At 73.3% G+C, this 56,409-nt stretch carries 49 protein-coding genes and 1 pseudogene (1 of these 50 only partly in view); 28 read left to right on the top strand and 22 right to left on the bottom strand.

Annotated features, from left to right (window positions below; translation table 11 throughout):
- A protein-coding gene (locus ACFYUS_RS05560; protein WP_388846212.1) for a phage holin family protein crosses the window boundary here: on the bottom strand, positions 1-197 show its beginning. 1,954 nt of this gene lie to the left of the window's left edge; 197 of the gene's 2,151 nt are visible here — the first part of the coding sequence; it begins with the start codon at positions 195-197; the stop codon falls past the left edge of the window.
- Positions 198-298: 101 nt separating this feature from the next.
- Positions 299-703: a hypothetical protein gene (locus ACFYUS_RS05555; protein WP_388846210.1), complete on the bottom strand. Its 405-nt coding sequence runs from the start codon at positions 701-703 to the stop codon at positions 299-301.
- 108 nt (positions 704-811) lie between these two features.
- On the opposite strand from ACFYUS_RS05555, the gene ACFYUS_RS05550 reads away from it, so the two are divergent.
- On the top strand, positions 812-1,591 hold the full coding sequence (locus tag ACFYUS_RS05550; RefSeq protein WP_388846208.1) for an MBL fold metallo-hydrolase: 780 nt from the start codon (positions 812-814) through the stop codon (positions 1,589-1,591).
- Positions 1,592-1,608: 17 nt separating this feature from the next.
- Positions 1,609-2,244, top strand: a complete 636-nt coding sequence (locus ACFYUS_RS05545) for a DedA family protein (protein WP_388847713.1) — start codon at positions 1,609-1,611, stop codon at positions 2,242-2,244.
- Here ACFYUS_RS05545 and ACFYUS_RS05540 read toward each other — a convergent pair.
- The 3 genes from ACFYUS_RS05540 to ACFYUS_RS05530 form a co-directional block, all read right to left on the bottom strand.
- A complete protein-coding gene (locus ACFYUS_RS05540) occupies positions 2,224-3,354 on the bottom strand; it encodes an MBL fold metallo-hydrolase (protein ID WP_388846206.1) in 1,131 nt (376 codons plus the stop codon). The two genes, ACFYUS_RS05545 and ACFYUS_RS05540, sit on opposite strands and share 21 nt — an antisense overlap.
- An 82-nt stretch (positions 3,355-3,436) precedes the next feature.
- Positions 3,437-4,669, bottom strand: coding sequence for an aminotransferase class I/II-fold pyridoxal phosphate-dependent enzyme (locus ACFYUS_RS05535; protein WP_388846204.1), 1,233 nt, complete (start codon positions 4,667-4,669; stop codon positions 3,437-3,439).
- Between the two features lie 82 nt (positions 4,670-4,751).
- Positions 4,752-5,969 carry a sulfite oxidase gene (locus tag ACFYUS_RS05530; RefSeq protein ID WP_388846202.1) on the bottom strand — a complete coding sequence of 406 codons (1,218 nt, stop codon included), beginning with the start codon at positions 5,967-5,969 and terminating at the stop codon, positions 4,752-4,754.
- Between the two features lie 169 nt (positions 5,970-6,138).
- Here ACFYUS_RS05530 and ACFYUS_RS05525 point away from each other — a divergent pair, with 169 nt between their 5' ends.
- Both ACFYUS_RS05525 and ACFYUS_RS05520 read left to right on the top strand, forming a co-directional pair.
- Positions 6,139-6,657: a GNAT family N-acetyltransferase gene (locus tag ACFYUS_RS05525; RefSeq protein ID WP_388846200.1), complete on the top strand. Its 519-nt coding sequence runs from the start codon at positions 6,139-6,141 to the stop codon at positions 6,655-6,657.
- 90 nt (positions 6,658-6,747) lie between these two features.
- A complete protein-coding gene (locus ACFYUS_RS05520) occupies positions 6,748-7,584 on the top strand; it encodes a class I SAM-dependent methyltransferase (protein ID WP_388846198.1) in 837 nt (278 codons plus the stop codon).
- Positions 7,585-7,665: 81 nt separating this feature from the next.
- Here the strand turns inward: ACFYUS_RS05520 and ACFYUS_RS05515 are convergent, their stop codons facing one another.
- From ACFYUS_RS05515 to ACFYUS_RS05505, 3 genes are all read right to left on the bottom strand, one after another.
- Positions 7,666-9,624: a DUF5107 domain-containing protein gene (locus tag ACFYUS_RS05515; protein WP_388846196.1), complete on the bottom strand. Its 1,959-nt coding sequence runs from the start codon at positions 9,622-9,624 to the stop codon at positions 7,666-7,668.
- 151 nt (positions 9,625-9,775) lie between these two features.
- Complete coding sequence (locus ACFYUS_RS05510) at positions 9,776-10,141, bottom strand: recombinase family protein (RefSeq protein WP_388846194.1); 366 nt, start codon at positions 10,139-10,141, stop codon at positions 9,776-9,778.
- A 208-nt stretch (positions 10,142-10,349) separates the two neighbouring features.
- A complete protein-coding gene (locus tag ACFYUS_RS05505; RefSeq protein ID WP_388846192.1) occupies positions 10,350-11,450 on the bottom strand; it encodes a DUF5937 family protein in 1,101 nt (366 codons plus the stop codon).
- 128 nt (positions 11,451-11,578) lie between these two features.
- Between ACFYUS_RS05505 and ACFYUS_RS05500 the strand changes: the two genes are divergently transcribed.
- Together ACFYUS_RS05500 and ACFYUS_RS05495 are read left to right on the top strand one after the other, a co-directional pair.
- Positions 11,579-12,049 (top strand): aminoacyl-tRNA deacylase, encoded by a 471-nt coding sequence (locus tag ACFYUS_RS05500; protein WP_388846190.1) that lies wholly within the window; start codon positions 11,579-11,581, stop codon positions 12,047-12,049.
- Between the two features lie 97 nt (positions 12,050-12,146).
- Positions 12,147-12,782: a LysE family translocator gene (locus ACFYUS_RS05495; protein ID WP_388846188.1), complete on the top strand. Its 636-nt coding sequence runs from the start codon at positions 12,147-12,149 to the stop codon at positions 12,780-12,782.
- Positions 12,783-12,975: 193 nt separating this feature from the next.
- On the opposite strand, the pseudogene ACFYUS_RS05490 reads toward ACFYUS_RS05495, so the two are convergent.
- Positions 12,976-15,260 (bottom strand): annotated as a pseudogene (locus ACFYUS_RS05490) (Tn3 family transposase); the annotation flags it as partial.
- Between the two features lie 225 nt (positions 15,261-15,485).
- On the opposite strand from ACFYUS_RS05490, the gene ACFYUS_RS05485 reads away from it, so the two are divergent.
- Positions 15,486-15,818, top strand: a complete 333-nt coding sequence (locus ACFYUS_RS05485) for a DUF6204 family protein (RefSeq protein WP_388846186.1) — start codon at positions 15,486-15,488, stop codon at positions 15,816-15,818.
- On the opposite strand, the gene ACFYUS_RS05480 is transcribed toward ACFYUS_RS05485, so the two are convergent.
- The 3 genes from ACFYUS_RS05480 to ACFYUS_RS05470 form a co-directional block, all read right to left on the bottom strand.
- Positions 15,815-16,375, bottom strand: a complete 561-nt coding sequence (locus tag ACFYUS_RS05480) for a GNAT family N-acetyltransferase (RefSeq protein WP_388846184.1) — start codon at positions 16,373-16,375, stop codon at positions 15,815-15,817. The two genes, ACFYUS_RS05485 and ACFYUS_RS05480, sit on opposite strands and share 4 nt — an antisense overlap.
- Positions 16,376-16,625: 250 nt before the next feature.
- Positions 16,626-16,979 carry a hypothetical protein gene (locus ACFYUS_RS05475; RefSeq protein ID WP_388846182.1) on the bottom strand — a complete coding sequence of 118 codons (354 nt, stop codon included), beginning with the start codon at positions 16,977-16,979 and terminating at the stop codon, positions 16,626-16,628.
- Positions 16,976-17,227 (bottom strand): DUF1049 domain-containing protein, encoded by a 252-nt coding sequence (locus ACFYUS_RS05470; protein WP_388846180.1) that lies wholly within the window; start codon positions 17,225-17,227, stop codon positions 16,976-16,978. The genes ACFYUS_RS05475 and ACFYUS_RS05470 overlap by 4 nt, the downstream gene beginning before the upstream one ends.
- Before the next feature lie 188 nt (positions 17,228-17,415).
- On the opposite strand from ACFYUS_RS05470, the gene ACFYUS_RS05465 reads away from it, so the two are divergent.
- The 3 genes from ACFYUS_RS05465 (at position 17,416) to ACFYUS_RS05455 (ending at position 20,171) form a co-directional block, all read left to right on the top strand.
- Complete coding sequence (locus tag ACFYUS_RS05465) at positions 17,416-18,177, top strand: GntR family transcriptional regulator (protein ID WP_388846178.1); 762 nt, start codon at positions 17,416-17,418, stop codon at positions 18,175-18,177.
- Between the two features lie 101 nt (positions 18,178-18,278).
- On the top strand, positions 18,279-19,367 hold the full coding sequence (locus ACFYUS_RS05460; protein WP_388846176.1) for an adenosine deaminase: 1,089 nt from the start codon (positions 18,279-18,281) through the stop codon (positions 19,365-19,367).
- 150 nt (positions 19,368-19,517) lie between these two features.
- Positions 19,518-20,171, top strand: a complete 654-nt coding sequence (locus tag ACFYUS_RS05455; protein ID WP_388846174.1) for a GntR family transcriptional regulator — start codon at positions 19,518-19,520, stop codon at positions 20,169-20,171.
- 328 nt (positions 20,172-20,499) lie between these two features.
- On the opposite strand, the gene ACFYUS_RS05450 is transcribed toward ACFYUS_RS05455, so the two are convergent.
- Positions 20,500-21,435: a carbamate kinase gene (locus tag ACFYUS_RS05450; RefSeq protein ID WP_388846172.1), complete on the bottom strand. Its 936-nt coding sequence runs from the start codon at positions 21,433-21,435 to the stop codon at positions 20,500-20,502.
- Between the two features lie 61 nt (positions 21,436-21,496).
- Here ACFYUS_RS05450 and ACFYUS_RS05445 point away from each other — a divergent pair, with 61 nt between their 5' ends.
- The 4 genes from ACFYUS_RS05445 to ACFYUS_RS05430 are packed head-to-tail and all read left to right on the top strand — an operon-like array spanning position 21,497 to position 26,878.
- Positions 21,497-22,477: a DUF2877 domain-containing protein gene (locus tag ACFYUS_RS05445; protein ID WP_388846170.1), complete on the top strand. Its 981-nt coding sequence runs from the start codon at positions 21,497-21,499 to the stop codon at positions 22,475-22,477.
- Complete coding sequence (fdrA, locus tag ACFYUS_RS05440) at positions 22,474-24,021, top strand: acyl-CoA synthetase FdrA (protein ID WP_388846168.1); 1,548 nt, start codon at positions 22,474-22,476, stop codon at positions 24,019-24,021. Before ACFYUS_RS05445 ends, fdrA begins: the two co-directional genes overlap by 4 nt.
- Positions 24,018-25,496 (top strand): DUF1116 domain-containing protein, encoded by a 1,479-nt coding sequence (locus ACFYUS_RS05435; RefSeq protein ID WP_388846166.1) that lies wholly within the window; start codon positions 24,018-24,020, stop codon positions 25,494-25,496. The genes fdrA and ACFYUS_RS05435 overlap by 4 nt, the downstream gene beginning before the upstream one ends.
- A complete protein-coding gene (locus ACFYUS_RS05430; RefSeq protein ID WP_388846164.1) occupies positions 25,493-26,878 on the top strand; it encodes a cytosine permease in 1,386 nt (461 codons plus the stop codon). The genes ACFYUS_RS05435 and ACFYUS_RS05430 overlap by 4 nt, the downstream gene beginning before the upstream one ends.
- 180 nt (positions 26,879-27,058) lie before the next feature.
- Here ACFYUS_RS05430 and ACFYUS_RS05425 read toward each other — a convergent pair whose 3' ends face one another.
- The 5 genes from ACFYUS_RS05425 to ACFYUS_RS05405 form a co-directional block, all read right to left on the bottom strand.
- Positions 27,059-27,994, bottom strand: coding sequence for an LD-carboxypeptidase (locus ACFYUS_RS05425; protein WP_388846162.1), 936 nt, complete (start codon positions 27,992-27,994; stop codon positions 27,059-27,061).
- Complete coding sequence (locus ACFYUS_RS05420; protein ID WP_388846160.1) at positions 27,991-30,015, bottom strand: prolyl oligopeptidase family serine peptidase; 2,025 nt, start codon at positions 30,013-30,015, stop codon at positions 27,991-27,993. The genes ACFYUS_RS05425 and ACFYUS_RS05420 overlap by 4 nt, the downstream gene beginning before the upstream one ends.
- A 24-nt stretch (positions 30,016-30,039) precedes the next feature.
- Positions 30,040-31,374: a M20/M25/M40 family metallo-hydrolase gene (locus ACFYUS_RS05415; RefSeq protein WP_388846158.1), complete on the bottom strand. Its 1,335-nt coding sequence runs from the start codon at positions 31,372-31,374 to the stop codon at positions 30,040-30,042.
- Positions 31,367-32,200: a M55 family metallopeptidase gene (locus tag ACFYUS_RS05410; protein ID WP_388846156.1), complete on the bottom strand. Its 834-nt coding sequence runs from the start codon at positions 32,198-32,200 to the stop codon at positions 31,367-31,369. The genes ACFYUS_RS05415 and ACFYUS_RS05410 overlap by 8 nt, the downstream gene beginning before the upstream one ends.
- 95 nt (positions 32,201-32,295) lie before the next feature.
- Positions 32,296-34,071 carry a hypothetical protein gene (locus ACFYUS_RS05405; RefSeq protein WP_388846154.1) on the bottom strand — a complete coding sequence of 592 codons (1,776 nt, stop codon included), beginning with the start codon at positions 34,069-34,071 and terminating at the stop codon, positions 32,296-32,298.
- 166 nt (positions 34,072-34,237) lie between these two features.
- Between ACFYUS_RS05405 and ACFYUS_RS05400 the strand changes: the two genes are divergently transcribed.
- Positions 34,238-35,398 (top strand): hypothetical protein, encoded by a 1,161-nt coding sequence (locus tag ACFYUS_RS05400; protein ID WP_388846152.1) that lies wholly within the window; start codon positions 34,238-34,240, stop codon positions 35,396-35,398.
- Between the two features lie 11 nt (positions 35,399-35,409).
- Here the strand turns inward: ACFYUS_RS05400 and ACFYUS_RS05395 are convergent, their stop codons facing one another.
- Both ACFYUS_RS05395 and ACFYUS_RS05390 read right to left on the bottom strand, forming a co-directional pair.
- Positions 35,410-37,881 (bottom strand): MFS transporter, encoded by a 2,472-nt coding sequence (locus tag ACFYUS_RS05395; protein WP_388846150.1) that lies wholly within the window; start codon positions 37,879-37,881, stop codon positions 35,410-35,412.
- A 238-nt stretch (positions 37,882-38,119) separates the two neighbouring features.
- The gene (locus ACFYUS_RS05390) at positions 38,120-38,563 is read right to left on the bottom strand and encodes an SRPBCC family protein (protein WP_041132028.1); all 444 of its coding nucleotides are present in this window, start codon (positions 38,561-38,563) and stop codon (positions 38,120-38,122) included.
- A gap of 147 nt (positions 38,564-38,710) precedes the next feature.
- On the opposite strand from ACFYUS_RS05390, the gene ACFYUS_RS05385 reads away from it, so the two are divergent.
- From ACFYUS_RS05385 to ACFYUS_RS05370, 4 genes are all read left to right on the top strand, one after another.
- Positions 38,711-39,751 (top strand): Rv2578c family radical SAM protein, encoded by a 1,041-nt coding sequence (locus ACFYUS_RS05385; RefSeq protein ID WP_388846147.1) that lies wholly within the window; start codon positions 38,711-38,713, stop codon positions 39,749-39,751.
- A 116-nt stretch (positions 39,752-39,867) separates the two neighbouring features.
- Entirely contained in the window at positions 39,868-41,496 is a 1,629-nt protein-coding gene (locus ACFYUS_RS05380) for an alpha/beta hydrolase (protein WP_388846145.1), read from the top strand.
- Positions 41,497-41,574: 78 nt separating this feature from the next.
- Positions 41,575-41,997 carry a RidA family protein gene (locus ACFYUS_RS05375; protein WP_388846143.1) on the top strand — a complete coding sequence of 141 codons (423 nt, stop codon included), beginning with the start codon at positions 41,575-41,577 and terminating at the stop codon, positions 41,995-41,997.
- Between the two features lie 141 nt (positions 41,998-42,138).
- Entirely contained in the window at positions 42,139-43,377 is a 1,239-nt protein-coding gene (locus ACFYUS_RS05370; RefSeq protein ID WP_388846141.1) for an MFS transporter, read from the top strand.
- Here the strand turns inward: ACFYUS_RS05370 and ACFYUS_RS05365 are convergent.
- Positions 43,348-43,950 (bottom strand): HEAT repeat domain-containing protein, encoded by a 603-nt coding sequence (locus ACFYUS_RS05365; protein ID WP_388846139.1) that lies wholly within the window; start codon positions 43,948-43,950, stop codon positions 43,348-43,350. The two genes, ACFYUS_RS05370 and ACFYUS_RS05365, sit on opposite strands and share 30 nt — an antisense overlap.
- Before the next feature lie 301 nt (positions 43,951-44,251).
- Here ACFYUS_RS05365 and ACFYUS_RS05360 point away from each other — a divergent pair, with 301 nt between their 5' ends.
- The 9 genes from ACFYUS_RS05360 to pssA all read left to right on the top strand — a co-directional run bounded on the left by ACFYUS_RS05360 (position 44,252) and on the right by pssA (position 55,169).
- The gene (locus ACFYUS_RS05360) at positions 44,252-46,033 is read left to right on the top strand and encodes a 3-hydroxyacyl-CoA dehydrogenase family protein (RefSeq protein ID WP_388846137.1); all 1,782 of its coding nucleotides are present in this window, start codon (positions 44,252-44,254) and stop codon (positions 46,031-46,033) included.
- A 97-nt stretch (positions 46,034-46,130) separates the two neighbouring features.
- Positions 46,131-46,988, top strand: a complete 858-nt coding sequence (locus ACFYUS_RS05355; RefSeq protein ID WP_388846135.1) for a TetR family transcriptional regulator — start codon at positions 46,131-46,133, stop codon at positions 46,986-46,988.
- 398 nt (positions 46,989-47,386) lie between these two features.
- The gene (gene ccrA / locus ACFYUS_RS05350; RefSeq protein WP_388846133.1) at positions 47,387-48,724 is read left to right on the top strand and encodes a crotonyl-CoA carboxylase/reductase; all 1,338 of its coding nucleotides are present in this window, start codon (positions 47,387-47,389) and stop codon (positions 48,722-48,724) included.
- Positions 48,725-48,734: 10 nt separating this feature from the next.
- Positions 48,735-50,795, top strand: coding sequence for a protein meaA (locus tag ACFYUS_RS05345; protein ID WP_388846131.1), 2,061 nt, complete (start codon positions 48,735-48,737; stop codon positions 50,793-50,795).
- A complete protein-coding gene (locus tag ACFYUS_RS05340; RefSeq protein ID WP_351845217.1) occupies positions 50,792-51,757 on the top strand; it encodes a CoA ester lyase in 966 nt (321 codons plus the stop codon). Before ACFYUS_RS05345 ends, ACFYUS_RS05340 begins: the two co-directional genes overlap by 4 nt.
- 5 nt (positions 51,758-51,762) lie before the next feature.
- Complete coding sequence (locus ACFYUS_RS05335; RefSeq protein WP_015656728.1) at positions 51,763-52,275, top strand: MaoC family dehydratase; 513 nt, start codon at positions 51,763-51,765, stop codon at positions 52,273-52,275.
- Between the two features lie 3 nt (positions 52,276-52,278).
- Positions 52,279-53,484, top strand: a complete 1,206-nt coding sequence (locus ACFYUS_RS05330; protein ID WP_388846128.1) for an acyl-CoA dehydrogenase family protein — start codon at positions 52,279-52,281, stop codon at positions 53,482-53,484.
- Positions 53,485-53,653: 169 nt separating this feature from the next.
- Complete coding sequence (locus ACFYUS_RS05325) at positions 53,654-54,310, top strand: phosphatidylserine decarboxylase (RefSeq protein WP_388846126.1); 657 nt, start codon at positions 53,654-53,656, stop codon at positions 54,308-54,310.
- Positions 54,303-55,169: a CDP-diacylglycerol--serine O-phosphatidyltransferase gene (pssA, locus tag ACFYUS_RS05320; protein WP_388847711.1), complete on the top strand. Its 867-nt coding sequence runs from the start codon at positions 54,303-54,305 to the stop codon at positions 55,167-55,169. The genes ACFYUS_RS05325 and pssA overlap by 8 nt, the downstream gene beginning before the upstream one ends.
- 57 nt (positions 55,170-55,226) lie before the next feature.
- Here the strand turns inward: pssA and ACFYUS_RS05315 are convergent, their stop codons facing one another.
- On the bottom strand, positions 55,227-56,231 hold the full coding sequence (locus ACFYUS_RS05315; RefSeq protein ID WP_388846124.1) for a GNAT family N-acetyltransferase: 1,005 nt from the start codon (positions 56,229-56,231) through the stop codon (positions 55,227-55,229).
- Positions 56,232-56,409 lie beyond the last annotated feature (178 nt).

The raw sequence follows: 56,409 nt of genomic DNA, 5'->3' as shown, positions 1-56,409 counted from the left end.
ACGCCGGCCGCCGCGGCGGCGGTGAGGGCGATCCTGGTGAAGCTGTCGCCGTCGTCGGACTGGAGCTGGAAGTCGGGCAGCAGCCCGGCGAGGACGAGCATCGTGAGCGTGGACACCGCCCAGACCACGAGCACCCGCACCACTGTCCTGCCCGCGGACCGCCAGCGGTCGGCGCCACCCCATCGCCCGTCACCCACGCCCGCTTCACCTTTCGCCCGTTTCCTGCTCCAAGCGTGGCACAACGGCCCCGGTCGGGCGGGATGGACGTGCTGCGGGGGTCAGCGGCGCAGAAAGGGGTTCAGGTGCCGTCGTATCCGGCGGTCGGCATCGAGAGCCGCCGGTGCACGCCCCCCTTGGCCGCCGTGTCGTACGGGGGTTCGTCAGGTCCGACCGTCTCCACCCGCACACCGCGCCGCTCGCACTCGGCGCGGAAGCCCGGCACGGAGGTCAGCGCGCGGGCGAGGACCCGCTCGCTGGGGGCCACGAAGAGGTCCACCGTCCCGGCCTCCACGTCGGCCCAGAGTTCCGCGTGGTCCGGGCGGATCCCGTAGCAGAACAGCTGACGGGCCAGCACGTACCCCTTGTCGTCGGCCCAGCGGGCGCACACCGCGTGCTGGCCGCGCGTGTCGACAAGGAAGGGGTCGCTGTCCAGCTCTTCGAGCGGGGTGAGGCTGGCGATCGCCGCCACCCGAACGTCGTCCATGGGCCGACCCTACTGGGGATCGCGACGGCCGAACATCCTCCGGAGCGCGCTCCGGACATTTACCCTCGTTACGGAACGGGCACGGACGACGGACGGCGGAAGGACGGCATGCCGGTGGAGGTCACCTGGTGGGGCCACGCGACCTGCACGGTCGAGGATTCCGGGGTCCGCTTCCTCACCGATCCGCTGTTCGCCCGGCGGCTCGCCCATCTGCGCCGCCGGCGCGGCGCCCTGCCGCCGCCGGAGGCCGCCCGCGCCGAGGCCGTCCTCGTCTCGCACCTGCACGCCGACCACCTCCACCTGCCCTCGCTCGCCCTGCTCCCGCCGGGGACGCGGATCCTCGTGCCGCGCGGCGCGCCCGCCGCCGTACCGGGACTGCGCAGGCTCGACCGGAGCGGGCTGCGGCTGACCGAGGTGGAGCCGGGCGACGCGGTGACGGTGGAGGGCGTGACCGTACGGGCCGTCCCGGCGCTCCACGACGGGCGGCGGCTGCCGATCGGGCCGCACCGCTCCCCCGCGCTCGGATACGTCGTCGAGGGCGAGGCGCGCACGTACTTCGCCGGGGACACCGGCCTGTTCGACGGCATGGCGGACGCGGTGGGCCCGGTGGACGTGGCCCTGCTGCCGGTCGGCGGCTGGGGGCCCTACCTCGGCCACGGCCACCTCGACGCGGGACGCGCGGCCCGGGCGCTCGCCGCGCTCTCGCCGGCGGCGGCGGTGCCGGTGCACTTCGGCACGTACTGGCCGATCGGGCTCGACGGGGTCCGTCCGCACGAGTTCCACGCGCCGGGCGACGAGTTCGTCCGTCACGCGGCCCGGCTCGCGCCGAAGGTGGCGGTCCACCTCCTCGGCCACGGCGAACGGGTGCGGCCGGAGGTCGCGCGGTGATCGGTGGTCTCACCGGCATGGTCGGTGCGGTGCGCGAGCTGCCGCCGGAGTCGACGCAGCAGGCGGTCGGCTATCCCTCGCTGTTCCTGCTCGTGGCGTTCGGCGCGCTGGTGCCGATCGTGCCGACGGGCGCGATCGTCAGTTCGGCGGCGGTGGTCGCCTTCCACCAGTCCTCGCCGTTCTCGCTGCTCTTCGTCTTCCTGGTGTCGGCGTTCGCCGCCTGGCTCGGGGACACGGCGCTGTACTGGCTCGGGCAGCGCGGGGTCCGCTCCCGCAACGGCTCGCGGTGGCTCGCCGCGCTGCGGTCCCGGGTGACGCCGGACCGGCTCGCGCACGCGCAGGAGCGGCTCGACACGCACCAGGTGTCGGTGCTCGTGCTGTCCCGGCTCGTGCCGGGGGGCCGGATCCCCGTGATGCTGGCGTGCCTGCTCGCCCAGATGCCGCTGCGCCGCTTCGTCCGGGCGGACGCGGCGGCGTGCCTGGCGTGGGCGGCGACGTACCAGCTGATCGGGATCCTGGGCGGCTCGCTCTTCCCGGAGCCCTGGCAGGGAGTCGTCGCGGCGGTCGGTCTGACGGTGCTGATCAGCGCGGTCCCGGCGCTGTGGCGGCGGGTGCGGGGCACGGGGGCCCCGTCAGGGCACGAGCACCCGTGAGCCGCCGACCGGCAGGTCCCACAGGTCCTCGCGGGGCAGACCGGCCTTCTCCCAGGCGGCCCTGACCCGGGTGAGGGGTTCGAGGACCGGCTCGGAGGAGAGCACGAAGGTGGCCCAGTGCATGGGCGCCATCCGCCGGGCGCCGAGGTCCTGGTGGGCGCGGACCGCCTCCTCCGGGTCGGTGTGGACGTCGCCGAGCCACCAGCGCGGGTCGTACGCGCCGATCGGGAGCAGCGCCAGGTCGATGCCGGGGTAGCGGCGGCCGATCTCGGCGAACCAGTGGCCGTATCCGGTGTCCCCGGCGAAGTGGATCCGGCGCCCGGTCCGGTCGGTGAGCACCCAGCCGCCCCACAGGGAGCGGCAGGTGTCCAGGAGGGTGCGCTTGGACCAGTGGTGCGCGGGGACGAAGTCGAAGCGGACGCCGTCGAGTTCGGCGGCCTCCCACCAGTCGAGCTCGGTCACGCGGCTGAACCGGCGGCGGGTGAACCAGCGGCCGAGCCCGGCGGGGACGAAGACGGGGGTGTGCCGGGGCAGCCGTTTGAGGGTGGGACCGTCGAGGTGGTCGAAGTGGTTGTGGCTGATGACGACGGCGTCGACGGGCGGCAGGTCCTCCCAGCGGACCCCGACGGGGGTGAGCCGGGCCGGGGTGCCGAAGATGCGGCGGGACCAGACGGGATCGGTCAGGACGGTGAGCCCTCCGACGCGCAGGACCCAACTGGCGTGCCCGGCCCAGGTGACGGCGAGGGTGCCGGGTCCGGCGGGCGGCAGCGAGCCGGGCTCGAAGGGCAGCAGGGGGATGTCACGGAGACCCTCGGCACGGGGGCGTACCGCTCCTTCCCGGGCGAGACGGGCCAGGGCCCGGACACCGGGGAGCGGTGCGGTGAGCCGGTCGGCGAAGGTCCGGGGCCAGTCGTGCCGCAGCCGGCCGAGGGGCTGGAGGACGGGTGCGGGTGCGGGTGGGGAAGCCGGGGGCGTGACCGGGGCGGGGGACGCGACCGGACCGGGGGCGGGGGACTCGACCGGGCCAGGGGCGGAGGCGGGGGACGTGACCGGGGCGGGGTGGGGCGGGGCCTGGGAGGCCCGGGCGGGGGGTGCCGTCCGTTCGGTCATCTGCGGGCTCCGTTCCGCTCGTGCTCGGCACTGCGTGGAGGGGTCGTGGGACGTCGGCGTACGGCGGTGGCGGCGCTCCCCGTCATCGGAGTTCCTCCAGGGCTCCCCCGAACTCCTCCAACGCGCGGGAAACGTGCGGGAGTTCGACGGGGTCCGCCGCCACGAGGGTCTCGGCGCGCTCCTCCTCGTCGGCGCCGAGGAACAGGCCGGTGCCGAACCGGACGCGCAGCGCGCCGAGTTCGTCGCCGAAGCGGTGGCCGCCGGTCGCCGGGGCGCCGAGGCGCGCGGTGAGGTGGCTCTCCAGCTCCAGGGAGTCGGTGACGCCGCGGGCCGCGAGCCCGGCGCGCAGCGGGCCGAGGTCGGCGTAGAGGTGGCGGCCGGCCTGCGGGGGCCGGGCGAGGGCTCCGGCGGCGAGGACGGCGCGGTACGCGGCCGCCGCGAGGAGCCCGTGGGCGGTGGCGGCGCGCCGGGCCCGTACGGTGACGTCCTCGGGTTCGTCGAGGGCGTGGGCCATGGCGGGGGCCACGGGCCCGGGGACGAGGGCCCCGAGGACGGTGAGCACGTCGAGGACGCGGGCCCGGCGGTCGGTCCAGCGGTCGGCGCGGGACGGGTCGGTGGGCGGGAAGCGGGCGACGGCGCAGGGCCAGGCGGCGGGGGTGAGGGCGCCGCCGAGGTCGGCGAGGACGGTGACGTCGTCGGGGCACATCTCGGCGGGGCTGAGCAGCATCGTGTCGTGCGGGTGGTGGAGGGTGTCGCGCCAGGTCTCGTCGCTGATGACGTGGAGGCCCTCGGCGACGGCGGCCTCGCAGGCCTCGCGGACGAGTTCGGGCGGGGCGACGGTGGCGGTGGGGTCGTCGGCGACGGACAGCAGCAGGACCCGGGGGTCGCCGCCCTCGGCGCGGATCCGCCGGACGGTCTCCAGGAGGGCGTACGGATCGGGGACGCCGCCCGCCTCGGCGGGCGTGGGCACGTGGTAGGCGGGGCGGCCGAGGAGCCGGGCCTGCGGGGTCCACCAGGCGGGACAGGGGCGGGGCAGCAGCAGGTCGCCGCCGTGGGCCGCGAGCAGGGCCAGGAGGAGGGCGGGGGCGCCGGGCGCGGCCACCACGTCCTCGGGGTGGGTGCGCAGACCGCGCCGCCACCAGTACCCGGCGGCGGCCTCGCGCAGGACGGGCCCGCCTCCCGGCGGCTCGGGCGCGGTCCGTCCCGCGGCGGCGGCGAGGATCCCGGCGAGTCCGGGCAGCACGGGGAGTCCGCTGTCGGGTGCGGGAGGTCCGTAGCGCACCGGCCCGCGGCCTTCCGAAGCCGTCTGCCGCATGTCCCGCACCTCCTGAGCGCACGGGGGCGCCGGGCGGGCACCCCCGTGCCCTTTATACGAAGGTTCGGCCGGTTCCGCCCGTTCAGGCGACGATGACCGGGTGCCGCACGACCGCGTCGAAGAGGTACCCCTGGGTGTTGGGGACGGCCCGCTCGGGCTGGGTGTTGCCGGCGGCGTCGGTGGTACGGGAGAGCAGCGCGGCCGGCCCGGTGGTGCGCGGGCGCCACGGCACGCTCCAGCGGACCCAGCCGTCGCGGCGCGGGGTGTCGTGGAGCCGGGCGTGGCGCCAGTGGGCGCCGCCGTCGGTGGAGACCTCCACGGTCCGCACGGGCGCGAGGGCGGACCAGGCGCGTCCGGTGAGCCGGTGGAGGTGCCCGGCCTCCAGGGTGGCGCCGAAGGGCAGTTGGTAGGCGGACTTGAGGGTCTGGCGGGTGAGCGGGGCGCTGCCGCCGGCGGGGTGGGCGTCGCCGAAGAGGCGGTACCAGGTGGTGGACCAGGGCGAGGTCAGCGGCTTGGTGGAGACCTCGATGTCGCCGAGCCACTTGGTGGAGGCGATGCCGACCCAGGAGGGCACGACGAGCCGGACGGGGTGGCCGTGGTCGTACGGGAGGGGCTCGTCGTTCATCTCGTACGCGAGGATCACGTCGTCGAGGGCCTTGGCGACCGGCAGCGGGCGGCGGACGGAGCCGTGGTCGACGCCGCCGGAGACGTACGGGTCGTCCAGGCCGCGTGGCAGGAGGTCGACGGCGTCGTGGGCGATGCCGGCGGCGCGGAGCACGTCGGAGAGGCGGACGCCGCGCCAGCGGGCGGCCCCGACGGCACCGAGGGTCCAGGGGGTGCCGGTGACCTGCTCGCCCTGCTGGGTGACGTAGAGGCTGCGGCCGTTTCCGGCGCACTCGATCAGGACCGTCCGGGTGACGGAGGGCAGGTCGCGCAGCTGCCCGTAGGTGAAGTGGACGGGGGTGCGGCCGTGCAGTCCGTCGCCCCAGAGGGTCAGCTTCCAGTCGGCGGCGTCGAGGACGGGGGTGGAGGTGTGGTTGCGGACGAAGAAGCGGTCGGCGGGCGTGAGGAGGCCGGTGTCGGCGAAGGTCTCGTAGCGGGCCTCGGCGTTGGTCCCGCGGACCGTGAAGTACTCCGGCGGGAGGTCCTTGACGATGCCGGGCGCGGAGCCCGCCACGACGTTCATGGGACCAGCGTACGCGGGCGCGGCGGTGGCGAGCCCGCCGAGGGCGGAGGCCGCCGGGCCCGCTGCGAGCAGCTTCAGGAGGGAGCGGCGGGCGGGCGCGGGCGAGTACGGCACGGGACTCCTCGGCACGGGGGGGGGGGGGGCGGGCCGCCGGGCGGCGGCGGGGCCACCCTAGGGGCGCGGGGGCGCTCGGGACGGTCCGTTCACGGTGCTGTCACACGAGGGTGCGTCAGGCAGACGGAAATCGCGGGGCGCCCCGGTGCCTCCCGGGCCAGAATGCCGCATGCCGATACGTGAAGCGCTTCCCGAGGACGCCGCCGAGCTCGCCGCCGTGCACGTGCTGTCCTGGCGGGCCGCCTACCGCGACCTGCTCCCCGCCCCGTACCTCGACGCCCTGGACGTCGGGGAGCGCGCCGCCACCTGGCGCGCCCGTCTCACGGCGCCGGACCGGCCCGCGGTGCTCGTGGCGACGGGGGACGGCGGGCGGACGGTCGGGTTCTCCTGCTTCCGGCCGTGTCCGGACGGGGAGTTCGCGCCGGGGAGCACGGCGGAGCTGGCGGCGCTGTACGCCCTGCCGGAGGTCTGGGGGACGGGCGTCGGGCGGGCCCTCATGGCGGCGTCCGTGGAGGCGCTCGTCGCGGCCGGGTTCCGGACGGCGGCGCTGTGGGTGTTCGCGGGCAACGCGCGCGGCCGGAGGTTCTACGAGGCCGCTGGCTGGCGGCCGGACGGGACGGCGGTGCGGGAGGAGACGGGCGGCCGGGTCCTGGAGGAACTCCGGTACCGGCGGGACCTGTTGGCCTGACCGCATGTCCACATCCCGAGACGCGGGTCTCATCATTCGGCGGAGGTGCGTACGGTGGGGACACGCACCCACACCGAGGGAGTCGCTTCGATGACGCACGCCTCCGCGCAGTCCGCGGCCCACGAGACCGCCGTCTACACGCACGGCCACCACGAGTCGGTCCTGCGCTCGCACAGGTGGCGGACCGCCGCCAACTCCGCCGCCTACCTGCTGCCCGAACTGCGCGCGGGCCTGGACGTCCTGGACGTGGGCTGCGGGCCCGGCACCATCACCGCCGACCTGGCCGAGCTGGTCGCCCCGGGTCGGGTGACCGCGGTCGACGCCGCCGAGGACGTACTGGACAAGGCTCGCGCGGTCGCCGTCGAACGCGGCCTGGAGAACGTCGAGTTCGCCGTCGCCGACGTCCACGCCCTGGACTTCCCCGACGACTCCTTCGACGTCGTCCACGCCCATCAGGTGCTGCAGCACGTCGGCGACCCGGTCCAGGCGCTGCGCGAGATGAAGCGCGTCTGCCGGCCCGGCGGTGTCGTCGCGGCCCGGGACAGCGACTACGGCGCCTTCGCCTGGTTCCCCGAGCGGCCCGCCCTGGACGGCTGGCTGGACCTGTACCACCGGGTCGCGCGCGTCAACGGCGGCGAACCGGACGCGGGACGGCGGCTGTTCTCCTGGGCCCGGCAGGCCGGCTTCACCGAGATCACGACGACCGCCGGCACCTGGTGCTTCGCCACCCCCGAGGAGCGGGACTGGTGGAGCGGCCTGTGGGCGGACCGTACGACCGCCTCCGGCTACGCCGATCTGGCCGTCGACGGCGGCCACGCCACCCGCGCCGAACTGACCTCGATCGCGGAGGCCTGGCGGGAGTGGGGCAAGCAGGAGGACGCCTGGTTCATGGTCCCGCACGGCGAGATCCTGTGCCGGGTGTCCTGACCCGTGCCGTCGTGGGCCCGTCCGGCGTCCTGACCCGTACCACCGTGGGCCCGTCCGGCGCTCCGGGCGGGCCCACGTCGCTCATCGACTCGGGCGCATCCTGAACTCGTAGGCGTCCGGCAGGGGTTCGTCGGTGATTTCGGCCCAGACATCGCCGAGGATCTCCGCGCCCTCCCGCAGGTCCGCGACCTCGAAGCCCGCGTCGAAGACGGCGCGGGCCTCGGCCGGGCGGCCCTCGGCGAGGAGGACGCGGATCTCCAGGAAGCGGAAGGAACCCCTGCCGCGGACCTCGTCGGGCAGCCGCGCCCACACCTCCCGGGCCTGTCCGGGGCGGCCCGTGGCGAGGAGGGCCGTGACGGCCTCGCGCCCGAGGGCGGCGGCCACGACGGCGCCCCCGTCCCGCCGCTCGTGGTCGTCGAAGGCCTCCGCGAACCGTTCGGCGGCGCGCGCCGGATGGCCGTCCTCGCGGTCGGCGACGGCCAGGCAGTACAGCAGGGGCCAGCGGACCTCGGCCCGGTGGAGCCCGCGCTCCCAGCTCCGTACCGCCTGGGCGCGGTCTCCGGCGTGCCACTGGGCGATGCCGAGGTGGTACTCGGTGGACGGATCGGCCGGGGCGGTCTCCAGCATGTCCCGCCAGGGGGCGGAGACCAGCGGGGCGCCCGGTCCCGTGCCCTTCGCCGGGGGCGGCAGGACGCCGGTGCGCAGGAGCTCCCGCCAGGGCTCCTGGTCGGGGCCGAGCGTCGACTCGGGGAAGGGCGTGCCCGGCAACGCGTATCCCCCGCGCAGGACTTCGAGGGCTCCCCAGCCGGAACCGGCCGCGAGGACGGTCTCCGGCTCGGTGTCCGCCGCGCCCTCCCGCCAGGCCGTGTACGCCGCGTCGACGGCGGCGCGGGGCAGCGCCGTCTCCAGCCGGTGCTCGACGTCCGCGCGGGCGGCGGCCCAGTCGTCGCCGAGCGCCGTGGCCGGGTCGGCGGCGAGCGGTCCGTACGCCTCCAGCCAGCTGAACTCCCCCTCGCCCGCGAGTTCCAGGTGCTCCAGCTGGGTGCGGGCGAGTCCGGCCTGCACCTCGGCGTAGCCGGGAGTGCCGGGTTCGGTCAGCCACTCCTGCCAGCGCCGGCCGCCGCGCCCGGTGCCCCACAGGAAGAGCTTGCGGCCGCGCAGCGCGTCGGTGGAGGTCTGGACGAGGCCGTGGCCGTCCGCGTCGAGGGCGGCGATCCAGCGGCGCCGCTCCTCGGGCAGGTCGTAGAAGAAGTCGGCGGCGTGGGCGCCGTTCAGCGGGTACGAGCGGTCGGTGCCGTCCTCGGTGACGGGCACCGGGAGGCGGTCCAGGCCGCGTTCGTAGCCGTGGTGCCAGGCCGCGTCGGCGGGCGCGAGGATCCTGCGCTCCTCCGGGACGGCGGTGTTGGACCACCAGTAGGCGGGGGCGGTCCGCTCGTGGGGGTTGCGGACGCGGACGCCGACGTACAGGAAGTCGGAGCCCTCCGGGAGCCACAGGTCGACCTGGAAGGGCAGGTCGCGCAGCCGCTCCCACTCCCACAGGCGGAGCATCGGGCCGCCGTCGGGGGCGCGGACGGTCGCCGCGTGCAGGGGCGAGCAGGAGAGGGTGGTGTGGCCGGTGGCCCCGATGTTCCATTCGATGCCGCCGGAGAACCAGGCTCCGTTGAGGGCGAAGGCGGCGGGCTGGAGGACGGGGTTGCGGTAGAGGAGTTCGCGTCCGGTGGGCTTGTGGTGGAGGGAGTGGACGCGTCCGCCGAGGCCGGGCAGCACGGTCACCCGGAGCCGGTCGTTCTCGATCACGATCGTGTCGAGGTCCGCGGGGGTCCGCTCGCGGCCGTAGCCGTCGCGCAGGGGGGTCGGGAGCAGGCTGCGCAGGGGCGCCCGGCCGATGCCCCGGGCCATGTCGCGCGGGAGCTCCGCGAGGGTCCGCGCGTCGACCGCGTGGGCCCCGGCGCCGGCGGGGGCCCGCAGTGCGGGAAGAGGGTTGTCCGGGCCCAACGGGGCCACGGGCAGCGTCAGTACGGCACGTCGTACGGTCGTCATCGATCCATGGAACACGTCGGAGCCGGTCCTGACCAGGGGCTCTCCACGGTTCTCCGCGTCAGGCTTCGGCAAAGGCGCCGGCGGCGGCACCCGCGGATACTCACGGCCTCGGGGAACATCGGTACAGCGGTATCGGTGAGCACGATCTTGGTCAGGGTGTGAGTGCGCTGACCCGGTTCTCGTACTCGCGGCGGGCCTTCCGCCGGGCCGGCACTGCGGGGAGGCCCTGGGCGCCGTCGAGCGGCTGGCAGTGGGCGAGGAGCTGGCGGTGTACGGCGGGGATGTGGCTGCCGCGCACGAGGCGGAACATCTCGGAGATGTGCACGGTGTCGCCCGGCCGCGCGTAGGTGAGCAGTTCGCGGAACTTCGGGCGCTGGAGGGGGTGGAGGCTGCTGGAGGTGCCTGGGGCCTCCTCGATGACGACGGGGGCCTCGATGCCGGCCTCGTCCAGGACGACGTTCTGGCGGGCGGTGGACTGCTGGTCGGTCGAGACCCGCTTGTCGACCAGGTTCGTCACCGAGGGCCCCTTCCGTACGAAGGGTCGGACCTTGCACGTCGTCAAAGCCTGTCAGCAATCACCATCGGATCTGATGGGATTCGGGCCGCCGCGAACCCCCGGATCTCCCGGGTTCGTCGGACGCATCGGCTGCCTGTCGTCACACGATCGTTTGCCGACACGGGTCTTGCTTCTGGCGATGCCCGCGGGGGCCTGCAACAGCGTTCGCTCAGGCCTCGGGCCTGGGGGCGAGGGTGATGAGGGCGGTGGCAATCTGGTCGAGGCGAGCGGGGGCGAGGGCGTAGAGAACGTAGTAGCCCTCGCGCTGGGTGGTGGTGAGTCCTGCCTGGGTGAGCTGATGGAGGTGGCGGGAGGTCACGGAGGGGGACAGGCCGAGGAGGGTGGCGAGTTCCTGTGTGGTGCGGCTCTGGGCGGCGAGGTGGGTGACGATCTGCAGGCGTGGGGCGGCGGCCAGGGCCCGGAGCACGGTGAGGGTGTCTTTCTGACTGGTGGGGTGGGCGGTCGAGGCGGGCGCGAGGGGCAGAGCGGGGTAGGTGATCCGCATGGGCCAGGGGGCGTCGCAGGTGACGCGGACGTGGGGCCAGACGTAGTGGCTGGCGGTGAACGTCACGGGGTGTTCATGGGTGACGGTGACGTCGTGGTCGTGCGGACGGTCGAGCCGCAGGGTCCGCCGGCCGGGGTCCACGCGGATCTGGGGAGCGAGGGTGCGGAGCATCGGGAACAGGCCCTGGTGGGCGATCCGGGTGCCTGAACGGGCGATCGACTCGTACAAGGAGGGCTCGATGCGCTCCCACTCCTGGGCGAAGCCGGCGTCCCAGTAGTCCTCGAGCACGGTGAGCGCGTCGTCGAGGACGGGTCGGGGGTCGGTGAGGATGCCCTCCAGCCGTGCCGCCCGGCCGGGGTCGCTGTCCCGGTACGCGGTGAGCACCGCGTCGCGGGCGGCGGGGTCGTCGACGAGGTCGTCTCCGGTGTGGCGGGTGGTGTCGACGAGCGTTCTGGCGAGTTCGGCGGCCAGCAGAGCGGGCGGCAGGTCCCGTACGGCCGCGAGCTGGTCCGCGAAGTCGGCGTCGTGATCACCGGTGCGGCTTTCAAAGAGGGCGGGGATGTGGTCGGCCACGACGAAGTCGTGCTCGCGCATGCGCCGGCGCAGGGCGGCGGGCAGGCGGCGGCACCGCCGGACCCAGGGGACGTGCAGGGCGTGGTGGCCGGGGTCGGTGAGGACGTGCCAGGAGTGGACGGCTTCGAGTAGGGGTGAGACGGAGAAGGCGATGTCCTCCTCGGCCGTCTCGGCGAAGCGCAGGGTGATCACGATTGCAGGATTTCACAATCAGTTGATCGGAACCCGCTGCGTCGATCAGGCTCAGGAACAGACCGCGCGCCGTCCGGCCGCAGGTCGACTCCCGTCCGTTTCGAGCCGAAGGCCGCAGGTGTCCCTCCATGAGTACGCCCGAAGCGCCCTGGCAAGCCGTGCTGGACGCGGACGGCTGCCCGTACACCGTCCACCAGCATGCCGCCGCGCACAGTGTCGCCGAGCGCCAGGCCTTGCCTTTCCCCTGGTCGCAGACGGTGAAGACGCTCGCCTTCACCACTCCGGACGTCCCGCTGCTGCTCGTGGCGCTGCGGACGGAGGACCGGGTGGACTTCGCCCGTCTGGCGGCCGTCCTGGGCACCAGCCGTTCCCGGCTGCGCACGGCGGACGCCGGCCTGCTCGCCGCGGAGGGCCTGGTGCCCGGGGGCGTGCCGCCGGTCAGCCACCGGCCCGGGGTGCCGTGCCTGATCGATGCCACGGTCGCCGCACCGGACCGGCCCGTCTACTGCGGCGCCGGATCAGCCGACCGCACCCTCCAGATCGACTCCGCCGTCCTGGCCCGCCTCCCCCGCGCCCAGGTGGCCGCCCTCTCCCGGTAGCCGTCCCGCCTGCGCGCCGGGCCCGCCTCCTCGTCACAGCTCGCACCTCGCGCAGCCCTTCACCGGCTGCGCGGCACAGATCAGGAGGTCCCGGCACATGGTGAGTACCGAAAGCCTTCTGGCGTTTGCCGCGATGTCCCTCGTTGTGATCGCGATTCCCGGCCCGAGCGTCCTGCTCATCGTCGGCCGCGCCCTCGCCCACGGCCGCGGCACCGCGCTCGCCACCGTCCTGGGCAACCTCCTGGGCTCCTACGCCCTCGTCCTCGCCGTCGCCCTCGGCGTCGGCGCCCTTGTCCAGAGCTCGACCACCGTGTTCACCGCCGTAAAGCTGGCCGGCGCCGTCTACCTCGTCTACCTCGGCGTCCAGGCGTACCGCCGGCGTGGTCGGCTGCGCGCCGACCTGACGACCGGGGAGGGCGAACGGCGCGGTGATCTGCGCACCGTCCTGGACGGCCTGCTGGTGGGCGCCACGAACCCCAAGGGCCTGGTCTTCTTCGCCGCGGTCCTGCCGCAGTTCGTGAACCACGACGCGGGGAACATCCCGCTGCAGATGATGGTCCTGGGCCTGATCCCGGCCGGGATCGGCCTGGTCTGCGACACCGTCTGGGGCCTGGGCGCCTCGGCGGCCCGAACCTGGTTCGCCGGCTCCGACCGGCGCCTGTCGATGATCGGCGGCGCGGGCGGCATCGCGCTGATCGGCCTCGGGCTCATCGTCGCCACCACCCGCCGCTGACCCCTCCCGAACCAGCGCAGCCGTGGGCCGCGCGGGGCTTGCCCGCCAGCCCGCATCAACGAGATCGCCCCCTACGGCTGCCTCGGCGGACGCCTGGGCCGACTCCCACTGCAACGCCCGTCCCGCGCGTCCGGCGGGGCGGGTGCGCTGGCACCGCCACAGCCGCCTGTCGGTCTCCGGTGCCGTCGTCTTCGTCCAGCTCAGGCGCGTCCGGGTCGCGCAGCGGGCGCAGGGCGCCGGCGGCTGGGACCCCGGCAGTGAAGCTGTATCGGCCGAGCAGGTTCAGGTTCTTGTGCTTGAGCGGGGAGAGCCGGGCGATGTCCTCGTCGCGGATCTCCTGGCCCTCGGCCTTCAGCTGGTCGACGGCGGCGTCGATGTAGCGGGCGGTCCACCGCACGATGGCGTCGAGAACCAGGCCGAGCGCGCCGAGCTGGTCCTCCATCCCGGCGCGGTACGCCTGGTGGATGGTGCCGCGCTTGCCGTGACACACGTCCCGCGCGAGCTTGTGGCGGGATTCCTGCACGGTGAGCTGCCGGTTCCTCTGCCGCCGGTAGGTGTCGTCGACCGGGTCGACCACGCGCAGCAGGTGCTCGGTCTCGGCGATCCGCCCGTACTCCGCGAACGCTGCGCCCAGCGAAGGGGGGTGGCCCTCGCGGCCGAACATGCGGAGCTGGTCGTAGGCGCGGGCCTGGTTGGTGACCAGGGAACCGGCGACCTTCAGCACGTCCGGCCACTGCGTGATCACCTTGTCCAGGTTCACGCGGTTGCGGGCCAGGTCTTCCACCGCGCCGTACGTTCCGGTCTGGACGCCGGGCATCGTGGCCCGCCAGAACCGCTGGTCGTCCAGGTCGCGGAACCGCGGGCTGAAGTTGTGGCCGAGGATCTTGAACAGGCCGAACACCATGTCGGAGCAAGAGGCGTTGTCGGTCGCCACCGTCTCCGGCTTCACGCCGCCGTCGAGGGTCAGCAGGGCGTCCAGGACGTGCAGGGAGTCGCGCGGGGTGCCGGGCACGACCATCTGCCCGATGCCCGCGCCCTGGTCGTTGACGGCGTTGAGCCAGGTGATGCCCCGCTTGAACCCGAAGTGCTTCGGCGATGGGGCGGCGTTGATGGTGCGCACCGGCACCTGGAAGCGCAGCCCGTCCACGGAGGCGAGCGGCCCGTCGTCCTGCACCTCCATGGAGGCCTTCGCCGCCGGCCCCGCTTCCTCCAGGCGTTCGGCGAGCTGCTTCCATCCGGCGTCCAGGCCCCGCACCAGCTCCGCCAGGTGCTCCTGGACGGGCATGTCCAGGCTCAGGGCCGCCAGGACGTCCTCCTCGACCGCGTCCCAGTCGGGCCCGTCCAGCAGGCGGGCCCGCGGGTTGGACCAGCGGTGCGACGGTGCGGCGAAGACGTCGCGGTTGTTCAGGGCCCGGTGCAGCTGCTCCAGCACGCACACCACGTAAGCGTCCCGGTCGACCGCGCCCTGCGGCAGGTCGGGGTCGGCGTACACCGCCTTGCGCCACACGGGCGGCACGAGCTTGTCGTCCACCTCGCGCGGCAGCAAAGGCTTGACGCCCACCTTCCGCCGGGCCAGCGCCCGAAGGCCGCGCACCCCGGCCAGGACCCGCTTCCCGGCGCTCGCCGCGTCCAGCGCCTTCGACTCGCCCAGCAACGCGAGGAACGGGCGCACCGTGGCGTACCGGTTCGCCAGCGCGGCCCACATGGCGACCTCGGCCGAGTTCTCGTCCTCGGGCACCAGCGAGACCACGGTGGCCGCCGCGGTCATCACGGCCGCGCGCGGGGCGACTTCCTCCACCGCCGCCCACAGCGCGGCCACGTCCAGGTCCGCCTCCTGCTCCTCGACCGACTCCAGCTCCTCGAACAGCACCTTCGCCGCCCGCGCGAGCACCCGTGACGCCTTCTCCAACTGCGGCAGCGTCGACAGCCGCTCCTTCTCCGTCTTGCGCTTCGCCGTGTTCAACAGGCGGGTGGCCACCAGGACCTGGAACAGGTCCAGGGCCTCGTCGGCGGCCGGCGCAGCCAGCCCACCGCGTGGTCGAACAGCGCCTTCGGACCCTCGGCATGCGTCCATGCCCGCCCGTGCAGGAACGTACGGAACCGCCGGCCCCACTCTGCGCCCTCGTAGGGGTGGTAGCCGTAGGCGTCCCGGATCTCCCACGCGTGGTCGTACGGCGTCTGGCGCCGCTCCGTGTACCGCTTCACGCACGAGGGGTCCTCGATGCCGAGCTGCACGGCCAGGTGCTCGATCACTGGCCACGGCACCGCGAGCGGGTCCTCCAGGAACAGGCCGACGGACCGAACCGTGCGCATCTGGAGCGCGCACCCGAGCCGGTGATGCTCCGTCCGCCGCAGGGCGATCAGGTCCTGGTCCACGTCGTCCAGGAAGAAAAACCGCTCCAGCGCGGGCCTCGTCGGCTCCTCGGCGAACGTCCCGTACGCCTCGGCCTGCTCATCACTCAGAGATTCCACCGGCACGAGCCGGACCGTAGCCAGCCCCGGACCGGGCCTGGAGGCGTTTCACCGAACCCCAGCGGCGAAGTGGATCACTGCGCTGGACGGCCGTGATCGTTCTCATCGATAACCGCTGTACCCATGTTCCCCGAGGCCGATTCACTACGGCGGCCGTGTCCCCCGCCGTAGTGTGGAGGGTCGGCCCGCCGTGGTGGCGGCCGGGGACCAGTGGCACAGGGAGTACGAGGGATGGGCACGCAGCACACCTACCGGGTCATCGTGCGCGGCACGTTCGACGGCCTGTCGGAGGAGAGCCGGGCGCGGCTGCTCGCCGAGGTCGACGCGCACGGGCTGACGGCGATGCAGTTCACGGAGGAGGGCTCGCTGGCCTACGACCGGACGCTGAAGCACTTCTCGTACCGCCTGGTCGTCGTCTCGGACGCCGAGGACGGCGACGAGATGGCCGGCGCGATCGCGGAGGACCGGGTGGAGACGGCGCTCGGGGAGCTGGGGCACGGGTACAGGGCGCTGCGGTCGACGGTGACGGACCTCGACACGATGAAGATCAACCGGAAGCGCTAGGGCCGCCCGGCGGGCGTCTCGTCGGGTGCCGTGACGGCCCAGCGCTCGTGGTCGCGCCAGGCTCCGTCGATGTGCAGCATCGCGGGTGAGAAGCCCTCCAGGCGGAAGCCGGCGCGGCGGACGAGGGCGCGGGAGGCGGTGTTGCCGGGCTGGATGTTCGCCTCCAGGCGGTGCAGTTCCATCGGCCCGAAGGCATGGCCCAGGAGCAGCCCGAGGGCCTCGGTCAGCAGTCCGCGCCCGGCGGCGTGCGCGAAGGCGCCGTAGCCGAGGGCGCCGCTGCGGAAGGCGCCGCGGACGATGTTGTTGACGTTGACGAATCCGGCGATCCCGCCGCCGTCGCGCTCGCACACCAGGAAGCCCGCGCGCGCCGGCTCCTCGATCAGGGCGCCCGCGTAGACGGCGTACGCCTCGACCGTGCACGGCGGGAAGAGCCAGGGCCGGTGCAGCTCCCGGCTCTCGCGGGCACGGGCGGTGAACTCCTCGGCGTCGGCCGGGGAGAAGGGGCGCAGACCCACGCGGGGTCCTGCGGCGAGGTACGAGCCGGGGTCGTCGGACATGCGGCCAGGCTATGCGCTGCGGGAGCGGACGGTCGCGGGGTTCCAGCGGCCGCGCGGGCGCATACGGGCACGGCACGGACACGCCGTACGGGCACGGCACGGACACGTACGTGCACAGCACGGGCCCGTGTCGGCGCGGCGCCGGTCCGTGTGGTCGCGGCGCCGGCCCGTGTCGGCGCGGCACGGGCCCGTATCCGCGCGGCACCGGTCCCTGTCGGCACAGCACCGGCCCCTGTCGGCGCGGCGCCGCTCAGCGGCGGGCGTCGCGGACGCGGGGCGGGCAGGTCTCGCCCTTGCGTACGACTCCGATCATGACGGTGGTGCGCCGGTCGAGGCCCGTGCCCGCCGCCGGGTACTGGGTGCAGACCTGCCAGCGCGGCGGCCACAGCACCCGCCGGTCGCGGCCGCTCACGTCGTGGACGTCGAGCCGGGTGCGGCGGTCCAGGTGGGTGAAGACCCGCCACAGGCCCCGGCCGAGGAAGTCCGGCATCGGCCGTGTCCCGGCCTCGTCGCCGGGCTCGGCGGCCTCCCCCACCGAGGAGGAGGCGGCGACGGCCGCGAGCGCGAGGACCGCGCCGACGCCGACGACGGTGGCCGGCTTCACTTCCGCCTCCGGGCCGCGAAGTAGTAGCCGCAGGCGGCGCCGAGGAGGGCGGCCACGAGGAGGGCCACGTAGAGCGCCATGGTGACCTCGGGGATCAGCAGGCGGATCTTCACCTCGCGGGTGTTCTCGAAGATGAAGACCAGGGTGAGGACCACGACGGCGATCATCGCGATCCGGCCCGGAGTGAAGGCTCCGGCGAACCGGGACGTGCCCCCGCCCGATGTCCGTGGCGTGTGCTTGGGACTCATGCCCGGCTCCTCTCCTCTGTCGTGCCGTCGGTCGTACGCGGCCACAGCCGTGGGACCAGAATGGGACGCGCCGCGCCTCCCCGTGACGGCGAGCAGGGCCGTACGGGTGACTTGTCAGACAACGTGGGCCGACTACCGTGGTGCGGAGACCGGCGGACACCGGGCCGGGAACGAGACGAGGAGGGGCCGTGGCGGTCAGCGGACAGCGGCGGCGACCGGTCGTGGCGCTCTACGAGCGGATCGCGGACGCCGTCCACGACGGCACCTATCCGCCGGGCTCCACGCTCCCCTCCGAGCCGAAGCTCGCCGCCGAGCTGGGCGTCAGCCGGCCGGCCCTGCGCGAGGCGCTGCTGCTGCTCCAGGAGGACGGTGTCCTCACGGTACGGCGCGGGGTGGGCCGTACGGTCAACGACCGTCCGCCCCGGCGCGGCTTCGAGCACGTCCAGCCGCTGGAGCAGCTGATCGGCGCGGGTGCCCCGCTGCGGGTGCGGGCGCTGGTCAGGACCGTCGAGGAGCCGACCGACTTCACCACCCAGCACCTGCTCGCGCCCGCCCGCGCGGAGCTGCGGTTCTGGGAGTCCGTGCTGACCGGGGAGGGCGCGACGGCGGCGCTGAGCCACGAGTGGGCGGCGCCCGACGAGCTGCTCGACCGGGTGCACCCGGAGTTCGCGCGGGCCCTGCGGGAGGCGGAGGCGGAGACGGGCACGGGCCACGCGGTCTCGATGCTCGCGGTGCTCGTCGCGGCCTCGCGGGAGACGGCCCTGAGCGCGCACAGCGGCATCACGGCGACGCTGCTCGGGCGGCGGCGCGGGGAGCAGCTGGGCCGCCCGGCGGACACCCCCGCCGTCCTGATCACGCAGGTCGTACGGGTCGGCGAGATCCCGGTCCTGGCCGCCAAGCACATGCTCCCGACGGGCACGCCCGCACTGCCGGTGCTGCAGTCCCACTGACCCCGGACCAACAAAACACGCAGCGGCGGAGTCCACCCGCGCAGATCCCCTGTCAGGGCCGTCACAGCGCCCCGCGCGACCGTGGCGTACACTTCCCCGCCATGCACTTGTCTGACAACCCTGCCACGCCTGCCGCCGCCACCGTCTCCGAGTGGATCCGCCGGGCCCCCAAGGCCGTCCTCCACGACCACCTCGACGGCGGGCTGCGCCCCGCGACCATCGTCGAGCTGGCGCGGGAGTGCGGCTACACCGCGCTGCCGGCCGAGGACCCGGCCGAGCTCGCGGTCTGGTTCCGGGACGCCGCCGACTCCGGTTCGCTGGAGCGCTACCTGGAGACCTTCGCGCACACCTGCGCGGTCATGCAGACCCGCGAGGCGCTCACGCGCATCGCGGCCGAGTGCGCCGAGGACCTCGCGGCGGACGGCGTCGTCTACGCCGAGATCCGCTACGCCCCCGAGCAGCACCTGGAGGGCGGCCTCACCCTCGACGAGGTCGTCGTGGCGGTCAACGACGGCTTCCGCGAGGGCGAGCGCCGCGCCGGCGGCCGGATCACCGTCCGCACCCTGCTCACCGGCATGCGCCACACCGACCGCTCCCTGGAGATCGCGGAGCTCACGGTCGCGCACCGGGACAACGGCGTGGCGGGCTTCGACATAGCGGGCGGCGAGATCGGCAACCCGCCGGCCCGCCACCTCGCCGCCTTCCAGCACCTGAAGCGGGAGAACTGCCACTACACGATCCACGCCGGCGAGGCCGTCGGCGCGGAGTCGATCCACGAGGCCGTGCAGGTCTGCGGCACCGAGCGGATCGGCCACGGCGTGCGGATCACGGACGACATCGCCGAGGACGGCACGCTGGGCCGGCTCGCCTCGTACGTCCGGGACAACCGCATCGCCCTGGAGGTCTGCCCGACGTCCAACCTCCAGACGGGCGCCGCGAAGGACTACGCCTCGCACCCGATCGACGAGCTGCGCCGGCTCGGCTTCCGGATCACGCTCAACACCGACAACCGGCTGGTCTCCGGCACCACCATGAGCGAGGAGTTCCAGCACATGGCGGACGCCTTCGGGTACGGCCCGGAGGTCTTCGAGGAGTTCACGGTCGCCGCCCTGGAGGCCGCCTTCCTGCCGCTGCCGGAGCGGCAGCGCCTCATCGACGAGGTCGTCCGCCCGGGGTACGCGGCGCTGTAGCCCGCAGAGGCCGCTCTCCCCGTCCCGCGGGGAGAGCGGCCTCGGGCGCGCCGACGGCGGTCACCGGCCCGGATCGCTGACGGGCCTTCGGCGGAGTCCCCCTCCGGGTCCTGCGGCTCACCGCCCGCCCCTCGATGGGAGAATGCCGGCATGACAGGCGCTGAGGAATTCAAACCCGAATCGGAGCGGGTCACGCGCGCCCTGCGCGATCAGATCATCGAGGGGACCCGGGCTCCCGGCAGCAGGCTCGTGGAGCGCGAGATCGCGGCCGAGCTGGACGTGAGCCGGCTGCCCGTCCGCGACGCCCTGCGGGACCTGGTCGCGGAGGGTCTGGTGACGCCGCGCCCGCGCACCTGGGCGGTCGTCCGCGAGTTCACCGCGTCCGACATCTCGGACCTCGGCGAGGTCCGGTCCGCCCTGGAGATCCTCGGCTTCCGGCTCGCCGCGCAGCGCCGCACCCGGGCGGGGCTCGCCAAGCTCCGCGCCGACCTCGACGCCGAGCTGGCGGCCGCGGCCAAGGGCGACGGCCAGGCCGCCCGGCGGGCGGCCGCCGACTTCCACGAGACCGTGACGGAGCTCGCCGACAACGCGCTGCTCAGCGAGCTCAACGCGACGCTGCGCAGCCGGATGCGCTGGATGCTCGGGCAGCACGACGACTTCACCGTCGTCGCCGAGGAGCACGCGGAGCTGTACCGGGGGATCGAGGCGCGCGATGTGGACCGCGTCGAGAAGCTGGCCCTGCGTCACCTGGAGACGAGCCGGGACGAGGCCGCCGCGCACCAGCGCAGGACGGCCGAGAAGTAGCCCCCGGGCCGCGGGGCGGCGGGGCGACCACGGGTCGCGATCGCACCGAATGATCAAACGGTATACCGAAATCCCGCCCTGCGGCCGCCCGGCACAGGGACACCCGCCTCCTCCGGGACCTTCGACCGACACACCGTGAGCCCGCACCCGGCGGCGGTCCTCGCTCTCCGACGCACCGTGAACCCGCGCCCGGCGGCGGTCCTCGCTCTCCGACGCACCGTGAACCCGCACCCGGCGGCGGTCCTCGCTCTCCGACGCACCGTGAACCCGCACCCGGCGGCGGTCCTCACTTCCCGACGCACCGTGAGCCCGCACCCGGCGGCGGTCCTCACTTCCCCGCGTACACGACACCCCCGTCGACGTCGGCGCGGATCTCCGTGCCGACGCGCCGCGCCATCAGGTCGTCGAGGCGCTCCAGCGGGCCGATGAGGGTGCGGCCGCCGGCCCGGGCGACGCGGACGGCGGCGTCGACCTTGGGCTTCATCGAGCCCTCGGCGAAGGCGATCCCGGCCAGGCCCTCGGGCGAGGCGGTGAGGATGTCCCGCTGCTCGGGGGTGCCCCAGTTCTCGCTGACGAAGTCGCCGTCGGTGAGCATGATCAGCATGTCCGCCTTCAGGTCGGCGGCGAGGGCGGCGCTCGCCGCGTCCTTGTCGACGACGGCCTGCATCCCGATCTGGCGGCCCTTGGAGTCGGTGCGCACCGGCACGCCGCCGCCGCCCACGCACACCACGAGCGTGCCGTGGTCGAGGAGCGTGCTGACCAGCGGCGCCTGCATGATCCGCAGCGGCTCGGGCGACGGGACGACCCGGCGGAAGGCGCCGCCGTCGCGGGCGATGGTCCAGCGGTACTCGGCCGCGGCCTCGGCGGCGTCCTGCGCCGAGTAGGTGGGGCCGATCAGCTTGGTGGGGCGCTCGAAGGCGGGGTCGGCCTCGTCGACCTCGGTCGTGGTGAGGACGGCGGCGACCTCGCGCTCGCCGGCCAGGGCGTTGGAGAGCTCCTGCTGGATGACGTACCCGATCATGCCCTGGGTCTCCGCGCCGAGGATGTCCAGCGGGTAGGCCGCGACGTCCTGGTAGGCGAGGTTCTGGAGGGCGAGGAGGCCGACCTGCGGGCCGTTGCCGTGGGTGATGACGACCTCGTGCTCGCGGGCCAGACCCGCCAGCGCCTGACAGGCACCCCGGACGTTGGCGCGCAGCCGGTCGGCCGTCATCGGTTCCCCGCGACGGGCGAGTGCGTTTCCTCCGAGAGCGACGACGATGCGCATGCGATTTCCCTTGCGGTGCTTGTGTTCGCTTATGAGACCCAGAATGGTATACCAATATGAGATGACCGGAAGGGGGCCGGAGCGGTCACGGACGTACGGCGACGAGGAGGGCACGGTGAGGTGCCACAGTCATGCCGGCGAACTCCGGACCCGCTCCGGCGATGCCCGGCTGATCGGCCTGCTGCAAGGTATGACCGGCCTCGGCTCGGTCCACTCGGTCTTCACCCGGGTGGTCAATCTGCTGACCCCGGACGGCACTCTCATCGCCCTCGCCGCCCGGGACGCGGGTGACGCGCCCCGCACTCTGGTCACCGAGGTCGCGGCCTGGACGGGGCAGGGACTGGAGGCCGGCCGGAGCGTCGCCTTCGCGAACGGGAACATCGCGCTCGGCCGCCCGCACCCCCTCCGCCCGCTCCGTCTGACCACCGCGGGGGCCCGCCCCTGGCACCCCGTCGCCCCCTCGCTCGCCGCCCTGCCCCCCGGAGGCTTCGCGGCCGCCGCCGCCCTCGTCGACCGGCTCTGCCGCACGTACGGACCACCCGGCGGCATGCTCGGCCCCGGCCCCGGCGCCGGGCCGATGGAGACGGCCGTCGCCCACGCCCTCGACAAGGGGCGCAGGACGCTGGTCGCGGGCGTACGGGCCGGGGACGGCGACGGAATCCGACGGGGCGTCCTCGGCCTGCTCGGGCTGGGGCCCGGACTCACCCCCGCCGGCGACGACTTCCTCACCGGCCTCGCCCTGCTCGCCGCCCTGCCGGGCAGCCGGCTCACCGGCTTCCCGCCCGTCCTGCGGGACGTCCTGGCCGGGCACGGCGGGCGCACCACGGCCCTCGGCCTCGCGACGGTGAGCGAGGCGGCCGACGGCCGGGCCCGGTCCGAACTGCTCGACCTCCTGCGCCTGCTGGCGGAACTCCGCCCCGCGCGGGACCTGAACGCTCCCGTCCGGAAGGTGCTGGCGATCGGCCACACCTCCGGCGGCGACACCCTGTCCGGCCTGGCGGCCGGACTCCGCCTGGAAGAAGAACTGCGAGGTCCGCTGTGAGCATCACAGCAGTCGTACGGAAGAACACCTATTTCGATTCCGTGTCCCTGATGTCCGTCTCGACCAAGGCCAACGCCCTGGACGGGGTGGACCAGGCGTTCACCGCCATGGGCACCGAGATGAACAAGGGGGTCCTGGAGAACCTCGGCCTGCTCACCGACGAGCTGCGGGCCGCCGAGAGCGGCGACCTCATGATCGTCCTGGTGGCGGAGGACGGCGCCGACACCGGGGTGCTCCTCGCGGAGATCGAGGACCTCCTCACCCGCAGGGCCCCCGCCTCCGCCGCCGGCGGCGAGGTCACCTACCGGACCATCGCCTCCGCCGCCGCGGGCATCGACGGCGCCAACCTCGCGGTCATCGCCGTCAACGGCGCCTACGCCGCCCGCGAGGCCCGCAAGGCCCTCGAGAGCGGCCTGCACGTGATGATGTTCAGCGACAACGTCGCCGTCGAGGACGAGATCGCGCTCAAGCACCTCGCCCACGACAAGGGCCTGTTCATGATGGGCCCGGACTGCGGCACCGCGATCGTCAACAACGTCGCGCTCTGCTTCGGCAACAAGGTCCGCCCGGGCTCGATCGGCATCGTCGCCGCCTCCGGCACCGGCTCGCAGGAGGTCTCCGTCCGCGTCCACGCCCTGGGCGGCGGCGTCTCGCAGCTCATCGGCACCGGCGGCCGCGACCTCTCCGAGCGGGTCGGCGGCATCATGATGGTCGACGGCATCCGCGCGCTCGCCGCCGACCCGGCCACCGATGTCATCGTCCTCGTCTCCAAGCCGCCGGCCGCCTCCGTCGAGAAGAAGGTCCTCGCCGAGGTCGCCGCCGCGGGCAAGCCGGTCGTCGTCTGGTTCATCGACGGCTCCGAGGAGGCGGTCACCGCCGCCGGCGCCCACTTCGCCGCCGGCAGCCTCCAGGCCGCCCGCAAGGCCGTCGAGCTCGCCGGCGTCGGGGGCTCCGCCGTCGAGGAGTTCGACGCCGAGGCGGCCGCCGAGGCCGTCGCCTCCCGCCTGACCGAGGGCCAGAAGTACGTGCGCGGCCTGTTCTGCGGCGGCACCCTCTGCGACGAGACGATGTACGCCGTGCGCGACGCCGGGCTCGACGTCTGGTCCAACATCCAGAAGGACGCCGGTTTCCGTCTCCCGGCCGGCTCCGCCTCGCGCGGCCACACCTTCCTCGACTTCGGCGACGACGACTTCACCAACGGCCGCCCGCACCCGATGATCGACCCGGCCCTGCGCATCGAGCGCATCGTCGAGGAGGCCGAGGACCCCGAGGTCGCCGCGATCGTCATGGACTTCGTCCTCGGCTTCGGCTCCCACGAGGACCCGGTCGGCACCACCCTCCCCGCCATCGAGGAGGCCCGCCGCATCGCGAAGGACGCCGGCCGTCACCTGGAGTTCGTCGCCTACGTCCTCGGCACCGACCTGGACACCCCCTCCGTCGCCGCCCAGAGCGCCGCCCTGCGCGCGGCCGGCGTCACCGTCACCCTCAGCTCCACCGAGACGGGCCTGTTCGCCCGTGAGATCGCGAAGAAGGCACAGGCATGAGCACCGAGAACACCGAACTCACCCCGGCAGCACGGCTGTTCGCCTCCGACCTGAGCGTCGTCAACGTCGGTCTCGCCATGTTCGACGCCGACATCGCGGCCCAGGACGCCAAGGTCTCCACCCTGGACTGGACCCCGCCCGGCGGCGGCAACCCGGAGGCGGCCCGCGCCCTCGACGCACTGGAGCGCCCCGGGCTCGCCGCGCGGATCGAGGCCGCCAACGCCGAGGCCGTCGAGCGCATCATGGCCGCCCGCCCGATGCTGATCGGCTTCGGCCGCGCCCTCGACGTCGTCCCCGGCATGACCCCGACCACGATCCTCCACTCGGGCCCGCCCATCGCCTGGGAGGACATGAACGGTCCGATGAAGGGCGCCGTCACCGGCGCGCTCGTCTTCGAGGGCCTGGCGGAGGACCTGGACGAGGCCGCCGAGGTCGCCGCCTCCGGCCGGATCACCTTCAAGCCGTGTCACGAGGCGGACTCGGTCGGCTCGATGGCCGGCGTCACCTCCGCCTCGATGTACGTGCACATCGTGAGGAACGAGACGCACGGCAACACCGCGTACACCAACCTGTCCGAGCAGATGGCGAAGATCCTGCGGATGGGCGCCAACGACCAGAGCGTGATCGACCGCCTGGTCTGGATGCGGGACGTCTTCGGCCCGATGCTCAAGGAGGCCGTGGAGTTCACCGGCCCCGTCGACCTGCGCCTGCTGCTGTCCCAGGCCCTCCACATGGGCGACGAGTGCCACAACCGCAACGGCGCCGGCACCCTGCTGCTCTTCCAGGCGCTCGCGCCGGGGCTGCTCCGGTCGTCCTTCACGACCGAGCAGAAGAAGGAGGTCTTCGACTTCGTCGCGTCCTCCGACTACTTCTCGGGACCGACGTGGATGGCGATGGCCAAGGCCGCGCTCGACGCCGCCGACGGCGTGGCGGACTCCACGATCGTCACCACGATGGCCCGCAACGGCGTCGAGTTCGGCATCCGCGTCGCCGGCCTGCCCGGACAGTGGTTCACCGGTCCCGCGCAGAAGGTGATCGGCCCCATGTTCGCCGGGTACAAGCCGGAGGACTCCGGCCTCGACATCGGCGACAGCGCGATCACCGAGACGTACGGCTTCGGCGGCTTCGCGATGTCGGCGGCGCCCGCCATCGTCGCGCTGGTCGGCGGCACCGTGGCCGAGGCCATGGGCTACACCCGCGACATGGGCGAGATCACCACGGCGCAGAACCCCAACGTCACGATCCCCGCCCTCGACTTCCAGGGCCTGCCCACCGGCATCGACGTCCGCAAGGTCCTCGACACCGGGATCCTGCCGATCATCAACACGGCCATCGCCCACAAGGAGGCCGGCATCGGCATGATCGGCGCCGGCATCACCCAACCGCCCGCCGAGGTCTTCACCAAGGCTGCCACCGCCCTCGCCGCCGCTCTCACCCGATCCGCGACAGCCCTCCCGGAAGACCCGACACGATGAACACGCACCGCACCGCAGCGGAGGAGCAGGACTCCCCGGCGGACTCCGCCGTGGGCTCCCCCGCGGACTCCTCCGCGGGCCGGGAACTCGACCCCGAGTACGAGCACGGCCCCGTCCCGGCGCACAGCCGCAAGTCGCTCCTGACGGTCTCGGCCGTCTGGTTCGGATTCCCCATGATCCTGACCAACGCCGTCCCCGGCGGCGTGGTCGTGGCCCTGCTGGGCTTCTGGCGGGGGCTCGCCGCCATCGCGGTCGCCAACCTCGTCATGTTCCTGTACGTGGGGATCCTGAGCCACCGCGCGGGCACCAGCGGCGAGAGCTTCTCCCTCCAGGCGACGCGCACCTTCGGGCGCGCCGGCCACATCGTCGCCTCCGCGTTCCTCGCGACCATCGTGGTCGGCTGGTTCGCGTTCAACACCGGCGCCACCGGCGCCACCCTGCACCAGGCCTTCGGCTGGCACGAGCAGCTCGTGGCGCTCCTCGCCGGACTGGGCTTCATAGCCCTGACCTACCTCGGCATCAAGGCGCTGTCCTGGCTGGGCGCGGTCGCCGCCCCGCTGTTCCTGATCGCGGGCATCACCGCGCTCGTGATCGTCGCCGGGGACCACGACCTGGGCGCCATCTTCTCGTACGAAGGGGTGGGCGGCGGCGCCTCCCTCACCTTCGGCGCGGCGATCTCCATGATCATGGCGACCTTCGCCGACTCCGGCACGATGACGGCCGACTTCACCCGCTGGTCGAAGAACGGCCGGCAGGCGGTCCTCGCGACTGTCAGCGCCTTCCCGGTGGCCAGCGTGATCGCACAGGTCACGGGTGGTCTGGTGGTCGCGGCGGGCGCGGTCGCCGCGCCGGCCACCGCGGGCGGCGACTTCCTGCCGGTCCTCACCGGGGAGGGCGCGCCCCTCCTGAACGTGCTGGCGGCGGTGTTCGTCTTCGTCAACCTCGGTTCCGTGTGCAGCCACTGCCTCTACAACGGCGCCCTGGGCTGGTCCCATCTGACGGGCCGGACGATGCGGCTGATGACGGTCGTCCTGGGCGTCGTCGGCACGGTCGCCGCGCTCGCCGGGGTGTGGGACCACTTCCTGGACTGGCTGGTGATCCTGAGCGTCTTCGTCCCGCCGCTGGGCGGCGTCCTCATCGCCGACCAGTTCCTCGCCCGCGGCGGGCGCGGCGCGATGGACCGCCGTCCGACCGTGGCGGTGCGGCCCACGGCCTTCCTGGCCTGGGCCGTGGGCGCGGCGGGCGCGGGTCTGGCGCACTGGTTCGCCCCGCAGCTCTCCGACGCGGTCACCGGCCTGCTCGTCGCGGTGGTCGCCTACGCGGTCCTCGAACGGGTCGTGCCGCGGCCGTCCGGGTCCGAGGCCGCCGGGGCGTCGGGGTAGTCCCCTCCCTCGACGAGACGCGCCCTCGCCCCCGCTTTCCACGGGGCGGGGGCGCGTCGGCGTCGTACGGACGCGGCTTCCCTCAGCGCAGGGCCGGGACGGGACCGGCTCCCGCTCGGCGCGCGGCCGGGACGGGACCGGCTTCCCCCAGCGCAGAGCCGGTACGGGCGCGGCTCCCGCTCAGCGCAGGGCCGGTTCCTCCAGGGTGAGGGTGCCCGCGTCCGCGTCCAGCACGGCGGGCAGGCCGAGCGGCAGGGTCTGCGCGGTCGCGCTGTGGCCGAAGCCCATCTCCTCCAGGACCGGCACCCCGAGGCCGCCGAGCCGGTCGGCGAGCACCGCCCGCACCTCCTCGTACGGGCCGCACTCCTCCCAGGAGCCGAGGCCGATGCCCGCGACCCCGTCGAGCAGGCCGGAGCGCAGGAGTTGGGTGAGGATGCGGTCGAGGCGGTACGGCTCCTCCCCCACGTCCTCCAGGAGCAGCAGCCCGCCGCGCGCCGAGGGCCGCCCGTGGGGGGTGCCGAGGTCGGCGGCGAGGAGGCTGACGCAGCCGCCGAGCGTCACGCCCCGGGCGCGGCCCGGCACGAGGGCCCGCGCCGTCTCCCGGCCGAGGGTCAGGACGGTCTCGGGCTCGAAGAGGGTGGCCCGCAGCGACTCCCGGGTGGCCGGGTCCGACAGGAACGTGGCGGCGGCGACCATCGGCCCGTGCAGGGTGGCGAAGCCCGTACGGACGGCGAAGGCCTCGTGCAGGGCGGTGACGTCGCTGTAGCCGACGAAGGCCTTGGGCCCGGCCGCCCGGATCGCCGCCCAGTCCACCAGGTCCACCATGCGCTGGGCCCCGAAGCCGCCGCGCGCGCAGAGCACGGCGGAGACCGAGGGGTCGCACCAGGCCTCGGTCAGGTCGCGGGCCCGCGCCCGGTCCGCTCCGGCGAGGTACCCGAGCGTGGGGTGGGTGTCCAGGACGTGCGGGGCGACCACCGGTTCGAGGCCCCAGCCGTGCAGGACGTCGAGCCCCGGCGCGAGCCGTTCCTCGGGGACGGGTCCGCTGGGGGCGACGACGGCGACCCGCGCCCCCGGCCCGAGCCGCTCGGCGCGTGTCAGGGCGCCCACCGGGGTCACGTGCGGTACTCCAGGGCCGTCACGTCCGGGCGGTCGATGCCGAAGACCCGTGCGTACAGGGAGAGTTCGGCCTCCATGGCCCGGACCATCGTGTCGGCCCTGCGGAAGCCGTGCCCCTCCCCCTCGAAGGCGAGGTAGGCGTGCGGGACGCCCCGGCCGGCCACGCGGTCGAGGAGGCGCTCGGCCTGCGCGGGCGGACAGATGACGTCGTCGAGGCCCTGGAGCAGCAGGAACGGGGCCGTGATCCGGTCGACGTGCTCGATCGGCGAGCGCTCCTTGTAGCGGGCGGGCACCTCGTCGAGCGGTCCGATCAGTCCGTGGAGGTACTGGGACTCGAAGTCGTGGGTCTCGTCGGTGGCCCAGTTCCGCAGGTCGAGGACGGGATAGATGATCGTGCCGCAGGCGTACACGTCGGTGGAGACGAGGGACGCGGCGGTCGTCCAGCCGCCCGCGCTGCCGCCGCGCACGGCGAGCCGGGCCGGGTCGGCGGTGCACTCGGCGGCGAGCGCCGCCGCCACGGCCGCGCAGTCCTCGACGTCGACGACGCCCCACTGCTCGCGCAGCCGCTCCCGGTACTCCCGGCCGTAGCCGGTCGAGCCGCCGTAGTTGACCACGGCGACGCCGATGCCCCGCGAGGTGAAGTAGGCGATCCCCAGGTCGAGGGTGAGCGGCGCGCGCCCGGTGGGGCCGCCGTGGGCCGAGATCAGGTAGGGCGGCAGCTCGCCCTCGGGCCCGGTGAACTCGGGGTGGTGGGGCGGATACACATAGGCGTGGATCTCCCGCCCGCCGGGGCCGGTGAAGGTACGGATCCGGGGCTCGGGGAGGTACGCGGGGGCGACGGCGTCGGTGTGCGCGGCGCCGACCACGCGGCTGCGGCCGGTGCGGGTGTCGAGCTCGACGAGCTCGGCGGAGCGGTGCGGTCCGGCGGCGACGCCGACCACCCGGGTGCCGTGCGCGGCGAGGGTGGCGGCCCATTCGGTGCGGGGTCCGCCGGCGTCGACGAGGGCGCGGCGCTCGGGGTCGAGGATCCCGAGGGTGGTGGTCCCCTTGCCGTGGACGACGGCGATCAGCCCGTTCTCCAGGGGTGCGAACCAGCGGAGTCCGATCTGCCAGAGCGGGCCGCCGAACTCCTCGGCGCGCGGGCAGAGCGCCTCCGGTGCGGTGAGGCCTCCGTCGGCGGCGACCTCCGCGCGGTAGAGGTTCCACCAGCCGGTGCGGTCGCTGGTGAACAGCAGCCGGCCGGCCGCGTCCCAGTCGACCTGCGGGATCGACTCGGCGGTCCCCCCGGCGACGGTCACGGCCTCGCGGAAGGTGCCGTCGGGGCCGACCTCGGCGAGCTGGACCTCGGTGCCGTCCCAGGGCATCCGGGGGTGGTCCCAGGCGATCCAGGCGGCCCGGCGGCCGTCCGGGGAGAGCCGGGGTCCGGTCACGAACCGGTGGCGCCCGTCGGAGAGTTCGCGGACGGCGGCGCGGTCCTCGGCGGCCGAGCCGTCGAGGGGTACGGCGGCGAGGACGCGACGGACGTCGGTCGGCGCGGGACCGGTGAACTCCTCCAGGACGCACCACACCTCGCCCCGGTCCGGGTGGATCACGGGGTCCGCCCAGCGCAGTCCGCCGCCGACGGAGGAGACGGGGGTGAGCGGCCGGGGCTCCGTGCCGGGTGCGGCGTCGGGTTCGTACGCGTAGAGCCGCTGGTCGGGGAAGTGGCAGAACACGGCGAGCGGTCCGCCCGCCGGGCGCGCGACCGCCGCCCAGGGCTGCCCGCCGTACTCGACGACCCTGCTGCGGACGTTCCACGGGGCGGGCAGCAGGCCCTCCTCGGTGCCGTCGGCGCGCCGCCGGACGAGGGCGCGGCGGCCGCCCTCCTCGGGGCGGGGCGCGGTCCACCACAGTTCGTCGCCGACGGTGCCGAGGTACTCGGGCCGCCCGTCGTGCGCGGCGGCGAGCGCGGCGCCGACGGGTGACGGCCAGCTGCCGTACCCGGCCACGGTCATGGCCATGTCGTCTTCCCTGCCTGTCATGGGCCTGTCTCCCCCTGTCACGGCCTACGCGGACTTCAGATAGTGGTCGAGCACCCGGACGCCGAAGTGCAGGGCGTCGACGGGGACGCGCTCGTCGACGCCGTGGAAGAGCGCCCCGTAGTCGAGGTCCGGGGGCAGCCGGAGCGGCGAGAAGCCGTAGCCGGTGATGCCGAGCCGGGAGAACTGCTTGGCGTCGGTGCCGCCGGACATGGTGAACGGCACGACGTGCCCGGCCGGGTCGAAGCGCTCGACGGCGGCCCGCAGCTTGGCGAAGGTCGGCGAGTCGACCGGGGCCTCCAGGGGCACTTCGCGGTGGTGGAACTCCCACTCCACGTCGGGCCCGGTGAGCAGGTCCATGGTCGCGGCGAACTCCTCCTCGGCGCCCGGGAGCATCCGCCCGTCGATGTGGGCGACGGCCTGGCCCGGGATGACGTTCACCTTGTAACCGGCGTCGAGCATCGTCGGGTTGGCGCTGTTGCGGACGGTCGCCTCGACGAGGGCGGCGGCGGGTCCGAGCTTGTCGAGGAGGAGGTCGACGTCGAGGTCGGGGGCGTCGGTGTCGACCTCGATGCCGTACAGCGCGGTCAGTTCGGCGAGGGCGGCGCGGACGGTCGTGGTGAGGCGGACCGGCCAGGTGTGGGTGCCGATCCGGGCGACGGCCGCGGCGAGGCGGGTGACGGCGTTGGCCGTGTTCACCTTGGAGCCGTGGCCGGCCCGGCCGTGGGCGGTGAGCTTGAGCCAGGCGGTGCCCCGCTCCCCCGCCGCGATCGGGTAGAGGGTGGTGCCGGGCTGCGGGTGGAAGCTGAACGCCCCGGACTCGCTGATGCCCTCCGTGCAGCCCTCGAAGAGGGCCGCGTGCCGGTCGGCGAGGAAGCCGGAGCCGTCCTCGGCGCTGGCCTCCTCGTCGGCGGTGTAGGCGAGGACGATGTCGCGGCGCGGGCGGATCCCCTGTCGGGCCCAGGAGCGGACGACGGCCAGGACCATCGCGTCCATGTTCTTCATGTCGACGGCGCCGCGCCCCCACACCACCCCGTCGCGGACCTCGCCGGAGAAGGGGTGCACGCTCCATTCGTCGGGATCGGCGGGCACCACGTCCAGATGGCCGTGGACGAGGAGCGCCTCGGCCGTGGGGTCGGTGCCGGGGATCCGTGCCACCACGTTGGTGCGGCCGGGGGTCCGCTCCAGGAGGGTCGGCTCGATCCCGGCGTCCGCGAGCCGCTCGGCGACGTACTCGGCGGCCGGGCGCTCGCGGCAGTCGCCGCCGCCCCGGTTGGTGGTGTCGATGCGGATGAGCTCGGAGGTGAAGGTGACCACCTCGTCGAGCGCCGTCGTGTCCGGGCCCCGGACCTCCTCAGCCATACTGCTCCTCCACCGCGGCCGAGACGATGGTCGTGACCGCCTTGAACGTGCGAATTGCCTCGTACATCGTCTCGCTGGTGTACGCGACGCGCCGCTCGCCGCTGCGCGCCACGCCGGGAACCACCGTGGCGGCGGCACCCAGGTGCTCGGCGTCGAACTCCAGCTCCACCGTGAACGGGCCGCCCCGGACCGGCTCGTGCCGGACGGCGAGCGCGGCGGCGGTCTTCGCCGCGGCGCGGATGTCGGCGGCCGTCCTGGCCGGGGTGCGGCACACCGCCGCGTACCGCGAGACATAGTCCTTGACGGCGACCTTGGGCGCCTCCGGCGCGTACCCGAGGGCGTCCTCGCAGGTCAGGTCGTCGCCGGTGACGAGGACGACGGGCACGCCGTACTCCGCGACCACCTGCGCGTTCAGCAGGCCCTCGCTCGCCCGCTCGCCGTTGAGCCAGACCCCCGTGATGGAGTTGGCGAGGTAGGTGTGGGCGAGGACGCCCTCGGCGCCGGCGCCGGTGTGGTACCCGACGAAGGCGATGCCGTCGACGTCCCCGTGCTGCACTCCCTCGACCATCGAGAGGGACTTGTGCCGTCCCGTGATCATCTCGGCCCGCTCGTCGAGCCTCTCCAGGAGCAGGTTCCGCATGGACCAGTGCGCCTCGTTGATGAGCACCTCGTCCGCGCCACCGTCGAAGAAGCCGAGCACCGCGGCGTTCACATCGGACGTGAACATCGCGCGGCACCGCTCCCACTGGGGCGTGCCGGGCAGCACGTCGGCGGGCCAGGTCACACCGGTCGCGCCCTCCATGTCGGCGCTGATGAGGATCTTCATGCCTGGCACCGTACGCGCCGCCCGGCCGCCCTACCACCCCTGTGGATAACCGCCGTTGGAGTGGACCAATGACACGCACCGGACGGCGGTACGGCTCAGCGCCCGGCTTCCGGATATCCCCTGGGGTCCTCCTCCGCCAGCCGGCGCAGTGCGGCGGCGGCCTGGTCCTCGGACGGTCTGCCGTCGTCCGGGAGCCGCCAGAGGAACCGGCGTGCGTGCTGCTCCGTGTCGGGTGTGCCGTCGGCGGCCAGGGGCGGCCCGTCGAAGGTGACCACGGTGGTGTCCGGTGTGTGGAAATCCGTGGAGATCCACCCTCTCCGGAGTCCCCACCGGGTGAGCAGCTCCGGCCGCTCGCGCAGCCCCGCGCTGATCAGCCGGGCGGTCCGGCGGGCCGGCCAGGTCCAGCTCAGGTCCTGCTCGGCGCGGGCGATCTCGGCGTCGTACGCATCGGCGTCGAAGCGGTAGGCGGCGGGCGGCGCCGTCGGTCCGGGCGGCGCGCCGGGCCGCCGCCACCCGTCCCAGACGACGTGCGGGCCCTCGCGCCGCACGGTGACGTACAGGGCACCGCAGCAGCCTTCGGTGCGGTACGCCTCGGCGAGCCGCACCTCGCGGGGTTCGGGGCCGGCGCGCAGGGTTCCGTCGTCGAGGAGCCACTCGGGCGGCCCTCCCGGCCCCGGGCCGAAGAGCTCCGGCACGAGGGGGCGCCCGTCGGCCAGGAAGCGGGTCTCGACCACATCCGGGTCGCCGGGGTCGGCGACGGCCACCTCGATCCGGAACGGGAGCGGGTCCCGCGGAGCGGCGCGCAGCTGACGTGCCGTGCGACGGATCCAGTCGGCGCGCCGTCGTCCGTCCGGGTCGACTGGTGTTTCCCCCGGCCGGACGGCCGTGTCCAGGAGGGTGCGGTGGAGCGCCTCGCGCCGGCCGGGCGGCCAGGGGAGGAGGTGCGAGGCGCCGCTGTGCAGGTCGAGGGCGAGGGTGAGCAGCCGGGCCCGGTGGTCCACGTCGCGGGGCAGTCGGTGGGCGTGGGCGGCCACCGTCTCGTACAGGTCGACGGCGTCTCCGTACCGCAGGATCTCGGCGTGGTGGTCCCGGCTGCTGGTCATCCTGGCGAGGAGGCGCACGGCGCGCGCGAGGAGTCCGGGACGGTCCGGGTCCGCCCGGAGGAGGCCCGCGAGGCCGACGGCCTCGGCGGCCCGCCGGGAGACCTCGGGCCCCGCTCCCCGCGCGTCCGTGGGGAGCCTCAGGAGCCGGTCGGGCACGGCGGCCCGGTCCCCGGCGGCCAGGGCGCCGACGAGGTCGCGCAGTTCCTCGCCGCGGGTCCGGTGGATCAGCCACACCAGGGCGGCGGCCGTCCGGTCCAGAGGAGCGAGGGCCGCGTCGACGGGGCGGACGAGACCGTCGAGGAGGCCGAGGACGCACAGGTACGGCACGTCCTCGGCTTCCCCGAGGCGGCTCAGGAGCCCGAGCCCGGCGGATACACCGGGGACGGTCGTTCCGGTCCGGACGAGGCGCCGGGCGAACGACCGGGCGAGGACGCGGACGGCGGGTTCGTCGGGCGGTTCGATCGCCGCCGCGGTGGCGGCGAAGACGGTCTGCGCGTGGACGACTCCCGTCGTGGCGAGCGCGCGTTCCGCCTCGGCGGCGGCCCCTGCGGGGTCGGGGGTGCCGAGAAGCGGGAGCAGGCTGTCGGTGACGGCCGCGCGGGCCTCGCGGTGGCGGAGGCCGGCGCCCCCGCGACGCGCGGGCCATGCCGTGCCGGGGAGGGGGTGGCCTCCTCGGGGCGGCGGCCCGTCGGGATCGCTGTCGCTCAGCCCCTTGGCGTACGCGTACAGCGCGGGTGCGAGCGTCGGACGCTCGTGCGGGGCGCTCATCGCGCGGGGTGGATCTCGATTCCGTAGATCATGGAGGCATGGTGCCCTCCGCGCCATCCGCCCCGCCACCGATATACCGGGGCTTCGAATCGGGCGAAACATCGCCAACGGGTGCGTATAGGCTGTCGGCCGCAATCGTCGTTGTCGACCTTCCGGAGAGCTCTCGGTGACCATCGCCTTCACCCCGTCCGAATCCGCGCCCGTCGAGACCGAGTCCGTCGTCGTTCCCGAGCCCGCCGGACCCGTCATGGCGGAGGAGCCGGAGTTCTGGGAGCCGTCGGACCCCGAGCCGCAGGACACCCACGACGCCGACGACGCCGACCGTGACCACGACCCCGTCGTCGTCCGCGACGCCCGGGACTTCGGGGTCTACGCCCGGACCGGCGGCTGGGCCTTCGCGCTGAAGGTGGCGCGGAGCGTCCGGCCGGGTGGGCAGCCCGCAGCCGAGGGGACGGCGCGGACGAAGGTCTCCGCGAAGGCCTTCGCGGAGCTCGCGGGGTGCTCGCCCGAGCGGGTCATGCGCTACTACCGGGCCTGGGACATGGCGGCCGACGACGGCCTGGTCCCGCAGTTCGAGGTGCTGGTCCCGGGTGAGGACATCGAGCTGCCGGACGCGGACGTCTGGCTCTCGTACTACGCCTCCCGCAACAGCGCGTCCTCCGTGCGCGGCCAGGCGATCAGCGCGGCGGCCGAGGCGGAGGGCATCCGGCCGACGAAGGCCCTGGAGGTCGCGGAGAACCCGACGGCGCTGCGGGCGGCGATCCTCGCCGACCCGGGGACGGCGGAGGCCGCGCGCGGGGCGCTGCTGGACCGGATGAAGGAGGACCCGGCCCTCCAGACCGAGATGGCCCGGGCCTTCGCCCGTACCGACGGCCTGAAGAAGGCGGTGGCGAACGAGGCGAAGGCCGCCGACCGCATCGGGTACGTGCGGCAGATCGTGGAGAAGGGTGAGATCAGGACCCCCGCCGGGCAGACCGTGGAGGCGCCGCCGGAGCTGCGGGCCGAGGCCGAGCGGCACCTGTCGCTCCTCGACGAGCTGGACGACTCGGAGGAGGCCGGCGAGTGGGCCGGCGAGGCCTACGACACGGTGAAGGGCCTGGTCGCCAAGGCGGTCGAGGAGGACCCGGCGCTGCGCGTCCAGGAGCGGCGGACGAAGTTCTACAACAGCCTGCAGAAGGCGACGAAGGTCTTCGAGGAGCTGACGCTCGACGAGGTGATGGAGGAGGACATCTACGAGGCGGACATGCTCCAGCGCCTCGAAGCCCTCCAGGAGGCGATCGGCACCTGCATCAGCGCGCTGCGCAAGGCGACGACCGCCTCCTCCTGACGGCGGAAGGCTCAGTCCTCGTGGCCGAGCTGGAGGTCGCGCTCGGTGCGTCCCCCGCCGGCCACCTGGAGGACGGTGGCGACGGGCGGGTATCCGGCGGCGATGACCGTGTACTCGCCGGAGGACAGGTCGATGAAGCGGAAGGTGCCGTCGGCGCCGGTGGTGAGGGTGTCGACGACATTGCCCGCGGCGTCGAGGAGGGTGACCCGGGCGTCCTCCACGGGGCGCCCTCCCCCGGCCCGTACGGTGCCGCGCAGCACCGCGCCGCCGGCCAGTTCGATGTCCTGGCGGGTCTCGCGGGAGGACTGGACGCTCACGGGGAGCGCGGCGGGCCGGAAGGCGGGGGCGCTGGCGGCGAGCGTGTACTCGCCCGCGACGAGCTCGCCGATGACGTACCCGCCCTCGCGTCCGCTGCGGGTGGAGGCGACGACCTCGCCGCGCACGTCGGTGAGGGTGACGGCCGCGTCACGCACGGGCGTGCCGTCGGCGGTGACGACGGCGCCCGCGAGCCGTCCGGCGCCGCCGAGGACGACGTCGAGCTCGACCGGCCGGTCGCCGACGGTGACGGAGACGGCCTGCGGCTGGTGTCCGCCGGCCGCCGCGATCAGGACGTACGCACCGCTGCCGGGGACGCTCAGGGCGTACCGGCCGTCCTCGCCGCTGGCGCCGCGGCCGATCTGCCGGCCCTGGACGTCGATGAGGGTGAGCGCGGCGCGGGGGACGCGGCTGCCGTCGTGGTGCTGGACGGTGCCGCAGACGGGCACCCCGGAGTGCGGAGGGGTGGCGGCGGCCGGGGCGGGGGCGGCGTGACGGGCGTGCGGCACGGCCTGGGCGGCGGTGTCGAAGGGGATGTCGGTGGCCTCGGTGGCGGGGCTGTGGTGGGACACCAGCGGTTTCTCCTTGAGGAAGAAGGCGAGGACGAGGCCGAGCACGAGGACCGGCACGAGGTAGAGGAAGATCCGCGGCATCGCGTCCGCGTACGCCTGGATGTACGCGTCGCGCAGGGCCGGCGGCAGGGTGTGGACGGTCCCGGGGGTGATCGACTCGGCCGGCGGCAGCCGCGTGGCGCCGCCCTGCGCGAGGACGCCGGCGAGCCGGTCGCCGAGGGCGTGGTCGAGCCGGGAGGCGAAGAGGGTGCCGAAGACGGCGGCGCCGACGCTGCCGCCGATCTGGCGGAAGTAGGTGTGGGCGCTGGTGGCGGTGCCGAGGTCGGCGGGGCGGACGGAGTTCTGCACGGCGAGCACGAGCACCGGCATGACCAGGCCGATGCCGGTGCCGAGGACGGCCTGCCACAGGCTGTACTGGAGGCGCGGGGTGTCGGTGTCCATGCGGGAGAGCAGCCACATGCCGAGGACGGAGACGGCCCCGCCGAGCACCGGGTAGATCTTGTAGTGGCCGGTGCGGCTGATGAGCTGGCCGGAGACGACGGAGGCGATGACGATGCCGCCCATGAGGGGCAGCATCAGGAGGCCGGACTCGGTGGCGCTGGCGCCCTCGACCATCTGCAGGAAGCTGGGGAGGTAGCTGGCGGCGCCGAAGAGCGCGATGCCGACGACGGCGCCGACGAGGGCGGTGACGGTGAAGACGGAGTCGCGGAACAGCCGGAGCGGGATGAGCGGTTCGGGCGCGAAGCGCTCGACGACCAGGAAGAGCAGGGCCGTTCCGACGGCTCCGCCGCCCAGGGCGAGGATGACCCGGGAGTCCCAGGCGTACTCGGTGCCGCCCCAGCTCGTGAGCAGGACCAGGCAGGTGGAGGCGGCGGCGAGGAGCAGGGCGCCGAGGACGTCGAAGCGCGCGCGTGCCGTGGGTTTCGGCAGTCTGAGGACGGTGGCGACGACGGCGAGGGTGACGAGCCCGAAGGGCACGTTGAAGTAGAAGCACCAGCGCCAGGAGACGTGGTCGGTGAAGAAGCCGCCGAGCAGGGGTCCGGCGACGGAGGCGAGGCCGAAGGCGGCGCCGATCAGTCCCATGTAGCGGCCGCGTTCGCGGGCGGGGACGATGTCGGCGATGATCGCCTGGACGCCGATCATGAGGCCGCCGGCGCCGATGCCCTGGACGGCGCGGAAGGCGATGAGCTGGTCCATCGTGCGGGACCAGCCGGCGAGGCCGGAGCCGATGACGAAGACGACGATCGCGAAGAGGAAGACGCCCTTGCGGCCGAGGAGGTCGCCGAGCTTTCCGTAGACCGGCAGGCCGACGGTGGAGGTCAGCAGGTAGGCGGTGATCGCCCAGGACATCCGGTCCAGGCCGTGGAGTTCGCCGACGATCTTCGGCAGGGCGGTGGCGACGATCATCTGCTCGAGGGCGGCGAGGAGCAGCGCGAGCATGAGGCCGCAGAAGACGAGCCGGACGCGGCGGGGGTCGAGGGCGGCGGGGCCCGGCTCGGGCGGCGGGACGAGGACGGTGGGCGGTCCGTCCGGGGCGAGCGGACCCGCTCCCTCCTCGGCGTCCTCGACGGCTTTCGCGATCGTGATCGCACCCACGTTCCTGCTCCCCTCGTCGCGGCGTCTGCGCCGCGCCATTCTTCGCATTGCGCGCGAAGGGGGAGCAAGTCGGGCGGTACGGGAGGGTGGTGGCGTCCCGGGGGATGAACGTCCCTGCGCCACGGCGCACTTGGGTCGCTCATCAGCGCGTTTACGAGAAGGCCCGCGCCCCCGGCGCGCGGGGGCGCCGGTACGGGGGCTGCGGGCGATCCACTCGAATCGGTGAACGCTCCGGGCGTTACTTCTCGACCTCGTCCGCCAGCTTGGCGAGGACGGCGTCGTAGATGCGGCCGAGCCCCTTGGGCGCGAAGGTCCTCTCGAAGAAGCCGCCGATGCCGCCGGCGCCGTTCCAGACCGTGCTCACGACGGCGCGGGACTTGCCCTCGCCGGCGGGGGTCACGGTCCAGGTGGTGACCATGGAGGAGTTGCGGTCCTTCTCGACGAGCTGCCCGTCGGTGGGCTCGGTGACCTCCAGGAGGCAGTCGCGGACGCGCTTGCTGGTGGCCTGGAGCTTCCAGTGGACGAGGGTGCCCTCGCCGTCGCCGCCTTCGCGCACCTCGTACTCGCTGAAGTGCTCGGGGAGCAGCTTCGCGCGCGTGCCGCTGTAGTCGGCCAGCGCGTCGAACACCGTCTCCGCGTCCGCGGCGATGATCCGTTCCGTGGTGGCCTCGACCTGCGCCATTGACTTCCTCCAGCTTGTGGTTCCTCGGGGGTGTGGGCCAAGCGAACCACGTGGGCTCCGGGGGGCGAAATCCGGGTTGCGGCAACCAAGGGAACAGGTGTTCTATTCTGAGCGCAGGGCCGAGGCAGAGCCACCGAGGAGGCGTCCATGCGCGGGGACCATCCGAGCGACACCCCTGCCGCCCCCGACACCCCCGCCGGCCTCGCCCTGTTCGGCACGGACGCGGTCACCACCCGCACCTTCGACGCCCCCGAGTTCCGCGGCGTCACCTTCCACGAGGTCCGGGCCCGCTCGATCCTGAACCGGGTGCCCGGCGCCTCCCGGATGCCGTTCGAATGGACGGTCAACCCGTACCGGGGCTGCACGCACGCGTGTGTGTACTGCTTCGCCCGCAAGAGCCACGGACATCTCGACCTCGACACCGGCCTCGGCTTCGACTCCCCGATCGTCGTCAAGGTCAACGCCCCGGAGCTACTGGCCCGGCAGCTCGCCTCCGCCCGCTGGCAGGGCGCGCACATCGCCATGGGCACCAACGTCGACTGCTACCAGCGCGCCGAGGGCCGCTACCGCCTGATGCCGGGCATCCTCACGGCCCTGCGGGACCGGGCCAACCCGTTCTCGATCCTCACCAAGGGCACGCTGATCCTGCGCGATCTGGAGCTCCTCGCCCAGGCCTCCCGGGTCACCGAGGTCGGCATCTCGGTCTCCGTCGGCTTCACCGACCAGGAACTCTGGCGGACCGTCGAGCCCGGCACCCCCTCGCCGCAGCGCCGTCTCGACGTGGTCCGCACCCTCGGCGGGCACGGCATCGACTGCGGGGTCCTGATGGCCCCCGTGGTGCCCTTCCTCGGCGACCGCCCCGAGCAGCTGCGCGCGACGGTCCGCGCGATCGCGGAGGCCGGCGCGAGTTCGGTCACCCCGCTCGTGCTGCATCTGCGGCCGGGTGCCCGCGAGTGGTTCATGACCTGGCTGCGCGCGCACCACCCGGGCCTGGTGCGGCGGTACGAGCGGATGTACGCGGACGGGGCCTACGCGCCGACCTGGTACCAGCGCCGGATCACCCGTCAGGTGCACGAACTGGCGGCCGAGTTCGGCATCGGGCCCGCCCACCGGGGAGCGGCGCGCCGGATCCCCGTACCGGAGGAGCCCGCCCCGGCGGCCGCGCCCGAGCAGCTCACCCTCCCCTGAGGACCTTCCTGTGATCATCGGACCGGTCGTCTGACACGCCGTCGGATCCCCCTCCGTTCGGGTCAACTCTCGGCGAAACAGGTCCCCTCGGCGCCGGTTCGGGACACAAACGCCCTATGACCCCACGCGCAGGAATGCTGATCGCCGCTGGAGCGCTGGTCGCCGGGACGGTCACCGTCCTGCCCGCCGCCCCCGCGGGCGCCGGCGAACCGACCCCCCGACCGCTCTCCCCCCTCGCCTGGACCGACTGCGCCACGCAGGCGTACACCCGGCTCCAGTGCGCCACCCTGAAGGTGCCGCTGAACCACGACGACCCGGCCGGGCGCATGATCACGCTCGCCCTCACCCGGGTCCCGCACACCGCGAAGACCTCCCAGGGCCCGCTGCTCGTCAACCCGGGCGGGCCCGGCGGCAGCGGGCGCGCCATGGCGGGATACGTGGCGGCCTCGCTGCCCCCGAAGGTGGCCGCCGAGTACGACGTGATCGGCTTCGACCCGCGCGGGGTCGGCAAGAGCGAGCCCGCGCTCGACTGCGAGCCCGGCCACTTCGCGCCCGTGCGGGCGGACTCGGTGCCGAAGGGGGCCGCGGCCGAGCGGACGGCCGTCGCGCGGGCGCAGTCCTTCGCCCGGGCCTGCGGCGAGAAGTACGCGGACCTGCTGCCGTACATCGACACCGTGAGCACCGCCCGGGACCTGGACGCGATCCGCCGGGCGGTCGGCGCGCAGAAGATCAACTACCTCGGCTACTCGTACGGCACCTATCTGGGCGCCGTGTACGCGCGCCTGTACCCGGACCGGGTGCGGCGGATGGCGCTCGACTCCGTCGTGAACCCGCACGGCGTCTGGTACGAGGACAACATCGCGCAGGACTACGCCTTCGACACCCGCCACAAGGCCTTCATGGCCTGGGTGGCCCGGCAGAACGCCGTCTACAGGCTGGGCACCGACCCGGCGGCGGTCGAGGCCGCCTGGTACCGGATGCGGGACCGGCTGCGCACGGCCCCGGCCGGCGGCAAGGTCGGCCCCGCCGAGCTGGAGGACACCTTCCTGCCGGGCGGCTACTACAACGGCTACTGGCCCCGCCTCGCGAGCGCCTTCGCCGCGTACGTCAACGACGCGGACCCGGTGCCGCTGAAGCAGGCGTACGAGCGGTACGGGGAGGCCGACGCGGCCGCCGACAACGGCTACTCGGTCTACACGAGCGTGCAGTGCCGGGACGCGGGCTGGCCCCGCGACTGGAACGTGTGGCGCAAGGACAGCTGGGACACGCACGCGAAGGCGCCGTTCTCCACCTGGAACAACGCCTGGTACAACGCGCCCTGCGCGTTCTGGCCGGTGGACTCGCTGACCCCGCCGGACGTCACCAACGACCAGGTGCCGCCGGTCCTCATCCTCCAGGCCACCGACGACGCGGCGACGCCGTACGAGGGCGGGGTCGCCCTGCACCGTCTGATGCGCGGCTCCAGCCTCGTCGTCGAGGAGGGCGGCGGCAACCACGGGGTGACCCTGGGCGGGAACGACTGCCTCGACGAGCACCTCGCCGCCTACCTCGCCACGGGCAAGGTCCCGCGCGGCGAGGGCGACGCCGAGGTGGACGCGGTCTGCGCCACGCTCCCCGACCCCGAGCCTGAGCCCGTGACCCCGGCCGCGCCGTCGACCCCGGAGAAGAGCGGCAAGCGCGCCGGCGCCGTACGCGCGGAGCCGGCCGGCATCGCCCTCCACGGCCTCCTGGGCCACGTCCGCTGACGGCCTTCCGGCCCCCACGGTGCCCGCGTCCCGCAAGGGGTGCGGGCACCGTCGGTGGCGTGCGCGAGGATGGGGCGCATGACGAGCCACCTCACCCACGTGCCCGCCCCCGACGGCCTCGCGCCCAGCCCCCAGTACAGCCATGTCGTCTGGGGCACGGGCCGGTTCGTCGCGATATCCGGGCAGTGCGCCTTCGACGCCTCCGGGGCGGTGGTCGGCGAGGGCGACGCGGCGGCCCAGGCCCACCAGGTCTTCGCGAACCTGGAGCGCTGCCTCGCGGCGGCCGGCGCGGGCTTCCGGGACGTGGTGAAGCTGACGTACTTCGTCATGGACATGGCCCACCTCCCGGCCGTACGGGACGCCCGCGACGCCCACTTCGCGGGCGTGCCGCTGCCGGCGAGCTCGGCGGTGCAGGTGTCGGCGCTAGTCCGGCCGGAACTGCTCGTGGAGATCGAGGCGTTCGCGCTGGTCCCGGAGCGGTCCGGGCAGAGCTCCGTTTGATACGTTGACGCGCATGTTCCTCTTCCGTGCGTAGGAGTCGGCGATCCGACGACCGTGCCCAGCCGGGCGCGGTCCCCAGCCGACCCCGCACGCCCAGGCGCCGCAGGCCGCTGCCCGACGCCCCTTCCGAGGAACTCCGTCATGTCCGTGATCTCCCCTGTCCACTCCCCCGCGCCCACCTACGCGGCGGTGCTGCGGACCCCGTACGCCCGCCGCACCTTCGGGGCGGCTCTCCTGGGGCGGTTGTCCTACGGCACCGCCCCGCTCTCCCTGATCCTCTCCGTGAAGGGGACCACCGGCTCGTACGCCGCGGCCGGCACGGTCATGGCCGCGTTCGGGCTGACCGGTGTCCTGCTGTCGCCCGCGCGGGCCGCCCTCGTCGACCGGTTCGGGCCGCGCCGCGCCCTGGTGCCGCTCGCCACCGCGTACGCGCTGCTGCTCGTCGCGCTCTCGGTGGCGACGGCCCGGCCCGCGACCCCGGCGCTCGCGCTGGTGGTCCTGGCCTCCGGCGCGGGGGCCCTGACTCCGCCGCTCGGCCCGGTGTCGCGGGCGCTGTGGAGCGGGATGCTGACCGACCGGGACCTCCTGCGGCGCGCGTACAGCCTGGACACGGTGGCGGAGGAACTCCTCTTCGTCACGGGCCCGTTGCTGGTGGGTCTGCTCGTGCGGTACGCGTCGGCGCCGGCCGGGCTCGCGGTGAGCGCCGGGCTCGTCCTGACCGGCACGCTGGCATTCGTCACCTCGCCGGTGGTGCGGGGCGGGACCGGGGAGCGGGAGCCCGGGACGCCGGAGCGGGCCGTGGGACGGTGGGGCGCCCCCGGGGCCGGGGTGCTGCGGGCGGCGGCCGTGGCGGCCGGGGTCGGCATGTGCCTGGGCGCCGTCGAGCTGCTCGTGATCGCGTTCGCCGACGCCCACCAGAGCCCCGGGATGGTGCCGTGGGCGGCGGCGGCCCTCTCGGCGGGCAGCGCGGTCGGCGGGCTCGTGTACGGCGCCGTGCCGTGGCGGGTGCCCACCGGCGTGCGCCTGTCGGCGCTGGCGCTCGGGCTCGGTGCGGTCCTGGCGTCGGCGGGGCTCTCCCCGCATCCGTACGCGATGACCGGCTGGATGGCGCTCGGCGGTCTCTTCGTGGCGCCGGCGATCACCAGCGCCTATCTGCTGGCCGACGAGTCGGTCGGGGAGGAGCGACGCACCCGGGCCGGCGCCTGGGTCAACACGGCGTTCAACGCGGGCACGACGGCGGCGACGGCCGGCGCCGGCCTCCTGGTGGGGCGGCTGGCGCTGCCGCTGTGCTTCGCGCTCGCGGCGCTCCCGGCCGTCGTCACGGCGGTCGTGACGCTGGTCCCGGTGCCGTCAGCCGCCGGAGCCGAGCCGCGCGAGTGACTCCACGGCCGCGCGGCTCAGCCGGGGATGTGGGAGCGCGGCCTCCAGGGCCTCCCGGGCCCGGGCGTCGCCGAGGGTGCCGAGGCCTTCGACGCAGGCGAGGCCGACGCGCCAGTGGGGGTCGTCGGGGCGAAGTCGCCGTTCCAGGACGGTGATCAGGGCCGGGACGGATTCCGGGGCGCGGAGTTCGGCGAGCAGCCGGACCGGGAGCAGGGCGTAGGCGACCCGGAGTTCGTTGGTGGCGAGGGCGGCGGCGGCGCGCGCGGTGCGCGGGTCGCCGAGCCGGGTCAGGGCGTGGGCGGCGGTGACGCAGCGCTCCGGGTCGCGGTGGTTGAGGAGGAGGACGAGGGCCTCGAAGGCGCGGGGGTCGCCGGCGACGCCGAGGGCGTAGGCGGCGATCTCCCGGGCCCAGAGCGGCCGTCCGGGCGCGGTGAGGACGCGGTGCAGTTCCTCCGGATCCTCCGTCGCGGCGAGTTCCTCGAATGCCGCCGGGACTTCTCCGGTGTCATTCTCGATCTCGTCCCGCAATCGATCGATCATCGAGCAGAATTCGGGATCCTCGGAGATTTCCATGAATCCGAGACTATCCGCGATCCAGATCACACTTTCCCAACTCGTCGGGACTGGCGCGCTCGTTACCGGCCGGTTAGTCTCAGGTGAGCGGGCACCACCCGCACTTCCCACAACGGCCTGGTGACGCAGCCGTTGTGTTCGCTTGTCGGTTCGGCAGTTTCGACGTGGCTCCGGGACAGAGTCCGTCGCACCTTTTCCCAGGGCACCGCTCTCTTTTCCGGGCGCCGCCCTCGCTCTTTCCCGCGCCCCTTTCGTGCGCGCACTGCCTTCAGTCGTCACTCTTCCTCCCAGGAGTCCCCTGATGGACACCCCTCTCTCCACCATCGCCGTCGTCGGTCTCGGCACCATGGGCACGGGCATCGCCGATGTCCTCGCCCGGGCCGGCCGCGAGGTCATCGGCATCGACATCAGCGACACCGCCGCCGCCCAGGCCGTCGCCGCCCTGGAGGCCTCCACCGCCCGTGCGGTGGCCCGCGAGCGGATCACCGAGGAGGAGCGGCAGGACGTCCTGGCCCGCTTCCGTACCTTCTCCGACCTCCAGGCGGCGGCCGAGGCCGACCTCGTGATCGAGGTCGTCCCCGAGTCGTACGAGGCGAAGCAGGAGGTCTTCCGGGCCCTCGACGGGATCGTCCGGCCCGACGCGATCCTGGCCACCGGCACCAACGCGCTCTCCGTGACCCGGCTCGCCGCCGACTCGGCGCACCCCGAGCGGGTCCTCGGTCTGCACTTCTTCAACCCGGTCCAGGCCATGAAGCTGGTCGAGGTGGTCTCCTCCGTGCTGACCGACCCGCGGGCCGTGGACGCCGTCACCCGGCTCGCCCAGGACCTCGGCAAGGAGCCGGTGGCGGTCGGCGACCGGGCCGGCTTCATCGCGGACGGGCTGCTCTTCGGCTACCTGAACCAGGCCGCCGCCATGTACGAGGCCAAGTACGCCTCCCGCGAGGACATCGACGCGGCGATGAAGCTGGGCTGCGGCCTGCCGATGGGCCCGCTGGCGCTGCTCGACCTGATCGGCGTCGACACGGCCCGTACGGTCCTGGAGGCCATGTACGCCGCCTCGCACGACCGGCTGCACGCCCCCGCCCCGATCCTCAAGCAGCTCAGCGAGGCCGGTCTGACCGGCCGCAAGGCGGGCCGCGGCTTCTACACGTACGAGGCGCCGGGCTCCGGCGAGGTCGTGCGCGACGCGCTGACCCCGCTCGCCTCCGCCGAGGCCGGCGGCGGCCGCGAGGTCCGCTCGGTCGGCGTCGCCGGCTCGGGCACCATGGCCTCCGGCATCGCCGAGGTCTTCGCCAAGGCCGGGTACGCGGTCGTGCTCGCCGCCCGCTCCCAGGAGAAGGCGGACGCCGCGAAGGCCCGGATCGCCAAGTCCCTGGGCCGCTCGGTCGACAAGGGCCGGATGACGGGCGAGGCCCGCGACGAGACGCTCGCCCTGATCACCCCGGCGGGCTCGCTCGACGCCTTCGCCGAGGTCGACCTGGCAGTCGAGGCGGTCGCCGAGGACCTCGCGGTCAAGCAGGAGCTGTTCGGACGGCTCGACAAGATCTGCAAGCCGGGCGCGGTGCTCGCCACCACGACCTCCTCGCTGCCGGTCATCGCCTGCGCCCGCGCCACCACGCGCCCGCAGGACGTCATCGGGATGCACTTCTTCAACCCGGCGCCGGCGATGAAGCTGGTCGAGATCGTCCGCACGGTCCTGACCGGGGACGACGTCCACGCCACCGTCCGCGAGGTCACCGCGAAGATCAGGAAGCACCCGGTGGACTGCGGCGACCGCGCCGGCTTCATCGTGAACGCGCTGCTCTTCCCGTACCTGAACAACGCGATCAAGATGGTCCAGGAGCACTACGCGACCCTGGACGACATCGACGCGGCCATGAAGCTGGGCGGCGGCTACCCGATGGGCCCGTTCGAGCTGCTCGACGTGGTCGGCCTGGACGTCTCGCTCGCGATCGAGCAGGTGCTGCACCGGGAGTTCCGCGACCCGGGCCTCGCCCCCGCCCCGCTCCTGGAGCACCTGGTGGCGGCGGGCTGCCTGGGCCGCAAGACGGGTCGCGGCTTCCGCGAATATGCCCGACGCTGAGCCCCGCACCGCCGGCTGGGGCGGTCTGCTGAGTCCCCCGGGCGCCCTCGGCGCCCCGGGGGCCTCGCCGCCCCCACCTGGGCACACTCCCACTCCGATGCAGTACGTTCGGACCATGCCCAAGGCCGCGAAGACACCCCGTGCCACGTCCCCGTCCGACGCTCCGGAGAGCGCGGCGGGCACCCGTGCCGCCGCTCAGCGGCTCAAGATGCGCCGGGAGCTGGCCGCCGCCGCGATGGAGCTCTTCGCGACCAAGGGGTACGAGGCGACGACCGTCGACGAGATCGCGGCCACGGCCGGGGTCGCGCGGCGGACGTTCTTCCGGCACTTCCGGTCCAAGGAAGAGGCGATCTTCCCGGACCACGACGACACGCTCGTCCGGGCGGAGGCGGTGCTCAACGCCGCCCCGCCGCACGAGCACCCGCTCGACACGGTGTGCCGGGGCATCAAGGAAGTCATGAAGATGTACGCGGGGTCCCCCGCGGTCTCCGTGGAGCGCTACCGGCTCACCCGTGAGGTGCCGACCCTGCGGGAGCGGGAGATCGCCTCGGTGGCCCGCTACGAGCGGCTCTTCACCCGCTATCTCCTCGGGCACTTCGACGAGCGGGACCACCACGACGGCAACGACGACCCGCTGCTCGCCGAGGTGGCCGCCTCCGCGGTCGTCACCGCCCACAACCACGTGCTGCGCCGCTGGCTGCGCGCGGGCGGCCAGGGCGACGTGGAGGCCCAGCTCGACCACGCCTTCGCGATCGTCCGGGAGACCTTCGGCTCGGGCATAGGCGCCCGCCCGGCGCCCGCCGGGAGCACCGCCGCCGCACCGGCCGAACCGGCCCCGGAGCCGGCCGCCGCGACCGCGTCCACGACGGGCGACGTCGTGGTCGCCGTGGCGCGTACGGACGCTCCGCTCGAAGAGGTCATGAGGACCATCCAGCAGGCCCTCAAGGGGGCCTGACACCGCTCGGCGAGGAGGGCCGTCCCCGGATTTCCGGGGGCGGCCCTCTTTGCGTTCCCGCAGCTCACGGGCCATTTCGATCGATCATCGCTCATCCGAGACGACCAGATCGCATCTGAGAGAAATTGTTGGCACGCAGTGCCTTGTCAGGTGACACGGCGTGCCATACGTTGATCTCGTCCGGGCGGCCGGCGAGCAGAGATCACCTCGTTCGCCGGCTGTCCCCACCGGCCAACGGCCCGTGCGCCCGGACGCCTGCGTCACAGGCACCCTCGCGCTCCACCACAGCGCCGCCACCGCACCACCCAGCCGAACCGACGGCACACCTCCACAGCAGCACCCCCCGCCGTAACCCTCAGGCGTCCCTCCCTCAGGACGCTCACCGCCGGAGGCAACCCGTGAAGGAAATCCTGGCCGCGATCCAGTCGCAGGACGCCACGTCCGCCGACTTCGCGAACATCCCGCTCCCCGAGTCGTACCGTGCCGTCACCGTCCACAAGGACGAGCAGGAGATGTTCGCCGGGCTCGCCAGCCGCGACAAGGACCCGCGCAAGTCGCTCCACCTGGACGAGGTCGCGCTCCCCGAGCTCGGACCGGGCGAGGCCCTGGTCGCCGTCATGGCCAGCTCCGTGAACTACAACTCGGTCTGGACCTCGATCTTCGAGCCCGTCTCGACCTTCGGCTTCCTGGAGCGCTACGGCCGGCTCTCCGAGCTGACCAAGCGCCACGACCTGCCGTACCACGTCATCGGCTCCGACCTCGCGGGCGTCGTGCTCCGCACCGGCCCGGGCGTCAACGCCTGGACCCCGGGCGACGAGGTCGTCGCGCACTGCCTGTCGGTCGAGCTGGAGTCGTCCGACGGCCACAACGACACGATGCTCGACCCCGAGCAGCGCATCTGGGGCTTCGAGACCAACTTCGGCGGCCTCGCGGAGATCGCGCTCGTCAAGTCGAACCAGCTGATGCCGAAGCCGAAGCACCTCAGCTGGGAGGAGGCGGCGGCGCCCGGCCTCGTCAACTCCACCGCCTACCGCCAGCTGGTCTCCCGCAACGGCGCCGGCATGAAGCAGGGCGACAACGTCCTCATCTGGGGCGCGAGCGGCGGGCTCGGCTCGTACGCCACGCAGTTCGCCCTGGCCGGCGGCGCCAACCCGATCTGTGTCGTCTCCTCCCCGGAGAAGGCCGACATCTGCCGGGCCATGGGCGCCGACGCGGTCATCGACCGCAACGCCGAGGGCTACAAGTTCTGGAAGGACGAGAACACCCAGGACCCGCGCGAGTGGAAGCGCTTCGGCTCCAAGATCCGCGAGCTGACCGGCGGCGAGGACATCGACATCGTCTTCGAGCACCCGGGCCGCGAGACCTTCGGCGCCTCCGTGTACGTCACCCGCAAGGGCGGCACCATCACCACCTGCGCCTCGACCTCGGGCTACATGCACCAGTACGACAACCGCTACCTGTGGATGTCGCTGAAGCGGATCGTCGGCTCGCACTTCGCCAACTACCGCGAGGCCTGGGAGGCCAACCGCCTGATCGCCAAGGGCAAGATCCACCCCACCCTGTCGAAGGTCTACTCCCTGGAGGAGACCGGCCAGGCCGCCTACGACGTCCACCGCAACCTGCACCAGGGCAAGGTCGGCGTCCTCGCGCTCGCGCCGCAGGAGGGCCTGGGCGTCAGCGACCCGGAGCTCCGGGCCCAGCACATCGACGCCATCAACCGCTTCCGGAACGTCTGAGGTCCCGAAGATGACTGAGCGCCAGAAGGACCGGCCGTGGCTCATGCGGACGTACGCCGGTCACTCGACCGCCGAGGCGTCCAACGAGCTGTACCGGCGCAACCTCGCCAAGGGTCAGACCGGCCTCTCGGTCGCGTTCGACCTGCCGACGCAGACCGGGTACGACCCCGACCACATCCTCGCCCGCGGCGAGGTCGGCCGGGTCGGCGTCCCCGTCTCGCACCTCGGTGACATGCGCCGGCTGTTCCAGGACATCCCCCTGGAGCAGATGAACACCTCGATGACCATCAACGCCACCGCCATGTGGCTGCTGGCGCTCTACCAGGTGGCCGCCGAGGAGCAGGGTGCGGACATCACCCAGCTCCAGGGCACCACCCAGAACGACATCGTGAAGGAGTACCTGTCGCGCGGGACGCACGTCTTCCCGCCCGGCCCCTCGCTCCGCCTCACGACGGACATGATCGCGTACACGGTCAACCACATCCCCAAGTGGAACCCGATCAACATCTGCAGCTACCACCTGCAGGAGGCCGGGGCCACGCCGGTCCAGGAGATCTCGTACGCGATGGCCACCGCGATCGCCGTCCTCGACTCGGTCCGCGACTCGGGGCAGGTCCCCGAGGAGCGGTTCGGCGAGGTCGTCGCCCGCATCTCCTTCTTCGTGAACGCGGGCGTCCGCTTCATCGAGGAGATGTGCAAGATGCGCGCCTTCGGCCGCATCTGGGACAAGATCACGCTGGAGCGGTACGGCATCGAGAACGCCAAGCAGCGCCGGTTCCGCTACGGCGTCCAGGTCAACTCGCTCGGCCTGACCGAGGCGCAGCCGGAGAACAACGTCCAGCGGATCGTCCTGGAGATGCTGGCCGTCACCCTCTCCAAGGACGCACGCGCGCGTGCCGTGCAGCTCCCCGCCTGGAACGAGGCCCTCGGCCTCCCCCGGCCCTGGGACCAGCAGTGGTCGCTCCGCATCCAGCAGGTGCTCGCCCACGAGTCCGACCTGCTGGAGTACGAGGACATCTTCGCCGGCTCGCACGTCATCGAGGCCAAGGTGGACGCCCTCGTCGGGGAGTGCCTGGCCGAGATCGACCGGATCCAGGAGATGGGCGGCGCGATGGCCGCCGTCGAGTCCGGCTACCTCAAGTCGCAGCTGGTCTCCTCGCACGCCGAGCGGCGCGCCCGGATCGAGGCCGGCGAGGACAAGATCGTCGGCGTCAACATCTTCCAGTCGACCGAGGAGAACCCCCTCACCGCCGACCTGGACACCGCGATCATGACGGTGGACCCGGCGGTCGAGGCCCGGGTGGTCGACGCCGTCGGCCGCTGGCGCGCCGAGCGGCAGGAGTCCACCGACCGGCAGGGCAACGGCGACCCGTTCGTCTTCCCCACCACCCAGCAGGCCCTGGAGCGCCTCAAGGAGGCCGCCCGGGGCACGGAGAACCTCATGGAGGCCACCCTGGAGTGCGCCCGCGCCGGTGTCACCACCGGCGAGTGGGCCGGGGCCCTGCGCGAGGTGTTCGGCGAGTTCCGCGCCCCGACGGGCGTCTCCTCCGCCCCGGTCGCCGTGACGGCCGAGGCGGGCACGCCGCTCGCGCTCGTCCGCGAGAAGGTGGCGCGGACCGCCGAGGAGATGAACGTCGGCCGGCTGCGCCTGCTGGTCGGCAAGCCGGGCCTGGACGGGCACTCCAACGGGGCCGAGCAGATCGCCGTGCGCGCGCGTGACGCCGGTTTCGAGGTGGTCTACCAGGGCATCCGGCTGACCCCCGAGCAGATCGTCGACGCCGCCCTGGCGGAGGATGTGCACTGCGTGGGACTGTCGATCCTCTCCGGCTCGCATTCCGCGCTGGTCCCGGACGTGCTCGACCGCCTCCGTGAGGCGAGCGCCCCGGACATTCCCGTCATCGTCGGCGGAATCATCCCGAACGCCGACGCCGCAGAACTGAAGCGCGCGGGTGTCGCCGCCGTCTTCACACCGAAGGACTTCGGTATCACGGAGATCATCGGCCGTATCGTCGACGAGATCCGGACAGCGAACAAGCTCAGCCCCCTTGAAAGTACGGAGGTCCTCGCATGACCAGCCCTGTGAACCGGCTCCGCCCCCGCCGCTCCTGCCTGGCGGTGCCCGGCTCCAACCCGCGCTTCCTGGAGAAGGCCCAGGGCCTCGCGGCCGACCAGGTCTTCCTGGACCTGGAGGACGCGTGCGCCCCGCTGGCCAAGCCCGAGGCCCGGCACACCATCGTGAAGTTCCTGAACGAGGGCGACTGGACCGGCAAGACCCGCGTGGTCCGCGTCAACGACTGGACGACCCACTGGACCTACCGCGACGTCGTCACGGTCGTCGAGGGCGCCGGCCAGAACCTCGACTGCATCATGCTGCCGAAGGTCCAGGACGCCCAGCAGATCGTCGCCCTCGACCTGCTGCTGACGCAGATCGAGAAGACGATGGGCTTCGAGGTCGGCAAGATCGGCATCGAGGCGCAGATCGAGAACGCCCAGGGCCTGACCAACGTCAACGCGATCGCGCAGGCCTCCCAGCGCGTCGAGACGATCATCTTCGGCCCGGCCGACTTCATGGCCTCCATCAACATGAAGTCCCTCGTCGTCGGCGAGCAGCCGCCCGGCTACCCGGCGGACGCGTACCACCACATCCTGATGAGCATCCTGATGGCGGCCCGCGCCAACAACCTCCAGGCGATCGACGGCCCCTACCTGCAGATCCGCAACCAGGAGGGCTACCGCGCGGTCGCGCAGCGCGCCGCCGCCCTGGGCTTCGACGGCAAGTGGGTGCTGCACCCGGACCAGGTCGCCGCCGCGAACGAGATCTTCTCGCCCTCGCAGGAGGACTACGACCACGCCGAGCTGATCCTCGACGCGTACGACTACTACACGTCCGAGGCCGGCGGGAAGAAGGGCTCCGCGATGCTCGGCGACGAGATGATCGACGAGGCCTCCCGCAAGATGGCCCTGGTCATCTCCGGCAAGGGCCGCGCCGCCGGCATGCAGCGCACCAGCAAGTTCGAGATCCCGGAGGCCTGAGAGCGATGCAGTTCGGCCGTACCTACGAAGAGTTCGAAGTCGGTGCCGTCTACAAGCACTGGCCCGGAAAGACGGTCACCGAGTACGACGACCACCTCTTCTGTCTGCTCACGATGAACCACCATCCGCTGCACATGGATGTGAATTACGCCGAGAACACGACGGACTTCGGCAAGAACGTCGTCGTCGGCAACTACATCTACTCGCTGCTGCTGGGCATGTCCGTGCCGGACGTCTCCGGAAAGGCCATCGCCAACCTGGAGATCGAATCGCTGCGGCACGTGGCGCCGACCTTCCACGGCGACACGATCTACGGCGAGACGACGGTCCTCGACAAGACCCCGTCGAAGTCGAAGAACGACCGCGGCATCGTCTACGTCGAGACCAAGGGCTACAAGCAGGACGGCACCCTCGTCTGCGTCTTCCGCCGCAAGGTGATGGTCCCCACCGAGACGTACATCAAGGAGCGCGGCGGCGAGCAGCCCGGCCGTCCCGAGCTGAAGGAACAGGGGAAGTAAGTCATGGCGCGACTCGCCCAGACCCACGGTCTGACCGATGTCCAGCAGGAGATCCTCGCCACCGTCCGGGACTTCGTCGACAAGGAGATCATCCCGGTCGCGACGGAGCTGGAGCACCGCGACGAGTACCCGCAGCAGATCGTCGACGGGCTCAAGGAGCTCGGCGTCTTCGGCCTGATGATCCCCGAGGAGTACGGGGGCCTGGGCGAGTCGCTGCTCACCTACGCGCTGTGCGTGGAGGAGATCGCCCGCGGCTGGATGTCGGTCTCCGGCATCATCAACACGCACTTCATCGTGGCGTACATGCTCAAGCAGCACGGCACCCAGGAGCAGAAGGAGTACTTCCTTCCGCGGATGGCGGCCGGCGAGACGCGCGGCGCCTTCTCGATGTCGGAGCCGGGCCTCGGCTCGGACGTGTCGGCGATCACCTCGAAGGCGGTCAAGGACGGCGACGAGTACGTCCTCAACGGCCAGAAGATGTGGCTGACGAACGGCGGCACGTCGACGCTGGTGGCCGTCCTCGTCCGAAGTGACGAAGGACACCCCGAGGGCACGGCCCCCCACAAGTCGATGACGACCTTCCTCGTCGAGAAGGAGGCCGGCTTCGGAGAGGTCCGCCCCGGCCTCACGATTCCCGGCAAGATCGACAAGATGGGGTACAAGGGCGTAGACACGACCGAACTCATCATGGACGGACTGCGCATTCCGGCCAATCGCGTGCTCGGCGGGGTCACCGGCCGAGGGTTTTACCAAATGATGGACGGCGTCGAGGTCGGCCGCGTGAACGTGGCGGCCCGTGGTTGTGGCGTCGCGCAGCGTGCTTTCGAACTGGGTGTCTCTTATGCCCAGCAACGTCACACTTTCGGCAAGGCGATCGCCCAGCACCAGGCGATTCAGTTCAAGCTGGCCGAGATGGCTACCAAGGTCGAGGCCGCCCATGCCATGATGGTGAATGCAGCACGCAAAAAGGACTCCGGGGAACGAAACGACCTCGAAGCAGGGATGGCGAAGTACCTCGCCTCCGAGTACTGCAAGGAGGTCGTGGAGGATGCCTTCCGCATCCACGGTGGATACGGGTTCTCGAAGGAGTACGAGATCGAGCGCCTCTACCGCGAGGCCCCGATGCTGCTCATCGGTGAAGGTACCGCCGAGATCCAGAAAATGATCATTGGTCGTCGGCTGCTCGAGGAGTACCGATTCCAGGGTTGATTGTCGCTTTTGAGTCGGTTCGGCCGCGAAGAAGATCACACCCTGTGTTCGTCTTCCGGCCGTCGACTCGGTTCCTGGCTTGCCCAGTTGCGCCCCGCAACCGATAGCATCGCCGGAAAGCCGCCGTCCCCCGTTGCCAGTGCGGCATCATCCGCTACGAAGGTCATCCATGCCCGACAGTCGAACCTCTGCACATCGCGACAGCCTCAAGGGCGCTCGCATCGCTCGCGGAGCATCGCCGTGGCTTCTGCCGACCGTCGCCACCGCGGCACTCAGCCTCGCGCGCTCCCGCAGGTCGAGGCGCGCCGCGGCCATCGCCGTGCCGACCACCGCGCTCGCGGCCGGCATGCTGTGGTTCTTCCGCGACCCCGAGCGTGAGATCGCTCAGGGCCGGGTCATCTCCCCCGCCGACGGTGTGGTGCAGAGCATCATGCCGTGGAAGGACGGACGGACCCGGGTCGCCATCTTCATGAGCCCGCTGAACGTCCACGTCAACCGCGCGCCGCTGGCCGGCACGGTGACGTCCGTGGAGCACGTCCCCGGTGGGTTCGTCCCGGCGTTCAACAAGGAGAGCGAGAACAACGAGCGCGTTGTCTGGCACTTCGACACCGAGCTCGGCGACATCGAGATGGTCCAGATCGCGGGCGCCGTCGCCCGGCGGATCGTGCCGTACATCCCGCAGGGGACGAAGGTCGAGCAGGGTGACCGTATCGGTCTGATCCGCTTCGGCTCGCGCGTCGACATCTACCTCCCCGAGGGTGTCGAGGTCGCCGTCGAGGTCGGCCAGGCCACCACAGCGGGGGTGACTCGCATTGACCGTGATTGATCCCGACACACGAGCCGCCGACTGGGTCGCCGACGCCGAGGCGGAGGCGGCCGAAGAAGCCGAGGAGATGCCGCTGTCGCTGAGGCTGTCCATAGCGGACGCCCTCACGCTCGGTAACGCCACGTGCGGCTTCATGGCGGTGTACTTCACCACCACCGGCATTCTCATCCCGCACCTCACCGGCAGCAGCGAGACCGGCATGGCGCGCAACAGCGCCGCCACCGCCGTGATCCTGATGCTGGCCGCGGCGATCTTCGACCTCTTCGACGGCATCGTGGCGCGCAAGCTCCGCAGCTCGCCGATGGGTGCCGAGCTCGACAACCTGTCGGACCTGATCAGCTTCGGTCTGGCCCCGGCCTACTTCGTGCTCGTGTACGGCATGGTCGCGGACGACGCGCAGCAGAAGGTCTCGGCCGTGGCCGCGATCGTGGTGTTGCTGGCAGTCGTCCTGCGGCTGGCCCGCTTCTCCTGCGTGACGATGAAGGACGGCATGTTCCAGGGCATGCCGAGCCCCTTCGGAGCGCTGACGGTCGTCTCGATCATCCTGCTCGAGCTGCCGTTCATCCCGACCCTGCTCGCGATCATCGGCACGGCGTGGCTGATGGTGAGCCGGGTGGAGTACCCGAAGCCGCGGGGTGTCCTCGCGGCGGCCATGCTCAGCTGGATCGTCGGAGCGATGGCGATGCTGGCCGCGTGGGCGTTCGACGCGCCGGGCGGACAGATCCTGCTCCAGACCGGCTGCGCGCTCCAGGTCGTGCTGGGCGCCGTGATCCCCCTCTTCGCGACGGCCCGCCGGGTGAACACCTTCCGCGACAACCGGCGTGAGAGCCGGGAGGCGCGGACGGCACAACTGCCGTAGCGGACGGCGTACGAAGGGCCCGGGAGGCGAATCGCCTCCCGGGCCCTTTCGCGTGCCCTAGCCGAGGCGCTTGTAGTAGAGCGTGGTGGCGCGGAGCGTGCCGCCGGGGTCGGCGGCGTAGTCCGGGATCGTCCCGGCGGAGGTCCAGCCCGCGCCCCGGTAGAGGCGCTCGGCCGGGCTGCCGGTCTGGGTGTCCAGGACGAGCAGCCGCAGCCCGGTGGCGGCGGCGTGGGCCTCGACCGTGGCGAGCAGGCGGGAGCCGAGGCCCCGGCCACGGGCGGAGCGGTGGACGAGGAGCCGGGCGATCTCGCCGCGGTGCCGGCCGTTGGCCGCGCCGGTGCGGACGAGGGTGACGACGCCGGTGAGCCGCCCGTCGGCGCCGCGGGCGGCCCAGACGTCCCGTACGCCCTCCGCGGCCTCCTCGGCGACACGGAGCCACCACGCGGCCGCCTCGGCGGTCTCCAGGGGTGCCAGGAAGCCGACGGAGGCCCCTCCGTCCACGGCGTCCACGAGGAGTCCGGCGAGCCCGGCCGCGGCGTGCGCCCGTACGGCTTCGGGCGACAGCCGCTCGACGACGTCGAGCGGCTTCTCCAGACACAGCAGGTCCGCACGGTCGTCCCACGACTCCGCGCTCTCGAACCCGAGGCTCCGGTAGAGCGCGAGCGGCTCCTCCCGCCAGGCCCACACGGTCAGGCGCACGACGGGCGCCCCGGACGCCCCGGCCCGGCGGAGGGCCTCGGCCATGAGGGCCTGCGCGAGGCCCTTCCGCCGCGCCTCGGGCGTCACCCAGAGCCGCTTGATCTCAGGCGCCCGCCCCTCACGGGGGGCCTTGAGGACGACACAGCCGGCCGGCTCGTCCGCGCCCGGCGGGGTCGCGAGCAGAACGGTGTCCGCGGCGAACGCGGCGGCCGGGTCCTCGGCCTCCGCGCGGTATACGTCCGCGAGCTCGGCGACGCTCGCCACGGCCTTCCCCTGCTCGGCCTGGTTGGCCAGGTGGTAGGCGCCGAGCAGGTCGGGGAGGCGGGGGTGGGAGCGGTTCTCCTCGATGCGTGCAGCAGTCATGGGCCGAGCTTCACACCGGCGTGTTTCGGGGAGGTGACGAGGGCGGTGCGCCGCGCCCCGCCGTGGTGGGGGGGGGGGGGGGGGGGGGGGGGGGGGGGGGGGGGGCGGGCGGGGCCGCCGGCGCGGGCGGGGGGGGGGGGGGGGGGGCCGCCCCCCGCGGGGGGGGGGGGGGGCGCCG

The sequence above is a fragment of the Streptomyces sp. NPDC004284 genome, assembly GCF_042874035.1.
Taxonomy (GTDB): Bacteria; Actinomycetota; Actinomycetes; order Streptomycetales; family Streptomycetaceae; genus Streptomyces.
Note: the sequence above shows the minus strand (reverse complement) of the source record. Positions and strands in the feature narration are given on the sequence as shown.

Coding starts and splice junctions, on each gene's coding strand:
- ACFYUS_RS05365 (WP_388846139.1), bottom strand. CDS start 43,950: ATGGAAATCTCCGAGGATCCCGAATTCTGCTCGATGATCGATCGATTG.
- ACFYUS_RS05335 (WP_015656728.1), top strand. CDS start 51,763: ATGCAGTTCGGCCGTACCTACGAAGAGTTCGAAGTCGGTGCCGTCTAC.
- ACFYUS_RS05390 (WP_041132028.1), bottom strand. CDS start 38,563: ATGGCGCAGGTCGAGGCCACCACGGAACGGATCATCGCCGCGGACGCG.
- ACFYUS_RS05420 (WP_388846160.1), bottom strand. CDS start 30,015: ATGACAGGCAGGGAAGACGACATGGCCATGACCGTGGCCGGGTACGGC.
- ACFYUS_RS05520 (WP_388846198.1), top strand. CDS start 6,748: ATGACGCACGCCTCCGCGCAGTCCGCGGCCCACGAGACCGCCGTCTAC.
- ACFYUS_RS05410 (WP_388846156.1), bottom strand. CDS start 32,200: ATGAAGATCCTCATCAGCGCCGACATGGAGGGCGCGACCGGTGTGACC.
- ACFYUS_RS05330 (WP_388846128.1), top strand. CDS start 52,279: ATGGCGCGACTCGCCCAGACCCACGGTCTGACCGATGTCCAGCAGGAG.
- ACFYUS_RS05545 (WP_388847713.1), top strand. CDS start 1,609: ATGGTCGGTGCGGTGCGCGAGCTGCCGCCGGAGTCGACGCAGCAGGCG.
- ACFYUS_RS05515 (WP_388846196.1), bottom strand. CDS start 9,624: ATGACGACCGTACGACGTGCCGTACTGACGCTGCCCGTGGCCCCGTTG.
- ACFYUS_RS05415 (WP_388846158.1), bottom strand. CDS start 31,374: ATGGCTGAGGAGGTCCGGGGCCCGGACACGACGGCGCTCGACGAGGTG.
- ACFYUS_RS05485 (WP_388846186.1), top strand. CDS start 15,486: ATGGGCACGCAGCACACCTACCGGGTCATCGTGCGCGGCACGTTCGAC.
- ACFYUS_RS05550 (WP_388846208.1), top strand. CDS start 812: ATGCCGGTGGAGGTCACCTGGTGGGGCCACGCGACCTGCACGGTCGAG.
- ACFYUS_RS05540 (WP_388846206.1), bottom strand. CDS start 3,354: ATGACCGAACGGACGGCACCCCCCGCCCGGGCCTCCCAGGCCCCGCCC.
- ACFYUS_RS05385 (WP_388846147.1), top strand. CDS start 38,711: ATGCGCGGGGACCATCCGAGCGACACCCCTGCCGCCCCCGACACCCCC.
- ACFYUS_RS05340 (WP_351845217.1), top strand. CDS start 50,792: ATGACCAGCCCTGTGAACCGGCTCCGCCCCCGCCGCTCCTGCCTGGCG.
- ACFYUS_RS05370 (WP_388846141.1), top strand. CDS start 42,139: ATGTCCGTGATCTCCCCTGTCCACTCCCCCGCGCCCACCTACGCGGCG.
- ACFYUS_RS05495 (WP_388846188.1), top strand. CDS start 12,147: ATGGTGAGTACCGAAAGCCTTCTGGCGTTTGCCGCGATGTCCCTCGTT.
- ACFYUS_RS05360 (WP_388846137.1), top strand. CDS start 44,252: ATGGACACCCCTCTCTCCACCATCGCCGTCGTCGGTCTCGGCACCATG.
- ACFYUS_RS05460 (WP_388846176.1), top strand. CDS start 18,279: ATGCACTTGTCTGACAACCCTGCCACGCCTGCCGCCGCCACCGTCTCC.
- ACFYUS_RS05535 (WP_388846204.1), bottom strand. CDS start 4,669: ATGCGGCAGACGGCTTCGGAAGGCCGCGGGCCGGTGCGCTACGGACCT.
- ACFYUS_RS05525 (WP_388846200.1), top strand. CDS start 6,139: ATGCCGATACGTGAAGCGCTTCCCGAGGACGCCGCCGAGCTCGCCGCC.
- ACFYUS_RS05500 (WP_388846190.1), top strand. CDS start 11,579: ATGAGTACGCCCGAAGCGCCCTGGCAAGCCGTGCTGGACGCGGACGGC.
- ACFYUS_RS05450 (WP_388846172.1), bottom strand. CDS start 21,435: ATGCGCATCGTCGTCGCTCTCGGAGGAAACGCACTCGCCCGTCGCGGG.
- ACFYUS_RS05480 (WP_388846184.1), bottom strand. CDS start 16,375: ATGTCCGACGACCCCGGCTCGTACCTCGCCGCAGGACCCCGCGTGGGT.
- ACFYUS_RS05355 (WP_388846135.1), top strand. CDS start 46,131: ATGCAGTACGTTCGGACCATGCCCAAGGCCGCGAAGACACCCCGTGCC.
- ACFYUS_RS05325 (WP_388846126.1), top strand. CDS start 53,654: ATGCCCGACAGTCGAACCTCTGCACATCGCGACAGCCTCAAGGGCGCT.
- ACFYUS_RS05470 (WP_388846180.1), bottom strand. CDS start 17,227: ATGAGTCCCAAGCACACGCCACGGACATCGGGCGGGGGCACGTCCCGG.
- ACFYUS_RS05380 (WP_388846145.1), top strand. CDS start 39,868: ATGACCCCACGCGCAGGAATGCTGATCGCCGCTGGAGCGCTGGTCGCC.
- ACFYUS_RS05455 (WP_388846174.1), top strand. CDS start 19,518: ATGACAGGCGCTGAGGAATTCAAACCCGAATCGGAGCGGGTCACGCGC.
- ACFYUS_RS05345 (WP_388846131.1), top strand. CDS start 48,735: ATGACTGAGCGCCAGAAGGACCGGCCGTGGCTCATGCGGACGTACGCC.
- ACFYUS_RS05555 (WP_388846210.1), bottom strand. CDS start 703: ATGGACGACGTTCGGGTGGCGGCGATCGCCAGCCTCACCCCGCTCGAA.
- ACFYUS_RS05405 (WP_388846154.1), bottom strand. CDS start 34,071: ATGAGCGCCCCGCACGAGCGTCCGACGCTCGCACCCGCGCTGTACGCG.
- ACFYUS_RS05430 (WP_388846164.1), top strand. CDS start 25,493: ATGAACACGCACCGCACCGCAGCGGAGGAGCAGGACTCCCCGGCGGAC.
- ACFYUS_RS05435 (WP_388846166.1), top strand. CDS start 24,018: ATGAGCACCGAGAACACCGAACTCACCCCGGCAGCACGGCTGTTCGCC.
- ACFYUS_RS05315 (WP_388846124.1), bottom strand. CDS start 56,231: ATGACTGCTGCACGCATCGAGGAGAACCGCTCCCACCCCCGCCTCCCC.
- ACFYUS_RS05445 (WP_388846170.1), top strand. CDS start 21,497: ATGACCGGAAGGGGGCCGGAGCGGTCACGGACGTACGGCGACGAGGAG.
- ACFYUS_RS05375 (WP_388846143.1), top strand. CDS start 41,575: ATGACGAGCCACCTCACCCACGTGCCCGCCCCCGACGGCCTCGCGCCC.